51 protein-coding genes (2 of these 51 cut by a window edge) are annotated in these 56456 nt (G+C 72.1%); 18 read left to right on the plus strand and 33 right to left on the minus strand.

The annotated features are described in order from the left end of the window. Positions 1 to 1137: the 3' portion of an amino acid deaminase/aldolase gene (locus ACIO92_RS23335; RefSeq protein ID WP_366442392.1), read on the plus strand. 66 nt of this gene lie to the left of the window's left edge; the window shows 1137 of its 1203 coding nt (coding positions 67-1203); its start codon lies off the left edge, out of view; the stop codon is at positions 1135 to 1137. Positions 1138 to 1280: 143 nt separating this feature from the next. Here ACIO92_RS23335 and ACIO92_RS23340 read toward each other — a convergent pair whose 3' ends face one another. Further along, positions 1281 to 2687, minus strand: a complete 1407-nt coding sequence (locus ACIO92_RS23340) for a protoporphyrinogen/coproporphyrinogen oxidase (RefSeq protein ID WP_402282454.1) — start codon at positions 2685 to 2687, stop codon at positions 1281 to 1283. 368 nt (positions 2688 to 3055) lie between these two features. Between ACIO92_RS23340 and ACIO92_RS23345 the strand changes: the two genes are divergently transcribed. From ACIO92_RS23345 to ACIO92_RS23355, 3 genes are read left to right on the plus strand one after another with little or no spacing between them, the layout of a single operon-like run. Then, a complete protein-coding gene (locus tag ACIO92_RS23345) occupies positions 3056 to 3874 on the plus strand; it encodes a class I SAM-dependent methyltransferase (protein WP_401237714.1) in 819 nt (272 codons plus the stop codon). After that, positions 3871 to 4893: a terpene synthase gene (locus ACIO92_RS23350; protein ID WP_402282456.1), complete on the plus strand. Its 1023-nt coding sequence runs from the start codon at positions 3871 to 3873 to the stop codon at positions 4891 to 4893. The genes ACIO92_RS23345 and ACIO92_RS23350 overlap by 4 nt, the downstream gene beginning before the upstream one ends. Further along, positions 4877 to 6193 (plus strand): cytochrome P450, encoded by a 1317-nt coding sequence (locus ACIO92_RS23355; protein WP_402282458.1) that lies wholly within the window; start codon positions 4877 to 4879, stop codon positions 6191 to 6193. Before ACIO92_RS23350 ends, ACIO92_RS23355 begins: the two co-directional genes overlap by 17 nt. Positions 6194 to 6437: 244 nt before the next feature. Here the strand turns inward: ACIO92_RS23355 and ACIO92_RS23360 are convergent, their stop codons facing one another. The 4 genes from ACIO92_RS23360 to ACIO92_RS23375 form a co-directional block, all read right to left on the minus strand. Next, positions 6438 to 6875: an NADAR family protein gene (locus tag ACIO92_RS23360; RefSeq protein WP_401237870.1), complete on the minus strand. Its 438-nt coding sequence runs from the start codon at positions 6873 to 6875 to the stop codon at positions 6438 to 6440. 87 nt (positions 6876 to 6962) lie between these two features. Further along, positions 6963 to 7748 (minus strand): 3-oxoacyl-ACP reductase, encoded by a 786-nt coding sequence (locus tag ACIO92_RS23365; RefSeq protein WP_366442387.1) that lies wholly within the window; start codon positions 7746 to 7748, stop codon positions 6963 to 6965. Between the two features lie 5 nt (positions 7749 to 7753). Continuing rightward, entirely contained in the window at positions 7754 to 9109 is a 1356-nt protein-coding gene (locus ACIO92_RS23370; protein WP_366442386.1) for an aldehyde dehydrogenase family protein, read from the minus strand. Positions 9110 to 9141: 32 nt separating this feature from the next. Continuing rightward, on the minus strand, positions 9142 to 10506 hold the full coding sequence (locus tag ACIO92_RS23375; RefSeq protein WP_366442385.1) for a glutamine synthetase family protein: 1365 nt from the start codon (positions 10504 to 10506) through the stop codon (positions 9142 to 9144). An 89-nt stretch (positions 10507 to 10595) separates the two neighbouring features. Between ACIO92_RS23375 and ACIO92_RS23380 the strand changes: the two genes are divergently transcribed. The 3 genes from ACIO92_RS23380 (at position 10596) to ACIO92_RS23390 (ending at position 13771) form a co-directional block, all read left to right on the plus strand. Then, positions 10596 to 11324 (plus strand): FCD domain-containing protein, encoded by a 729-nt coding sequence (locus ACIO92_RS23380; protein WP_366442384.1) that lies wholly within the window; start codon positions 10596 to 10598, stop codon positions 11322 to 11324. Positions 11325 to 11563: 239 nt separating this feature from the next. After that, positions 11564 to 13048 carry an ethanolamine permease gene (gene eat / locus ACIO92_RS23385; protein ID WP_402282461.1) on the plus strand — a complete coding sequence of 495 codons (1485 nt, stop codon included), beginning with the start codon at positions 11564 to 11566 and terminating at the stop codon, positions 13046 to 13048. A gap of 33 nt (positions 13049 to 13081) precedes the next feature. Beyond that, entirely contained in the window at positions 13082 to 13771 is a 690-nt protein-coding gene (locus tag ACIO92_RS23390; protein WP_402282463.1) for a gamma-glutamyl-gamma-aminobutyrate hydrolase family protein, read from the plus strand. A 118-nt stretch (positions 13772 to 13889) separates the two neighbouring features. On the opposite strand, the gene ACIO92_RS23395 is transcribed toward ACIO92_RS23390, so the two are convergent. Further along, positions 13890 to 15344 (minus strand): purine-cytosine permease family protein, encoded by a 1455-nt coding sequence (locus ACIO92_RS23395; RefSeq protein WP_402282465.1) that lies wholly within the window; start codon positions 15342 to 15344, stop codon positions 13890 to 13892. A gap of 69 nt (positions 15345 to 15413) precedes the next feature. Between ACIO92_RS23395 and ACIO92_RS23400 the strand changes: the two genes are divergently transcribed. Then, a complete protein-coding gene (locus ACIO92_RS23400; protein WP_366442380.1) occupies positions 15414 to 16070 on the plus strand; it encodes a TetR family transcriptional regulator C-terminal domain-containing protein in 657 nt (218 codons plus the stop codon). Positions 16071 to 16273: 203 nt separating this feature from the next. Then, positions 16274 to 17902 (plus strand): amidohydrolase, encoded by a 1629-nt coding sequence (locus ACIO92_RS23405; protein ID WP_402282467.1) that lies wholly within the window; start codon positions 16274 to 16276, stop codon positions 17900 to 17902. 144 nt (positions 17903 to 18046) lie between these two features. Here ACIO92_RS23405 and ACIO92_RS23410 read toward each other — a convergent pair whose 3' ends face one another. Next, on the minus strand, positions 18047 to 19081 hold the full coding sequence (locus ACIO92_RS23410; RefSeq protein ID WP_402282508.1) for a LysR family transcriptional regulator: 1035 nt from the start codon (positions 19079 to 19081) through the stop codon (positions 18047 to 18049). A 139-nt stretch (positions 19082 to 19220) separates the two neighbouring features. On the opposite strand from ACIO92_RS23410, the gene ACIO92_RS23415 reads away from it, so the two are divergent. Beyond that, positions 19221 to 20390, plus strand: a complete 1170-nt coding sequence (locus tag ACIO92_RS23415; protein ID WP_402282469.1) for a TDT family transporter — start codon at positions 19221 to 19223, stop codon at positions 20388 to 20390. Here the strand turns inward: ACIO92_RS23415 and ACIO92_RS23420 are convergent. The 4 genes from ACIO92_RS23420 to ACIO92_RS23435 form a co-directional block, all read right to left on the minus strand. Further along, on the minus strand, positions 20317 to 21033 hold the full coding sequence (locus ACIO92_RS23420; RefSeq protein ID WP_366442376.1) for a helical backbone metal receptor: 717 nt from the start codon (positions 21031 to 21033) through the stop codon (positions 20317 to 20319). The genes ACIO92_RS23415 and ACIO92_RS23420 overlap by 74 nt on opposite strands. Positions 21034 to 21166: 133 nt before the next feature. Next, complete coding sequence (locus ACIO92_RS23425) at positions 21167 to 21718, minus strand: cupin domain-containing protein (protein WP_351792207.1); 552 nt, start codon at positions 21716 to 21718, stop codon at positions 21167 to 21169. A 181-nt stretch (positions 21719 to 21899) separates the two neighbouring features. After that, on the minus strand, positions 21900 to 23696 hold the full coding sequence (locus ACIO92_RS23430; protein WP_401237700.1) for an ABC transporter permease/substrate binding protein: 1797 nt from the start codon (positions 23694 to 23696) through the stop codon (positions 21900 to 21902). Continuing rightward, entirely contained in the window at positions 23689 to 24966 is a 1278-nt protein-coding gene (locus ACIO92_RS23435) for a glycine betaine/L-proline ABC transporter ATP-binding protein (RefSeq protein WP_402282472.1), read from the minus strand. Before ACIO92_RS23435 ends, ACIO92_RS23430 begins: the two co-directional genes overlap by 8 nt. A 601-nt stretch (positions 24967 to 25567) precedes the next feature. Between ACIO92_RS23435 and ACIO92_RS23440 the strand changes: the two genes are divergently transcribed. Both ACIO92_RS23440 and ACIO92_RS23445 read left to right on the plus strand, forming a co-directional pair. Then, positions 25568 to 26473 (plus strand): 5'-3' exonuclease, encoded by a 906-nt coding sequence (locus ACIO92_RS23440; protein ID WP_366442532.1) that lies wholly within the window; start codon positions 25568 to 25570, stop codon positions 26471 to 26473. A 98-nt stretch (positions 26474 to 26571) separates the two neighbouring features. Then, on the plus strand, positions 26572 to 27405 hold the full coding sequence (locus ACIO92_RS23445) for a siderophore-interacting protein (RefSeq protein ID WP_366442373.1): 834 nt from the start codon (positions 26572 to 26574) through the stop codon (positions 27403 to 27405). 406 nt (positions 27406 to 27811) lie between these two features. On the opposite strand, the gene ACIO92_RS23450 is transcribed toward ACIO92_RS23445, so the two are convergent. Further along, the gene (locus tag ACIO92_RS23450; protein WP_402282474.1) at positions 27812 to 28444 is read right to left on the minus strand and encodes a MerR family transcriptional regulator; all 633 of its coding nucleotides are present in this window, start codon (positions 28442 to 28444) and stop codon (positions 27812 to 27814) included. A gap of 118 nt (positions 28445 to 28562) precedes the next feature. On the opposite strand from ACIO92_RS23450, the gene ACIO92_RS23455 reads away from it, so the two are divergent. From ACIO92_RS23455 to ACIO92_RS23465, 3 genes are read left to right on the plus strand one after another with little or no spacing between them, the layout of a single operon-like run. After that, entirely contained in the window at positions 28563 to 29534 is a 972-nt protein-coding gene (locus ACIO92_RS23455) for a hypothetical protein (RefSeq protein WP_402282476.1), read from the plus strand. Then, positions 29531 to 29986, plus strand: coding sequence for an ABA4-like family protein (locus ACIO92_RS23460; RefSeq protein ID WP_366442370.1), 456 nt, complete (start codon positions 29531 to 29533; stop codon positions 29984 to 29986). Before ACIO92_RS23455 ends, ACIO92_RS23460 begins: the two co-directional genes overlap by 4 nt. Before the next feature lie 4 nt (positions 29987 to 29990). Continuing rightward, on the plus strand, positions 29991 to 30926 hold the full coding sequence (locus ACIO92_RS23465) for an ADP-ribosylglycohydrolase family protein (RefSeq protein ID WP_366442369.1): 936 nt from the start codon (positions 29991 to 29993) through the stop codon (positions 30924 to 30926). A gap of 166 nt (positions 30927 to 31092) precedes the next feature. On the opposite strand, the gene ACIO92_RS23470 is transcribed toward ACIO92_RS23465, so the two are convergent. The 13 genes from ACIO92_RS23470 to ACIO92_RS23530 form a co-directional block, all read right to left on the minus strand. After that, the gene (locus tag ACIO92_RS23470; protein ID WP_402282479.1) at positions 31093 to 32625 is read right to left on the minus strand and encodes a cytochrome P450; all 1533 of its coding nucleotides are present in this window, start codon (positions 32623 to 32625) and stop codon (positions 31093 to 31095) included. Positions 32626 to 32923: 298 nt separating this feature from the next. Beyond that, positions 32924 to 35752, minus strand: coding sequence for a DEAD/DEAH box helicase (locus ACIO92_RS23475; protein ID WP_366442367.1), 2829 nt, complete (start codon positions 35750 to 35752; stop codon positions 32924 to 32926). Positions 35753 to 35796: 44 nt separating this feature from the next. Further along, on the minus strand, positions 35797 to 36750 hold the full coding sequence (locus ACIO92_RS23480; RefSeq protein ID WP_402282481.1) for a diacylglycerol kinase: 954 nt from the start codon (positions 36748 to 36750) through the stop codon (positions 35797 to 35799). 41 nt (positions 36751 to 36791) lie between these two features. Continuing rightward, the gene (tatC, locus tag ACIO92_RS23485) at positions 36792 to 37694 is read right to left on the minus strand and encodes a twin-arginine translocase subunit TatC (protein WP_402059719.1); all 903 of its coding nucleotides are present in this window, start codon (positions 37692 to 37694) and stop codon (positions 36792 to 36794) included. A gap of 104 nt (positions 37695 to 37798) precedes the next feature. After that, a complete protein-coding gene (tatA, locus tag ACIO92_RS23490; protein WP_366442365.1) occupies positions 37799 to 38101 on the minus strand; it encodes a Sec-independent protein translocase subunit TatA in 303 nt (100 codons plus the stop codon). Positions 38102 to 38288: 187 nt separating this feature from the next. Then, on the minus strand, positions 38289 to 38486 hold the full coding sequence (locus tag ACIO92_RS23495) for a hypothetical protein (RefSeq protein ID WP_366442364.1): 198 nt from the start codon (positions 38484 to 38486) through the stop codon (positions 38289 to 38291). Positions 38487 to 38657: 171 nt separating this feature from the next. Beyond that, positions 38658 to 38906 (minus strand): hypothetical protein, encoded by a 249-nt coding sequence (locus ACIO92_RS23500; RefSeq protein ID WP_366442363.1) that lies wholly within the window; start codon positions 38904 to 38906, stop codon positions 38658 to 38660. A gap of 273 nt (positions 38907 to 39179) precedes the next feature. Next, positions 39180 to 40133, minus strand: a complete 954-nt coding sequence (locus ACIO92_RS23505) for a WYL domain-containing protein (protein ID WP_351792249.1) — start codon at positions 40131 to 40133, stop codon at positions 39180 to 39182. A 16-nt stretch (positions 40134 to 40149) separates the two neighbouring features. Beyond that, the gene (locus tag ACIO92_RS23510; RefSeq protein ID WP_366442362.1) at positions 40150 to 41106 is read right to left on the minus strand and encodes a WYL domain-containing protein; all 957 of its coding nucleotides are present in this window, start codon (positions 41104 to 41106) and stop codon (positions 40150 to 40152) included. 153 nt (positions 41107 to 41259) lie between these two features. Next, the gene (locus ACIO92_RS23515; protein WP_401237686.1) at positions 41260 to 41640 is read right to left on the minus strand and encodes an FKBP-type peptidyl-prolyl cis-trans isomerase; all 381 of its coding nucleotides are present in this window, start codon (positions 41638 to 41640) and stop codon (positions 41260 to 41262) included. A 43-nt stretch (positions 41641 to 41683) separates the two neighbouring features. After that, entirely contained in the window at positions 41684 to 42622 is a 939-nt protein-coding gene (locus tag ACIO92_RS23520; RefSeq protein ID WP_366442360.1) for an FKBP-type peptidyl-prolyl cis-trans isomerase, read from the minus strand. Between the two features lie 116 nt (positions 42623 to 42738). After that, on the minus strand, positions 42739 to 44100 hold the full coding sequence (gene pafA, locus ACIO92_RS23525) for a Pup--protein ligase (RefSeq protein WP_366442359.1): 1362 nt from the start codon (positions 44098 to 44100) through the stop codon (positions 42739 to 42741). A 69-nt stretch (positions 44101 to 44169) separates the two neighbouring features. Next, entirely contained in the window at positions 44170 to 45462 is a 1293-nt protein-coding gene (locus ACIO92_RS23530; protein WP_402282485.1) for an MFS transporter, read from the minus strand. A gap of 142 nt (positions 45463 to 45604) precedes the next feature. Between ACIO92_RS23530 and ACIO92_RS23535 the strand changes: the two genes are divergently transcribed. Beyond that, complete coding sequence (locus ACIO92_RS23535; RefSeq protein WP_401237682.1) at positions 45605 to 46639, plus strand: LacI family DNA-binding transcriptional regulator; 1035 nt, start codon at positions 45605 to 45607, stop codon at positions 46637 to 46639. A 141-nt stretch (positions 46640 to 46780) separates the two neighbouring features. Here the strand turns inward: ACIO92_RS23535 and prcA are convergent, their stop codons facing one another. From prcA to arc, 5 genes are all read right to left on the minus strand, one after another. Beyond that, on the minus strand, positions 46781 to 47533 hold the full coding sequence (gene prcA, locus ACIO92_RS23540; protein WP_366442356.1) for a proteasome subunit alpha: 753 nt from the start codon (positions 47531 to 47533) through the stop codon (positions 46781 to 46783). Between the two features lie 46 nt (positions 47534 to 47579). After that, the gene (gene prcB / locus ACIO92_RS23545; protein WP_366442355.1) at positions 47580 to 48419 is read right to left on the minus strand and encodes a proteasome subunit beta; all 840 of its coding nucleotides are present in this window, start codon (positions 48417 to 48419) and stop codon (positions 47580 to 47582) included. A gap of 163 nt (positions 48420 to 48582) precedes the next feature. Next, entirely contained in the window at positions 48583 to 48795 is a 213-nt protein-coding gene (locus ACIO92_RS23550; RefSeq protein ID WP_366442530.1) for a ubiquitin-like protein Pup, read from the minus strand. Positions 48796 to 48953: 158 nt separating this feature from the next. Next, positions 48954 to 50465: a depupylase/deamidase Dop gene (gene dop / locus ACIO92_RS23555; RefSeq protein WP_366442354.1), complete on the minus strand. Its 1512-nt coding sequence runs from the start codon at positions 50463 to 50465 to the stop codon at positions 48954 to 48956. Positions 50466 to 50646: 181 nt separating this feature from the next. Beyond that, the gene (gene arc, locus ACIO92_RS23560; protein WP_366442353.1) at positions 50647 to 52413 is read right to left on the minus strand and encodes a proteasome ATPase; all 1767 of its coding nucleotides are present in this window, start codon (positions 52411 to 52413) and stop codon (positions 50647 to 50649) included. A 253-nt stretch (positions 52414 to 52666) separates the two neighbouring features. Between arc and ACIO92_RS23565 the strand changes: the two genes are divergently transcribed. Then, positions 52667 to 52978: a ferredoxin gene (locus ACIO92_RS23565; RefSeq protein ID WP_402282489.1), complete on the plus strand. Its 312-nt coding sequence runs from the start codon at positions 52667 to 52669 to the stop codon at positions 52976 to 52978. 3 nt (positions 52979 to 52981) lie between these two features. On the opposite strand, the gene ACIO92_RS23570 is transcribed toward ACIO92_RS23565, so the two are convergent. The 3 genes from ACIO92_RS23570 to ACIO92_RS23580 all read right to left on the minus strand — a co-directional run bounded on the left by ACIO92_RS23570 (position 52982) and on the right by ACIO92_RS23580 (position 55909). Further along, positions 52982 to 53599, minus strand: a complete 618-nt coding sequence (locus tag ACIO92_RS23570) for a hypothetical protein (RefSeq protein WP_366442529.1) — start codon at positions 53597 to 53599, stop codon at positions 52982 to 52984. A 195-nt stretch (positions 53600 to 53794) separates the two neighbouring features. Next, positions 53795 to 54682, minus strand: a complete 888-nt coding sequence (locus tag ACIO92_RS23575; protein ID WP_351792286.1) for a tRNA (adenine-N1)-methyltransferase — start codon at positions 54680 to 54682, stop codon at positions 53795 to 53797. 18 nt (positions 54683 to 54700) lie between these two features. Then, positions 54701 to 55909, minus strand: a complete 1209-nt coding sequence (locus ACIO92_RS23580) for a site-2 protease family protein (protein WP_366442528.1) — start codon at positions 55907 to 55909, stop codon at positions 54701 to 54703. Between the two features lie 104 nt (positions 55910 to 56013). Here ACIO92_RS23580 and ACIO92_RS23585 point away from each other — a divergent pair, with 104 nt between their 5' ends. Then, positions 56014 to 56456, plus strand: the start of a protein-coding gene (locus tag ACIO92_RS23585) for a PD-(D/E)XK nuclease family protein (protein WP_366442350.1). The gene runs 460 nt beyond the window's last position; the window shows 443 of its 903 coding nt (coding positions 1-443); it begins with the start codon at positions 56014 to 56016; the stop codon falls past the right edge of the window.

The raw sequence follows: 56456 nt of genomic DNA on the forward strand, positions 1-56456 counted from the left end.
GCGATCGTCGATCTGGAGGCCTTCGACGCGAACGCGGAGGACCTCGTACGACGGGCCGGGGGCAAGCCGGTCCGGGTGGCGAGCAAGTCCGTGCGGTGCCGGGCGCTGCTGGAGCGGGTGCTCGCGCGGGAGGGTTTCGCGGGGATCATGTCGTTCACCCTGGACGAGTCGTTGTGGCTGGCCCGAGCCGGTTTCGAGGATGTGCTGCTCGCGTACCCGTCGGCGGACCGGGCGGGTTTCGGGGAGCTGGCGCGTGATCCGAAGCTGGCCGCCGCCGTGACCGTGATGGTCGACGACGTGGCGCAGCTCGATCTGGTCGACGCGTCCCGGGCGGGCGGTGCGGAGGAGGTCCGGGTCTGTCTGGAGCTGGACACCGCGCTGAGCCTGCTGGGTGGCCGGATCAGGGTCGGGGCCCGTCGTTCCCCGCTGCGGGAGCCCGCCGAACTGGCGGAGCTGGCCCGGTCGGTGGTCCGGCGGCCGGGTTTCCGGCTGGTCGGGATCATGGCGTACGAAGGGCATGTGGCGGGGGTCGGGGACTCGGTCGCGGGGCGTCCGCTGCGGTCGCGGGCGATCCGGCTGATGCAGTCGGCGGCGCGCCGGGAGCTGGCGGAGCGCCGGGCGGCGGTGGTGCGGGCCGTGCGGGCGGTGGCGCCGGACCTGGAGTTCGTGAACGGGGGCGGCACGGGCAGTGTCCAGCACACGGCGGCGGAGGACGCGGTGACGGAGATCGCGGCGGGTTCGGGGCTGTTCGTGCCGAGGCTGTTCGACAACTACACCTCGTTCAGCGGGCGTCCGGCGGCGCTCTTCGCGCAGCCCGTGGTGCGGCGGCCGGGGGTCGGGGTGGTGACCGTCCTCGGGGGCGGCTATCCGGCGTCCGGGGTGGCGGGGGCCGACCGGCTGCCGGTGCCGTATCTGCCGGAGGGGCTGCGGTACGACCCGCAGGAGGGGCCGGGCGAGGTGCAGACGCCGCTGCTCGGTTCGCCCGCGGACGATCTGCGGATCGGCGACAAGGTGTGGTTCCGGCACGCGAAGGCCGGTGAGCTGTGCGAGCGGTTCGACGGTCTGCGGCTCGTGGAGGGCGACCGGGTCACGGCGACCGTGCCGACGTACCGGGGTGAGGGCCGCACGTTCCTCTAGGCGGTGCCTTCCTTCCTCCAGGTGGTGCCTTCCTTCCGCGCCCCGGGCCGTGACGAGGTCGTCGTTCGCGGTCCGGGTCGAGGCGGTGGCCTCCTGACCGGTCCGGACCGCGGTCCGGGGCCGCCCGGCGGGGTCTCCGGGGTTCAGACCCCGGCCAGGGTGGTCCGCAGTCGTTCGGCCGCCTGTTCGCCGGTGGCCAGGGCGGCGTTGGTGGTGCTGTAGGCGAAGTAGTCGCCCGCGAGCTGCACCGGGGAGGCCGGATCGAGACTCGCGGTGAAGCGGGCGAGGTCGCGGAAGCCTCCGGCCGGGCGAGCCAGCACCGCGTTCTGCCAGCGCTGGACGACGGCGAGGTCGCGGTGCCGGTCGATGTGCGCAGCCAGTTCCGGCAGGACTTCGCCGACGGCGCCGCGGGCGTCCGCGATCACCTCCTCGTCGCCCCGGTCCGCGCGGGCCGTGCTCCAGTGGTGGCGGAAGACCAGGGACACCAGCCCGGCTCCTGCGGGGGCGCGCCCCGGGCCGAGGTTGTGCTCGTAGAGGGCGACGCACAGGTCCGGGTGTTCGCGGCGCGGAACGGCCACGCCGAGGGCGGTCTCCGCCGGGGCGCGGTCGAGCCCGAAGGTGACGTGGACGTCACTCGTGTAGCGCACCGCTTCGAGGTGACGGCGCTGGGCGGCGGTCAGGGTGGTGACGATCCGGGCGGCCACGGGCGCGGGCACGGCCACCACGCAGGCGTCGGCCCGCAGGGTCTCCTCCCGCCCCGCGCGGCGCCAGGTCACCCGGACCCCGGCCCCGTCGGGTTCGACCGCGGTCGCCTCGGCGTCCAGTTCCAGCCGGGTGCCGTCCCGCATCACCGGGGTGGCGAGGAGGTCCTCCGGCAGTCGGCCGACGCCTCCGTCGAAGGTGAAGCTCGCCGCGCCGAACGTCCCCCACATGATGCAGAACGCGCTGACGGCCGCGACCTCCTCCGCCGGGACGAGGAACTGGGTGCTGCACAGCGGTTCCACCAGGTAGTCCAGGAGTTCCCGGTTCAGGCGGCGCAGGGCGTGGTCGTGGGCGCTCTCGGTGTCGAGGTCCGCGGCGCCCGACATGTCCTCCCAGCGGAGCCTGCGGCCGACGGCGGTCAGGTCGCGCAGCAGGTTGACGGCCTTGAGCTTGGCGCGCCAGCCCAGGAGTCCGGTGCGCAGCAGCCCCGAGGTGCGGACGAGCGAGAGCCGGTGCACCCGGCCGTCCCTCAGGATGGCGAGTTCGTCCGAGCAGGACAGCATCCGGGAGGTGAGCCCGGCGTCCTGGAGCAGGGCGATCATGGGGCCGTAGTTGTGGGAGAGCCAGCTCGCGCCGCGGTCGATGCGGTAGGTCGCACGCTCGCCGACCACTTCACGGGTCGACATCCGACCACCCACATGTCCCTCGCGCTCCAACAGGGTGACGTGGTGTCCGGCTCGGCGGAGCCGGAAAGCCGCCGTCGTCCCGGCGATTCCGGATCCCACGACGACCACATTCTTGTGCTGTCGGTTGTCGGCCACGCACTCCTCCTGGGAACGATGCCACATGACGTCCGGGCGGCATTCACGGGAAATCCAATCGGCGGCCACACTTTGTGGTTGCCTCCGCCCGTTGTCAAACGCACCTCGGGCGTTCGAGGCGGGTGCGATGACACCCCGTACCACGTGGAGAAGCTGTTGACACACCCTGCACGGACTGTTCAGATCATCATGAAGGTACGGATCTCCTCTGTCGTGTCCGCCCTGCGTTCTCGATTCCGAGAGCTGCCGCCGCGGTCCTGTCCCCCACCTCTGGACCGTCGATGTCCCGGCCATTCGTGGCGGGTCGAGAAGATCCGCTGTTCCGTCGGAATTCGCATTCGATTGCTCCGTTCGGATGGGAGAGGTTTCGTATGAGGAAAAGAACGCCGGGTCATGTGGAATTACCGGAATACGGGGCGGAGGTGTTCGCCCCCGCCCATCCGGGGCAGTCGGAGCGGCTGGAGGCACTGGGCGCGGCCTGTGATCCGCGGACCCTCGCCGATCTGGCGCGCTGGCCGCTGCCGCCCGGCGCCCGCTGTCTGGAGATCGGGGCCGGTACGGGGTCGGTCACGCGACGGCTCGCCGAGCGGCACCCCGAGGCGTCGTTCACGGTGACCGACACCGACACCCGGTTCCTGGCGGACCTGCGCCACCCTGCGGTCCGGGTCGTCCGGCACGACGTGCGGGACGAGGACTTCCCGCCCGGCTCCTTCGACCTCGTCGTCGCCCGCAGCGTCCTCTGTCACCTGCCCGGACGGGACCTCCTTCCGGCACGCATGGCGGCCTGGCTGAGACCCGGGGGCCGACTGTTCGTCGAGGACCCCACCTTCCTGCCCGCGGCCTCCTCGCCGGACACGGTCGTACGGCGCCTGGGCGAGGCGGTGGTGACCACGCTGGCCCGGACCGCGGGCAGCGACGTGGCCCACTGGGCGCGGTCCTTCCCCGCGCCCCTGAGGGGTCTGGGGCTCGTGGACGTCGGGATGCGGTTCCACTGTCCCGTCCTGACAGCCACGAACGCCGCAGGCCGGGCCTGGGCCCTGTCCCTGGAGGAACTGCTGCCGGTGATGGCCCGCACGGGGGTGCTGTCACCGGAGGAGGGGGCGCGCGCCGCCGCCCATGTGGTCCGTCCCGGATTCACCGACGTGGCCCACGCGATGGTCGCCATGTGGGGCGCCCGTCCCGCCGGGCCGGGCGAGGGCGGGAAGCCGTGGTGAGCCCGCCGGTGCTGGGCGGATCGCCGGTCTGGGACCTGCCCGCCCGTCGTGCGGCGAACCCCTCGGCCACGGACGAGGCGGCCGTGCGGTGGGCCGACGCCACCGGCCTGTGCCAGGGTCCGGCGGAGTCCGGCAAACTGCGGCTGGTCCGGCCCGGACTGCTCGCCGCGTGGACGCACCCGGCGGCGGACGAGGCCGATCTGGCGCTGGTGGCGATGTGGATGTCATGGCTCTTCCTCCTCGACGACCGCATCGACGAGGGCGCCCTGGGCCGTGACACCGACCTGCTGGAACTGCGTCTGCAGGACCTCCAGGCCGTCGCTCTGGGAGTCTCCGGGCCGACCACCGCGATGGGCCGGGGACTGGCGGAGATCATCGGCCTGGCGGGCGGAGGGATGCCCACCTGGTGGCGCCTGCGGTTCCGCCGGAACGTGGCGGACTACCTGGCCGCCTGTGTCTGGCAGGCGGCGCACCGGCAGGCCGGACAGGTGCCCGCCCCTGCCGACTTTCCGGCCCGCCGCCGCGCGTTCGGGGCGATCATCCCGTCCTTCGACCTGATCGAGCGCACGGACGGGGTCCTGCTGGCTCCTTCGGTCCACTGTTCCCGCCCCTATCAGGTACTGCTCCTCGCCGCCGCGGACCTGGTCTGCTGGACCAACGACCTCATGACGGCAGGCAAGGAGGCCGCGCTGGGAGACCCCCACAACCTCGTCCTCGTCACAGCGCACCACGAGAAGCTCGACCGGCCCGCCGCCGCCCGGATCGTGAGCGCCGGGTGCGAGCGGCGCCTGCGCGACCACGCGCGGGCCCGCCGGGAGCTCGGTGCCCTGCTCTCCGGCGTGAAGGAGGGGCCGGACCGGAGCAGGGCCTGGCAAGCCCGGCAGGTCCGGCAGGCGGAGTACTGTGCCGACGCGCTGCTGCTCTGGGTGCGCGGCCATCTGGAATGGGGACTCGTCACCCCCCGGTACGACCACGACGTCCCCGACGACGGAAGGGGGACCCGTGTCGGGACCCGATGACCACGTCCTGAGCCCCCCGCCGACGGCCCCGGGCGCCCTGCCGTTGATCGGCCACGCGCTGAGCCTGGTCCGTCGGCCGCTGGCCTTCCTGGACGCCCAGCGTCCGCTCGGGGACCTCGTCGAGTTCCGCGTCGGACGGCGACCCGCCTATCTCGTCAACCACCCCGATCTCGTCCTGGAGGTCCTGACCGGGCCCGGCGGCCGCTTCGACCGGGGCGAGATCTTCTCCAAGGCCCGGCCGCTGTTCGGCCGGGGCGTGGCCGTCGCCGACGGCGTCCACCACCGCGACCGGCGCCGAGCCGTCCAGCCCCTGCTCAGCGCCGCCCGGCTGCCCGGCTATCTCGACACGCTCGCCGGCCTCGTCACGGCCAGGACGCACCGCTGGCGCGCCGGGACCGTCGTCGATCTCAACGCGGAGACGGCCGAACTCACCCTGGACGCGGTCGCGGCCACCGTCTTCGGGAAGCCGCTGCCCGCCGGATTCGCCCGGACCGTCCACGACGCGCTGCCGGTCGTCGTCGCCGGGCTGGGCCGACGCGCCTACGGCCCGGCGGCGGCCCTCCTCGACCTGCTGCCGAGCCCCGAACGCGCCCGCTACCGGGCGGCGTTGGCGCAGATCCACCGCGTGGTGGACTCACTGATCGAAGCCGACCCGGACAGCCCGACCCTGAGGCGGCTGGCGGCCGGCGCCGACGCGCGGCAACTCCACGACGACGTCACCTCCCTGCTGATCGGCGGCTCCCACACCAGCGGCGCCGCCGCGGCCTGGATCCTCATCCTGCTCAGCCGCCACCCCGACGTACGCGAGCGCGTCGAGGAGGAGACCGGCCGGGTCGTGGGCGACCGGCCGGTCACCGCGGCGGACCTGCCCGCCCTGCGTTTCACCCACCAGGTCGTCCGGGAGACCCTCCGGCTCTACCCGCCGATCTGGCTCTTCCCCCGCCGCGCCGTCACCGCCTGCCGGCTCGGCGGCCACCACGTGCCACGGGACGCCCAGGTGTTCTACAGCCCCTACTCCCTGCACCGGGACCCCCGCTGGTTCCCCGCGCCCGACTCCTTCGACCCCGATCGCTGGGGTCCCGGTCGGCCGCAGCCGCCGCGCGGGGCCTATCTGCCCTTCGCGGCCGGTGTCCACGGCTGTCCGGGAGGCGATTTCGCGGTCGGAGAGCTGGCTCTGCTGACGGCGGCCGTCACCTCGCGCCGACGCCTCGACGTGACACCGGGCGGACGCCCGCTCCCGCTCCCGGCCGCCACCTTGGGCCCCGCCCCGGTGACCATGACCGTCATCGCCCGCCCGTGATCGCCTGGCCGACCGAAGACGGCCGGACGCCGTCAGCGCGACATCTGCTCTCCGTCGCCCCGGCGAGCAGGTGTTCGGTGGTGCGGGTCCGGGCCTTCGCGGCGGCCTCGGTCGTGTCGACGCCGCTGAGCGCCCGAGGTCTCCGGGTGATCACGAGGTGGGCGACGGTCAGGGGACCGTCACCGGTGGGTGGCGGACCTGCGGCGGCTGCGCGGGATGCGGTACACCGCTCGCGTTTCCCGGATCACCGCCTCGGGCGGCGGCCGTCGCCGTCGGGAGCTTCGGCGAGTTCGGCGCGCGACCGGTCACGGGTGCGCATCAGGATCCGCCCGAGCATGTTCTTGCCGTTCCCGGTCCTGCCCCGACCCCAGTAGTGATCGGTGGTGGTGTCTTCGACGATCTCCTCGTCACCGGTGGACAGCAGAATGTCGCGGACATCGTCATGCGCGCGGAACTTGGCCGCCACCGCACGGCGCATCACGTCGTCCTTGACCCGCTCCCGGTCCCTCCGCGGAGGTTCGGACGAGTCACGGCCCAGCTCGGCCGCCCGCAGCGGCGTGCGCGCGCGCCGGATGAGATCCGCGTGGCGGGTGCCCTTGAACTTCTGCGCCTGGAAGTAGTGCTCCGAGGTCGGCCACCGGACCCCGTCGAGACCGAAGCCGGACCTTCCCGGTCGGAGCAGCGGGGACCGGTCCGGCCGCCGGGTGTCCGGCGGCCGGTGGGCCTGATGGGCCTGATGAGGCTGAACGGACTGGTGGGTCCGGTGGGGCTAGAGCGGTGTCACGTACGCGCCGGAGAGGCCGCCGTCCACGAGGAAGTCGCTCGCGTTGACGAAGGAGGAGTCGTCGCTCGCGAGGAAGGCGACGGCGGCGGCGATCTCCTCCGGCTCGGCGAAGCGGCCGACGGGGATGTGGACGAGGCGTCGGGCGGCGCGCTCGGGGTCCTTGGCGAACAGTTCCTGGAGCAGGGGCGTGTTGACGGGTCCCGGGCAGAGGGCGTTGACGCGGATGCCCTCACGGGCGAACTGGACGCCGAGTTCGCGGGACATGGCGAGGACGCCGCCCTTGGAGGCCGTGTAGGAGATCTGGCTGGTGGCCGCTCCCATGAGCGCCACGAAGGAGGCGGTGTTGATGATGGAGCCCTTGCCCTGGCGGCGCATGTAGGGGAGGGCCGCCTTGCAGCAGAGGTAGACGGAGGTGAGGTTGACGTCCTGGACGCGCTTCCACGCCTCCAGGCCGGTCTCCAGGATGGAGTCGTCGTCGGGGGGCGAGATGCCCGCGTTGTTGAAGGCGACGTCGACGGAGCCGTAGGTCTCGAAGGCGGTCCTGAACAGGGCTTCGACCTGTTCGGGGTCGGTGACGTCGACCTGGACGAAGAGGCCTCCGACCTCTTCGGCGGCGGCCTTGCCCGCCGTCTCGTCGATGTCGCCGCAGACGACGTGGGCGCCTTCGGAGGCGAGCCGTCGGGCGGTGGCCAGGCCGATGCCGCTGCCCGCTCCGGTGATGACGGCGGTACGGCCGGCCAGGCGGCGGCAGATGATCTCTTCGGTGCTCATACGGTTCAGGCCTCCGTGCTGATGAAGACGTTCTTGGTTTCGGTGAAGGCGGTCAGGGCGTCGGGGCCGAGTTCGCGGCCGAGGCCGGACTGCTGGTAGCCGCCGAACGGGGTCCAGTAGCGGACGCTGGAGTGGGAGTTGACGGAGAGGTTCCCGGCCCGGACCGCCCGGGAGACGCGCAGGGCGCGGCCGATGTCCCGGGTCCAGATCGAGCCGGAGAGGCCGTACTCGGTGGCGTTGGCGAGGCGGACCGCGTCGGCCTCGTCGTCGAAGGGGAGGACGACGGCGACGGGTCCGAAGATCTCCTCGACGGCGTGGGGGGCGTCGGCGGGCACGTCGGTGAGGACGGTCGGCGGGAACCAGAAGCCGGGGCCCTCGGGGGCCTTGCCCCGGATGCCGGGGAGGTCGTCGGGGACGTAGGAGCGGACGCGGTCGAGCTGGGCGCGGGAGATGAGCGGGCCCATCTGGGTGCGTTCGTCGGTGGGGTCGCCGACGACGATCTCCTCGATCGCGGGGGCGAGGAGGGCGAGGAAGCGGTCGTGGACGCTCCGCTCGACCAGGATGCGGGTGCGGGCGCAGCAGTCCTGGCCGCTGTTGTCGAGGAAGGACATCGGGGCCGCGGCGGCGGCGGCCGCCAGATCGGAGTCGGCGAAGACGATGTTGGGGCTCTTGCCGCCGAGTTCGAGGGTGAGCCGTTTCACCTGGTCGGCGCAGGCGGCCATGAGGGACTTGCCGACCTTGGTGGAGCCGGTGAAGACGATCTTGGCGACGCCTGGGTGGGTGACGAGGGCGTGGCCGGTGACGGGTCCGTGGCCGGGGAGGACCTGGAAGAGCCCTTCGGGGAGGCCCGCCTCCAGGGCGAGTTCGGCGAGGCGGAGCGCGGTGAGCGGGGTGGTCTCGGCGGGCTTGAGGAGGACGGCGTTGCCCGCGGCGAGGGCGGGGGCGGTGGCCCAGGCGGCGATCGGCATGGGGAAGTTCCAGGGCGCGATGACGCCGACGACCCCGAGGGGTTCGAGGATCGTGATGTCGAGGCCGCCCGCGACCGGGATCTGGCGTCCGTTGAGGCGTTCCACTCCCCCGGCGGCGTAGTCGAGCAGGTCACGGACGTTTCCTGCCTCCCAGCGGGCGTTGCCGATGGTGTGCCCTGCCTCGGTGACCTCCAGGCGGGCGAGTTCCTCGACGTGTCCGTCGACGACGGCGGCGAAGCGCCGGAGCAGCCGGGCCCGGTCGGCGGGGGCCGCGGCGGCCCAGCCGCGTTGGGCCCTGGCGGCCCGGGTGACGGCGGCGTCGACGTCGGCGGGGGTGGCGGCGGGGACGGTGGCGACCGTCTCCTCGGTCGCCGGGTTCAGTACCTGGAGCACTGCGTTCCTCTCCGGTGTCACGGGGGCGTTCCTCACAGGCGTTCGAAGGAGCGGCGGAGTTCCCAGTCGGTCACGGCGGCGTCGAAGGCGTCGAGTTCGACGCGGGCCATGGTGCGGTAGTGGGCGACGACCTCGTCGCCGAAGGCGGCCTTGGCGATCTCGCTGGTCTCCCAGAGTTCGGCGGCCTCGCGCAGGGTGCGGGGGACGTGCGCGTAGTCGGCGGTGTAGGCGTTGCCGGTGCAGGGCGGGGGGAGTTCGAGGCGCTGCTCGATGCCGTGGAGTCCGGCGGCGACCAGTCCGGCGACGGCGAGGTAGGGGTTGACGTCGCCGCCGGGCAGCCGGTTCTCGAAGCGGGTGGAGCGGCCGTGGCCGACGATCCGGAGCGAGCAGGTGCGGTTGTCGTGGCCCCAGGCGACGGCGGTGGGTGCGAAGGAGCCGGGCTGGAACCGCTTGTAGGAGTTGATGTTGGGGGCGTAGAGGAGGGAGAAGTCGCGGAGGGCGGCGAGTTGTCCGGCGAGGAAGTGGCGCATGGTCGCGGACATGCCGTGCTCGTCGTCCCCGGCCATGACGTTGTCGCCGTCGGCGTCCTGGAGGGAGAGGTGGATGTGGCAGGAGTTGCCCTCGCGCTCGTTGTACTTCGCCATGAAGGTGAGCGAGTGGCCCTCCTGGGCGGCGATCTCCTTGGCGCCCGTCTTGTAGACGGCGTGCTGGTCGCAGGTGACGAGGGCTTCGTCGTACTTGAAGGCGATCTCGTGCTGGCCGGGGTTGCACTCGCCCTTGGCGGACTCGACGGTGAGTCCGGCGCCGGTCATCTCGTTGCGGATGCGGCGCAGGAGGGGCTCGACGCGGCCGGTGCCGAGGACGGAGTAGTCGATGTTGTACTGGTTCGCGGGGGTCAGGCCCCGGTAGTTCGCGTCCCAGGCCTCTTCGTAACTGTCCTTGAAGACGATGAACTCGAGTTCGGTGCCGACGTGGGCGGTGAGGCCGTGTTCCGCGAGGCGCTCCAGCTGGCGGCGGAGGATCTGGCGGGGGGCGGCGACGACGGGGGTGCCGTCGCTCCAGGCGAGGTCCGCGGTCACCATGGCCGTGGCGTCGTTCCAGGGGAGGCGGCGGAGGGTGGTGAGGTCGGGCCGCATCGCGAAGTCGCCGTAGCCGCGGTCCCAGGAGGACATGGCGTAGCCGTCGACGGTGTTCATCTCGGTGTCGACGGCGAGGAGGTAGTTGCAGCCCTCGGTGCCGTGGTCGAGCACCTCGTCCAGGAAGAACGGGGCGGCGAACCGCTTGCCCTGGAGACGTCCCTGCATGTCGGGGAAGGCCAGGACGACGGTGTCGATCTCGCCGCTCGCGACGAGGGCCCTGAGCTCCTCGACGCCGAGCGGGGGTGTGCGGTCTGCCACGGGATTGCTCCTCCTTCGGCCTGCCGGAAGCCATAAGGTATTGGGTGAGACCATTACTTGGGAAGTGTGGGAGAAGGGGAAACGCGAACGTGGCCAGTACGAGTGAATCGGCGGACCGGCTGACGCCCGTGCTGCGGCCGGTGCGGGCGGGCAACGGCTTCGAGGAGGCGCTGGAGCAGATCCTCCAGGTGGTGCGGCTCGGTCTGGTGCCCGGTGGGGAACGGCTGCCCGCCGAGCGGGAGCTGGCGGACCGGATGGGGATCAGCCGGGTGACGCTCCGCGAGGTCCTGAAGGTCCTCCAGGAGCAGGGGCTGGTGGAGAGCAGACGCGGCCGGTACGGCGGGACGTTCGTGCTCGCGCGCGCCCGGACGGCCGACGAGGGTGAGCTGCGCCGCCGGATCGCCTCGGTCGACATGGAGGACACCCTCCGCTTCCGTGAGGTCCTGGAGGTGGGCGCGGCGGGACTGTGCGCGGCCCACGGGCTCGACGCGGCGGGCGCCGGGCGGCTGCGGGCCGCGCTCGCGGCGACCCATGACGCGCCGCTGGCCGACTACCGCCGCCAGGACACCCTGCTCCATCTCACGCTCGCCGAGCTGTCCGGCTCGCCGACGCTCACCGCCCGGTACGCGGCCGTCCGGGCGACCGTGAACGACCTGCTCGACTGCATCCCGCTGCTCGTACGGAACCTGGAGCACTCCCAGCACCAGCACACCGCCGCGGTCGAGGCGGTGCTCGACGGGGACGCGGACGCGGCGCGCGAGGTGATGCGGGAGCACTGCTCGGGCACGGCGGCGCTGCTGCGGGGCTTCCTGACCTGACCCCGGTCCGACCCCGGCCTGAGCCAGACCCGAACCCCGCCCGACCCCGAACCCGACCCGAACCCCGCCCGACCCCGACCGGGCCCCGGGGCGGACCCGGCCCCGCGAGGACCGCGTGGCGCGCCGCGGGCCCGGCCCGTGTCACCCGAAAGTGGCGCACGGGGCTTGCGCTCCCCCGGCGGCCGACGCAAAGGTATGCCTCCAATCCATTGGGCCCGTTACGGGGAGCTGACGCTGCCATGACGCTCGACGAAACCTCCGGGAGCACGACCGGAAGCACGGCACCGCCGCAGGACGAGTACCTGGCCCGCCGGGCGCTGCGGCGCGGCAGCGCGGGCTGGCTGCTGCTCACCGGGCTCGGTGTCGCCTATGTCGTCTCCGGGGACTTCTCCGGCTGGAACATCGGTCTGTCGAAGGGCGGTTTCGGGGGTCTCGCCGCCGCCACCGTCCTGATGGGCGCGATGTACGCCTGTCTGGTCTTCGCGCTGGCCGAGCTCTCCGCCATCCTGCCCACCGCGGGCGGCGGTTACGGCTTCGCCCGGCGGGCGCTCGGCACCTGGGGCGGGTTCCTCACCGGGACCGCGATCCTCATCGAGTACATCCTGGCGCCCGCCGCGATCTCGATCTTCATCGGTGACTACGTCGAGTCCCTCGGCCTCTTCGGCCTGGAGTCCGGCTGGCCGGTCCAGCTGGTGTGCTTCGCGTTGTTCATCGGCATCCATCTGTGGGGCGTGGGCGAGGCCCTGCGGTTCAGTCTGGTCGTGACGGCCATCGCGGTGGCGGCGCTGGTCGTCTTCGCGCTCGGCGCCCTCACCGACTTCCGTCTCGACGGGCTGAACGACATCCCGGTGGACGAGGGGGCGTTCGGCGCGAACTCCTGGCTGCCGTTCGGACTCCTCGGGATCTGGGCCGCGTTCCCCTTCGGCATGTGGTTCTTCCTGGGCGTGGAGGGCGTGCCGCTCGCCGCCGAGGAGGCGAAGGACCCGGTGCGGTCGATGCCGAGGGCGCTCGCCACGGCCATGGGCGTCCTGGTGCTGCTCGCGGTCGTGACCTTCCTCGCCGCGACGGGCGCGCGCGGCGCGGCGGCGGTGCAGGACGCGGGCAATCCGCTGGTGGTGGCGCTCCAGGGGGACGGGGAGCCGACCGCGCTCAGCAGGTTCGTGAACTACGCGGGTCTCGCCGGTCTCGTGGCGTCGTTCTTCTCCCTCATCTACGCCGGTTCGCGCCAGCTCTTCGCCCTCTCCCGGGCGGGCTACCTGCCCCGTTTCCTTTCGCTGACCAGCCGCCGCAAGTCGCCGTACCTGGGGCTGCTGATCCCGGGCGCGATCGGTTTCGCGCTGGCCGCCGGGACCGGGGACGGGGCCCGGATGCTGAACATCGCCGTGTTCGGCGCCACCATCTCGTACGCCCTGATGGCGCTCTCGCACATCGTGCTGCGGCGGCGCGAGCCGGGGCTGCACCGGCCGTACCGCACTCCCGGCGGGACGGCGACCTCGTCGGTGGCCTTCGTGCTCGCGCTGTCCGCCCTGGTGGCGACCTTCCTGGTGGACCGGACGGCCGCGTTCCTGGCGCTCGGGGTGTACGTGATCGCCCTCGCCTACTTCGCGTTCTACAGTCGGCACCGTCTGGTGGCCAGGGCCCCGGAGGAGGAGTTCGCGGCGCTCGCCGCCGCCGAGGCCGAACTCGACCGCGACCGAGGCCGTACCGACCCGAAGCCGTACTGACCCGAAGCCGTCCCGTACCCCTGGAGGAAGCACGTGTCCCAGCCGCTCATCGGCGTGACCACCTATCTGGACCGGGCCCGTTGGGGGGTGTGGGACATGCGGGCCGCGCTGCTGCCGGAGCGGTATCCCCGGCTCGTCCGGGAGGGCGGGGGCCTGGCGGTGATGCTGCCGCCGGACGTCCCGGGGGCCGCGGCGGCGGCGGTGGCCCGGCTCGACGGCCTCGTGGTCGCGGGCGGGGCGGACGTCGAACCGGTGCGGTACGGGGCCGAGCCCGATCCGCGTACCGGCCCGCCGGCCAGGGAACGGGACGCCTGGGAGCTGGCCCTGATCGACGCGGCCCTCGCCTCGGGGACCCCGCTGCTCGGCATCTGCCGGGGGATGCAGCTCCTCAACGTGGCCCGGGGCGGCACCCTGACGCAGCACCTGGACGGGCACGTGGAGGCGGTCGGGGTGATCGGGCGGCACACGGTGAAGCCGGTGCCGGGGAGCCTGTACGGCTCGCTGGTGCCGGAGGCCGCCGAGGTGCCGACCTACCACCACCAGGCCGTGGACCGGCTGGGCGCGGGGCTCGCGCCCTCGGCGCACGCGGAGGACGGCACGGTGGAGGCGGTGGAACTGGCCGCCCCCGCCTGGGCCCTCGGTGTGCAGTGGCACCCGGAGATGGGCGAGGACCCGCGGGTGATGCGGGGCCTCGTCGCGGCGGCCTCGGGGGCGGGCCGGTAGCGGACGGGGCGGGGGCCGTGGCCGTCCGGGTCGGGTGGCGCCTGGGCCTTGCGGGCCGGGTGACCCGCCCCGTAGGGGTCGCGGGCCTCGCCGGACCGGGTGGCCGTGGCCGTACGTCTCAGGCCGTCGCGCGGGCGGCGCGCAGGGTGGGCTCGTCGCGCATCAGGAGGACGTAGACGACGGCGGAGACCGCCATGCCCACCGGCAGGGAGAGGTCGAGGCCGCCGAGCGCGGCGGCGACCGGGCCCGTGTAGACGGTGTCGGCGCAGAGGGCCGCCGTGGTCACGCCCGCGACGAGGGCGAGGGCACCGGCCGGGTTGACTCCGGCGGTGTACCAGAAGGGGCCGGAGCGGGTCTCGTCGGAGAGCGCGGCGCCGTCGTAGCGGCCCCGGCGGAGCAGGACGTCGGTCGCGTACACCGTCATCAGGGGGCCGCTCAGGACGGTGATCACCTGGAGGGCGTTGCTGACCGTGTCCAGGAAGTCGGAGACGAGCAGCCCGTACAGGGTGAGGGCGACGGCCACGGTCCCGTCGAAGAGGACGCTGACGGAGCGGCGGACGCGGAGGCCGACGGCCTGGAGGGCGAGTCCCGCGCTGTACGCGGTCAGGGCGTTGATGGCGATGGTGCCGAGGACCAGGGCGAGCAGGAAGACCGGCACGAACCAGCCGGGCAGGATCTCCTGGAGTCCGGTCTGCGGGTCGTTCATGTCGACGACGGTGGCCGCCAGGGCGCCGAGGGAACAGACGACGACACTGGGCAGGAAGGCGCCGAGCGCGGTCCAGCCGACGATCGCCCGCTTCGACGCGGTCCGGGGCAGATAGCGGGAGAAGTCCGCGCTCGTCGTGTACGAGAGGGGGCCCGAGGCGATCATCGTGACGCCGCCGAGGAGCAGGGCCCAGAGGGCGGTCCCGGAGACCCGTCCGGCGGGGGCGTACGAGAAGTCGGCGTGCCGCAGGACCGCGAACGCGACGACCGTGAACGCTCCGGCGAGGACCAGGGTGATCGGCAGGTACAGCCTGATGATCAGACCGTGCCCGTAGACGCTGATGACGAGGGTCAGCGCGGCGATGACCACGATCACGGCCACTTTCACGGGGGTGGTGGCGGTGACGCCCGCCTTCTCGACCAGCGCGAAGGCGGCGGTCGCCGCGGCGGCCAGGTTGAGGGCGAAGTAGCAGACGGAGACGAGCCAGCCGCCTATCGCGTTGTTCACGCGGTTGCCGAGGACGCCGTAGATCGCCCGGGTGATCACCTCGCTGGGGGCGCCCGCGGCCGGGCCCGAGGTGGCGAGCAGGCCCGTGAGCAGCCAGAAGAGGTTGCCCACGACGATCACGGCGAGGGCCTGCCAGAGGCTGAGCCCCATCAGGACGAGGGTGCCGCCGATGACGAGGCTGAGGTAGTTGACGTTCGCCGCCGCCCAGACCGAGAACAGTTCACGGGGGTGTCCGTGGCGTTCGGAGTCGGGGATGCGGTCGATGCCGTGGGCCTCGATCCGGCCGGGCCGGTCGACGGCGGACGGATCGGCCGGAGCGCCCTGGCTGCGTGGGAGCGGATCGGGGATCGTGGAAGCCATGCGGCCCTCCGGGTACGTGTGATGCCCACCTTGTTGCTTATTGGTCGCACACTCAATAGCATCCCGGGTATGCCGTCAAGCGTTCCGCAGAAGAGAGTTCGGAAATCTCCCGAGGCCCGTCGGGCCGAGATCGTGGAGACCGCCGCACGCGTGGCCCTCACCGAGGGGCTCGAATGCGTGACCCTGCGGCGGACGGCCGAGGAGCTGTCCGTCCGGCCCGGTCTGATCAGCCATTACTTCCCCTCGGTGGAGGAGCTGGTGGGCGAGGCGTTCAGCGTGGCCGCCACCGGCGAACTCAACGCCCTGCTGCCCGCCGAACGCCCCCACGGGACCCCCGCGCAGTACCTCGCGCGGTACTTCGCCCTCTCCGGCGGCGAGGCGTACGACGACATCAGCCGCCTCTGGATCAACGCCCGGCACCTCAGCCGCTACCGGCCGGTCCTGCGCACCCGGGTCACCGAACAGGAACTCGCCTCCGACGACCGGCTCGAACAGCTCATCCGCGAGGGCGTCGCGCTCGGCGAGTTCCGCACCGACGACCCGCGCACCGCGGCCATCAAGATCCTGGTGGTGCTCGACGGCCTCGGCGCCCACGCCAACACCGACCGGACCGACCGCCCGGACGCCGTGACCCGGCTGCCCGTCACCACGGCGGAACAGGCGTTGGGCCTGCCGCACGGCGCGCTCACGGACCTGGCGCTGCCGGACGAGCCCCCGACCGCCTGACCTGCCTTCCCTCCTCCTCGCAGGCTCCTCCCGGCCTCCCGATCTCCCGGCTTCCCGGCTTCCCTGCCCGGCCGCTCCGTGCTTCCGATCCGTCCGTTCCCCCTCCTTCCGGCCTGTTCCCTCTTCCTCCGGCCCGTTCCCTCTCCGATCCGGACCGCCCCGATCCTCTGAGAACCTCCCCGCGTCCCCCTCCTGGAGTACTCGTGCGCACCCGACTCGTCCTGCTCTCCGCCCGTCTGCTCGACCCCGGCACGGGGACGGTCCTGCCGGAGACCGCGCTCGCCGTCTCCGACGGCGGCCGGATCACCGCCCTCGGCGACGACCGCGGGATCCGCGCGCTCGCGGACCCCGCGACCACCGTCGTCGACCTCAGGGGGGCCGTGGTCACCCCCGGGCTCGTCGACGGCCACCTCCACCCGGTGACGGGCGCCGAACTCACCCACGGCCTGGACCTGTCGTACTGCGCCGACCTCGACGACGTCCGCGAGGTCCTCGCCCGGGAGGTGCGGAACCTGGGCCGGGGCGACTGGCTCTTCGGCTGGGGCCTCGACCCGAACGTCTTCGGCGGCCTGCCCGTCGGCATCGCCCCCTTCGACTCCGTCCTCGACGGCGTACCGGCCTTCCTGCTGCTCTTCGACGCCCACTCCGCGCTCGCCAGCCGCCGCGCCCTCGAACTCGCCGGGGTCGACGGCCCCCGCACCTTCGACCAGGCGTCCGCCGAGGTCGTCTGCGACACCGACGGACGCCCCACCGGACTGCTCCAGGAGGACGCGGCCTGCGAACTCGTCGAACGGATCGCTCCGCGCCCCACCCCCGAGGAGAGCCGGGAACGCCTCGCGGCGGTCCTGCGGTCCATGGCGGCGGCCGGACTCACCGGCGGCCACGCCATGGACGCCAACGGCGAGAGCCTCGCGCTGTACGGACAGCTCGACGCGGCCGGTGAACTGCCGCTGCGGCTCCGGGTGGCGCCTTGGTGCCAGCCCGGCACGGACACCGACGGGGTACGGGCCCTCATCGAGCAGCAGGGCACGGGCGGGGACCTGTGGCGGGTCACGGGCGTGAAGCTCTTCATGGACGGGACCATCGACAACGGCACCGCGTGGCTGGAGCGCCCCGACTGCCACGGCGAGTCCACGCACGCGTTCTGGCCCGACCCGGCCGCGTACACCCGGGTCGTCGGGGAGCTGCACCGGGCGGGCGTACCGACCGCGACCCACGCCATCGGCGACGCGGCCGTCCGGCACGCGCTGGACGCCGTGGAGCAGGCCCGCGCGAACGACGGCGGGACGGTACGGCACCGGATCGAGCACATCGAGACCGTGCCCGACGACACCCTGCGCCGCTTCGCCGAACTGGGTGTCCTCGCCTCCATGCAGCCCACCCACTGCTGCGACTTCACCCGCGCCGACCACACCGACAACTGGTCCCGCCGCCTCGGCGAGGAGCGGGCCTCGCACGCGTGGCGCTGCCGTGACCTGGCCGACTCCGGGGCCACCGTGGTCCTCGGCTCGGACTGGCCCATCGCGCCGTTCCCGCCGCTGGCCGTGATGGCCGGGGCGCGGCACCGGCGCCCGAGCCGCGACCTCAGCCGGCCGCCGCACGGCCCCGAGCAGGCGCTGACACCCCTGGAGGCGCTGCGGGGCATGACGACGGCACCGGCGTACGCGGCGGGCGAGGAGGCGACGGCGGGCGGGCTCGCGGTGGGCCACCGCGCCGACCTCACCGTCTTCGCGGACAGCCCGCTGACCACGGCGGCCACGGACCTCCCGGAGCTGCCGGTGCTGCTCACGGTCCTGGACGGCCGGATCACGCACCGGGCGCGGGAGATCTGAGAGGGCCTTCCCCGGCCGTGCGTCCACGGGAAGCACGGTCCGGAAGGGGGAGCACGGTGCGGAGGGGGAGTGCCGGGGCTGTGGTCCCCCCTCCCGGGGAGACCCCTCGGTCTCCGGGAGGCCCCCTCGGCTCAGCCCCTCGGCTCAGCCCGTCGGCCTGGCCCGGGTCAGGGACAGGAGGTCGCGGGCCGGGCCGGTGGGGCGGTGGCCCGTCGGCCAGACCGCGCGGAGGTCGCGGCTCAGCCGGACCCCCTCGACGGGGACGGCGACCAGACGGCGGGAGGCCAGCTCCTCGGCGACCGCCAGTTCGCTGAGGACGGCGGGCCCCGCCCCGCTGACCGCCGCCGCCTTCACCGCCGTGGTGGAGGCCAGTTCCAGGAGCGGGCGCGCCAGACCACCGTGCGCGGACAGCGCCGCGTCCAGGACCTGCCGGGTGCCCGAGCCGCGCTCCCGCAGGACCAGCGGGGTGGCGGCCAGCTCCGCCGGGAGCAGCGGACCGCGCCGACGGGCCCACGGGTGCGAGGGGGCGGTCACCACCGCGAGCCGGTCGTGGGCGACGACCACCCCGTCCAGGCCCTCGGAAACGGCGAGCCCCTCGACGAAGCCGATGTCCGCCTCGTTCCCGAGGAGCCGTTCCGCGACCACCGCCGAGTTCCCGGCCTGGAGCGACACCGCCGTGTCGGGCCGCTCGGCGCGCAGGGCGATCAGCCAGCCCGGCAGCAGGTACTCCGCGATCGTCATGGACGCGGCCACCCGCAGCCGGGAGTCCCGTCGCCCGCGCAGGGCCTGGGCGCCCGCGTCGAACGCCTCCGCCGCCTCGACGATCCGGCGCGCCCAGTCCGTGACGAGCGCGCCCGCGTCGGTGAGCCGTGAACCGCGCGGCGAGCGGTCCACCAGGGCGACGCCGAGCTGTCGTTCCATCGAGCGGATGCGGCTGCTCGCGGCGGGCTGGGTGATGCCGACCTCGCGGGCCGCGGCGCCGAGGCTCCCGTGCCGGGCGACGGCGAGGAGCAGTTCGAGCGCGCCGAGGTCCGGGACCCGGTGGTGGAGCTGCGGCCCGGCCCCCTCGTCGTGGGCTCCGCCGTACGTCCCGGCCCGCCGGGCGGCGGCCCGCGCCCCGGCCGTCCCCGTGGCGGCCGTCCCCGTGGCGGGCGTCTCCGTGGCGGGCGTCCCTGTCATGGGCACCCCCGAGAGGGGTGTCCCGCCGTCGTGCGTTCCGTCGCTCCGCGTCTCCCCGTTCGCACTCATAAAGCCAGCTTATGGCGTCATAGCCGCATGATCCCTGGTGGGGGCGGCGGAAGGGGGCGACGGTGGAGGCATGGCAAGCCTCGCACCTCCCCGTCCCGCCCTCCCCGCCGTCCACGACGCCCGGCCCACCGCGTCCCCCGTCCGTTCCGTCCGGCATCTCGGCCCGAACTGGTACGCCTCCGTGATGGGCACGGCCATCGTGGCAAACGCGGGCGCCGGACTCCCGGCCGCCGGTACCGGTCTCCGTACGGCCTGCGCGGCGGTCTGGGCGCTCTCCCTCGCGATGCTGCTCGTCCTCCTCGCCGCCCGCGCGACCCACTGGGTCCGCCACCGCGACCAGGCCCGCGCCCATCTCCTCGACCCGGCGATGGCCCCCTTCTACGGCTGTCTCTCGATGGCGCTGCTCGCGGTCGGCGGCGGCGCGATGATCGTGGGCCGGGACTGGATCGGGCTCCCGGCGGCCGTGGCCCTCGACACCGTCCTGTTCACCGCGGGGACGGCCGTCGGGCTGGTGGCGGCGGTGGCGGTGCCGTACCTGATGGTGGTGCACCACCGGATCGAGAGCGCGTCCCCGGTGTGGCTGCTGCCGGTCGTCGCACCGATGGTCTCCGCCGCCCTCGGCCCGCTGCTCGTGCCCCATCTGCCCGCCGGGCAGGCCCAGCAGACCCTGCTGATCGCCTGCTGGGCGATGTTCGGCGTCAGTCTGCTCGCGACCCTCGTCATGCTGCCGCTGGTCTTCGGCCGTCTGGTGACCGGCGGGCCGCTGCCGCTCGCGCTGACCCCCACGCTCTTCCTGGTCCTGGGCCCCCTCGGCCAGTCGACGACCGCCGCGAACAAGTTCGCCGACGTCGCCCCGGGCGTGCTGCCCGCCCCGTACGCGCAGGGCTTCGCCTCCTTCGCGGTCCTCTACGGCGTGCCCGTGACGGGCTTCGCGCTGCTGTGGCTCGCGCTGTCCTCGGCGATGGTGCTGCGGGCACGGCGACAGGGCATGGGCTTCTCGATGACGTTCTGGGCGTTCACCTTCCCCCTCGGGACCTGTGTGACCGGCGTCGAGGGACTCGCCCAGCACACCGGGCTCGCCGTCTTCCGGTGGCTGGCCGTCGGCCTGTACGTGCTCCTCGTCGCCGCGTGGCTGCTGGCCGGGACGCACACCCTGCGGGGGCTCGTCAGCGGCGCGCTGCCCGCAGGGCCCGCGCCAGCTCTCCCGGAGCCTCGGCCAGCGACGGCCCGTACCAGGTGAGCATCCGTCCGTCCACGAGCGCGGCGGCGGTCCCGGGGAAGGCCTCCGGACCGTCCTCGCGGGTGAAGCGGTAGGGCTCGTCGGGCAGGACGACGAGGTCGGGCCCGGCGGCGCGGAGCGCGTCGACCGGGACGCGCGGATAGCGCTCGGGGTGGTCGGCGTACAGGTTCCGCACCCCGAGCCGGGCGAGCAGGTCACCGGCGAAGGTGTCACGGCCGAGGACCGTCCAGGGGCGGCGCCAGACCGGGACGACGGCGGTGCGCGGCTCCTCCGGGACGACCGCGGCCCAGGCGGCCGCGGCCTCGTCCAGCCAGCGGGGCGGCCGGGGCGCGCCGCAGGCGGTGAGGACCCGGGCGAGTTCGTCCAGGGCCTGGGTCAGGGTCCGGATCTCGGTGACGAGGACGTCGGCGCCCGCCGACCGCAGCGCGGCGAGGTCGGGGGCGCGGTTCTCCTCCTCGTTGGCGAGGACGAGGTCGGGGCGGAGCGCGAGGATCGCGGGGACGTCGGGGTTCTTGGTGCCGCCGATCCGGGCGACGCCGAGTCCGGCGGGCCGGACGCACCAGTCGGTGGCCCCGACGAGGACTCCGGGCACGGTGACGGCGACGGCCTCGGTCAGCGAGGGCACGAGAGAGACGACCCTCATGACGTCGTCCTGCGGTGCCCGCGCGAGGGGACGGCCCCGACGGCCTTCACGGCGTCCCCCGTGGTGCCTCTCGGCGGTCCGGTCCGGCCGCCGGGCGCCTTCGCCCGGTCCCTGCCCCTCCCCCGGCCCCGGATCACTCCTCCTCGGCCTCGACGTGTTCGGCGATCGCCACGACGAGCAGCCGGGTGCCCGGTTCGGTGGCGCGCCAGCGGTGGCGGACCCCGCCGGAGAGGTAGAGGGTGTCGCCGCGCCCCAGCCGGTGGGCGCGGCCCTCGGCCTCGACCTCGGCGGCGCCGTCGGCCACGTAGAGCAGTTCGTCGTTGCGGTGCTGGAACTCGCGGCCCGCGTCCTGTTCCCCGGTGAACTCCAGGGCGTGCAGCTGGTGGCGGCCCCTGACCAGGGACCGTACGCCGGGCGGCAGTGCGGCGGAGCGCTCGTCGGCCCGTACGACGTCGACGGTGCGGGCGGCCTCGGCGGCGGCGAGGAGCGTGCCGGACGTGGTCTCCAGGGCTCCGGCGACGAGTTCGAGGGAGCGGCGGCTCGGCCGGGCCCGGTCGTTCTCGACCTGGCTGAGGAAGGGCACGGACAGGCCGCTGCGGGAGGAGACGACGGCCAGGGTGAGCTGGAGCGCTCTGCGTCGCCTCTTGACGGCCGCGCCCACCCGTGGTGATTCCTTCTCGTCCATGTCGGCTCCCTCCCTCGTGCCTCGCGCGTACCCGTACCGGGCGGTTACCTGAACCTTACGCAGCTTTGGGGCGGGGTTTCGCGTCGTGCCGAAAAGGGGTGGCCGCCGGACACGCTCGGCGACCACCCCTTTTCGGACAGGAACCGCTCCGCGGTACGGCGAGCGGTCCGGCCCGGGTTCGTTACGGAGTCAGCTTCTCCGCGAGACCGGGTTCGCTGTCGAGCCAGGTGCGGACGGCCTCCTGCTCCTTGCTCTTGCCGGTCTCCTGAATGACGGCTTCGAGGTCGGTGAGCTGCTTCTCGGTCAGCTCGAAGTCCTTGAGCCAGGCCGCGACCTCCGGGTTGTCCCCGGTGAATCCCTTACGGGCGAGGGTGTGGACGCCGTCGCCCTTGCCCCAGGTGCCCCGGGGGTCGTCGAGCTTCTTCAGGTCGTGGGCGGAGTAGGCCCAGTGCGGGGACCAGAGGGTGACGACGACCGGTTCCTTGCGCTCGTACGCGCGCTTGAGCTCGGCGAGCATCCCGGGCGTGGAGCCGTCGACGACCTCGTACTCGCCCTCGAGTCCGTACTCCTTGAGCACCTTGTCCTTCAGGATGCCCATCATTCCGGCGCTGGGCTCGATGCCGACGATCCGGCCCTTGAACCGGCTCCCCTGGCCCTTGAGGTCGGCGAGGGAGTCGACGCCGTCGACGTACGAGGGGACGGCCAGCTCCAGCGACGTGGGCCCGTACCAGGAGCCGAGGTCCTCCAGTTCGTCCTGGTACTTCTCCCAGTACTGCGCGTGGGTGACGGGCAGCCAGGCGTCGGTCTGGAAGTCGAGCTGGCCACCGGCCAGACCCGTGTAGAGGGCGCCCGCCTCCAGCTGCTTGGTGTCGACCTCGTAGCCCTTGCGCTCCAGGAGTTCCTTCCAGAGGTACGTGGAGGCGATGCCCTCGTCCCAGGGGATGTACCCGATGCTGATCTTCTTGCCGTCGGCGCCGTTCGGTCCCGTGGTGCCCGCGGGGCCGCCGAAGAGGCTCGTGCCACCGGCGACCAGGGCGAGGACGACGACGCCGACGAGCGCGGTGACGGGCTGCGGGCGGTGGGCCCAGAGCTTCGCGCCGGGGCGCTTGGCGCTCGCCGCCGCGCGGGCCTTGGCGGCGGCGCGGCGGCCCAGCGGGGAGACCTGGCGGCCGAGCGCGCCGGTCATCCGGTCCAGGTACATGGCGAGGACGACGATGGAGACGCCCGCCTCGAAGCCGAGGCCGATGTCGACGTTGCCGATGGCCCGGTAGACGGCGCCGCCGAGTCCGCCGCCGCCGACCATGCCCGCGATGACGACCATGGAGAGGCCCAGCATGATGACCTGGTTGACGCCGGCCATGATCGTCGGGAGGGCGAGCGGGAGCTGTACGCGCAGCAGCGTGTTGCGCGGGGTGGTGCCGAAGGCCTCGGCGGCCTCGACGAGTTCGCCGTCGACCTGGCGGATGCCCAGCTCGGTCATGCGCACGCCCGGGGGCAGCGCGAAGACGATGGTGGCGATGATGCCGGGGACGACGCCGACGCCGAAGAAGATGATGCCGGGGATCAGGTAGACCATCGCGGGCATGGTCTGCATGAAGTCGAGGACGGGCCGCAGGACGGCGCTGACGGTCTTCGAACGGGCCGCCCAGATGCCGAGCGGCACGGCGATGACCAGGGTCACCAGGGTGGCGACGAGCACCAGGGAGAGCGTCGCCATGGCCTCGTCCCAGAGCTGGACCGAGTCGACGAGCACGAAGCCCGCGAAGGCGAGGACACCGGCGGCGAGGCCGCGCAGCCACCAGGCGACGACGGCCAGGACGCCCGCGAAGAGCAGCGGGTGCGGCGCGGACAGGACGGCGTCGATGCCGTCGTAGAGGCCGGTGACGCCGGAGCTGATGGCGTCGAACAGCCAGGAGAACTGGGCCTGGAGCCAGTCGACCGAGCTGTCGACCCAGTCTCCGAGGGGGAGCCTAGGCACGGGCGGTCACCTCCTCCTGTTCCCGGGCGTCCCCGGCGGTCGTGGTCCGCCGGGCACCGGACGTGTCGCGGGTGCTTCTCGCGGGACCGGTGTCTTCGGTGGGGCCGGTGTTCTTCGCGGCGTCCGCTTTCCTCGCCGGGCCGGTGGGGCTCGTGCGTGCCGGGCGCGGGGACGCACTCGTATCCGCGCCCGTGCTCGTACGCGTACGGGCCCCCGCACGGGGACCCGTCGGGATGTCGGCGGCGCCGAGGCCGCCCATGACGCCGAGGAGGCGTTCGGTGGGGACTACTCCCAGAACGGCGCCGTCGGCGTCCTCGACGGTCACGGGGTGGGGGGTGCGGGCGGCCACGGCACACAGGTCGGCGACGAGCGTGTCCGGTCCGACGGGCCGGCAGGGGCAGTCGGCGGGGCACTCCGCGGGGACCGCGCCGTCGGTCATGACGGCGGCGGCGGTGAGCACCCGGGAGCGGTCGACGTCCTGGATGAAGGAGGCCACGTAGTCGTCGGCGGGGCGGACGAGGATGTCCTCCGCGGTGCCGAGCTGCACGATCCGGCCGTCCCGCATGACGGCGATGCGGTCACCGAGGCGCATGGCCTCGTTGAGGTCGTGGGTGATGAAGACGATGGTCTTCTTCAGCCGCTGCTGGAGGACGAGCAGCTGGTCCTGCATGTCCCGCCGGATGAGCGGGTCGAGCGCGCTGAAGGACTCGTCCATCAGGAGCAGGTCGGCGTCGGTGGCGAGCGCGCGGGCCAGACCGACCCGCTGCTGCATCCCGCCGGAGAGTTCGTCGGGCCAGGACTTCTCCCAGCCGGCCAGACCGCACAGCTCCAGGGCCTCGGCGGCGCGGGTCTCGCGCTCGGCGCGCGGGACGCCCTGCACCTCCAGGCCGTAGGCGGCGTTCTCCAGAACGTTCCGGTGCGGGAACAGAGCGAAGTGCTGGAAGACCATGCTGATCTTGGTGGAGCGGACCGCACGCAGGTCGCGGGGGGACAGCGCGGTCAGATCACGTCCATCGAAGAGGACCCGGCCCGCGGTCGGTTCGAGCAGGCCGTTGAGCATACGGAGCAGGGTGGACTTGCCCGATCCGGACAGCCCCATCACGACGAAGATCTGGCCGGGCTCGACGGTGAAGCCGGCGTCCACGACGGCTGCTGTCGTCCCCTCGGCGCGCAGCTCCTCGCGGTCGGCACCGTCGACGAGCCTGCGGACGGCTTCGTCGGGTCGTCTGCCGAACACCTTGAACAGGTGATCGGCCTGGAGCCTGGACACATAAACCTCACGGGTAGCGACGAGAACGGCCCGCCACCCCCGCGCGGCCGGGCCGTGGAGCGGGCGGGATCGGCCCGCGGGCCCGTCACGTACGGGGATTCCTTGGTTGAATCCCGTACCGGGTTCCGCTCCGGGCTCGCGCCTGCCCGCCTTCACAGGGTGCAAACGCAAAGGTGATGCGGGTCACTCGGGGGCGGGGTTTCGGTGGGGGTGGCCACCGAGGGGGACCGGGCCGCAGATGGGGGCTCCATGGCGGCGGGGGCTTTCACAGCGGCGAGAGGTGGGGTTCCTGGTGACAGGGGGGCTCCATGGCAGTACAGGGCCTGTGGTGGCACGGGGCCGCCCACGACTGCTCGGGGAGCACAGCGATCCCGGCTCACCCACGATCCTGGCTCACCACGATCCTGGCTCACCACGGTCCTGGCTCACCACGGTCCCGGCTCGCCGTGGCGCGGGGCCTGCGGGAGCCCAGGGGCCCACGGCGCTCTGGGGGCCTGCGGGGTGGCACGGGGCCGTGCCGCCGCGCGGGGCTCATGGCGGCACGGCTCCGGCGTCCGCTGTCGGACCGCGCCATAAAATAGGGGAGGTGACTCGACGCCTCATGCTCCTCGACACCGCAAGCCTCTACTTCCGCGCCTACTTCGGCGTGCCGGACTCGGTCCGCGCACCCGACGGCACTCCGGTCAACGCCGTGCGCGGACTGCTCGACTTCATCACCCGGCTCGTCCAGGACCACCAGCCGGACGACCTGGTGGCCTGCTGGGACGACGACTGGCGGCCGCAGTGGCGGGTGGACCTGATCCCCTCGTACAAGGCGCACCGGGTCGCCGTCGAGACGGCGACCGGCCCGGACGAGGAGGAGATCCCGGACACCCTGTCCCCGCAGGTGCCGGTGATCGAGGAGGTCCTCGCGGCACTGGGCATCGCCCGGATCGGGGCGCCCGGGTACGAGGCGGACGACGTGATCGGCACGCTGACCGCGCGCGCCGGGGGGCCCGTGGACATCGTCACCGGCGACCGGGACCTGTTCCAGCTCGTGGACGACGCCAGGGGCGTGCGCGTGCTGTACCCGCGCAAGGGGGTCGGCGACTGCGACCTGGTCGACGCGGAGCTGATCCGGGAGAAGTACGGGGTGGAGCCCGACCGGTACGCGGACTTCGCCGCCCTGCGCGGCGACGCCAGCGACGGCCTGCCCGGCGTGAAGGGCATCGGCGAGAAGACCGCGGCCCAGCTGATCACGGAGTACGGGGATCTGGCGGGCGTCCGCGCCGCCGCCGAGGACCGCACCTCGAAGCTGACCCCGGCCAAGCGGCGCGGGATCGTGGAGGCCGCCGCCTATCTGGACGTGGCGCCGACGGTGGTGCGGGTCGCCCGGGACGTACCGCTGCCCGCGTTCGACCCGGCCCTGCCCGCCACCCCGCACGACCCCGCCGCGCTGGACGCGCTGGTGAAGCGCTGGGGGCTGGGCGGGGCGGTGGGACGCCTGCTGACGGTGCTGGGACACTGAGCCGCGCGGGGCGCACTGTGGCGACGTAGCCTGGAGATGCTAGCTTAGGCATACCTAAGTCTTAGGCATACCTAAGTGAGTCGAGTCAGGAGGCCCCCGTGGCGGAACAGCCCCGCAAGGCACCGAAGGCCACCGAAGCGCGCGTGGTGCGCACCGAGCGGATCACCCCGCACATGGTGCGGGTCGTCCTCGGCGGCCCCGGACTCGACGCGTTCGAGATCGGCTCCCACACCGACCACTACGTGAAACTGCTGTTCGCCCCCGAGGGGGTCTCCTACCCGGAGCCGTTCGACATGGAGCGGATCCGGGCGGAGTTCCCCCGGGACCAGTGGCCGACCACGCGGACGTACACCGTGCGCGCCTGGGACCAGGTCCACCGGGAACTGACCATCGACTTCGTCGTGCACGGCGACGAGGGCCTCGCCGGCCCGTGGGCCGCGCGGGCGACGGCGGGCGAGACGGTGCGCTTCCTCGGCCCCGGCGGCGGCTACGCCCCGGACCTGACGGCCGACTGGCATCTCCTCGTGGGCGACGAGAGCGCGCTCCCGGCGATCGGGGTGGCCCTGGAGGCGATGCCCGCCGGTACGCGGGTCCACGCGTTCGTGGAGATCTCGGACACCGCCGAGGAGCAGAAGTTCGCCACGGAGCACGGCATCCACGTCACTTGGCTGCACAGGGGCGAGCGCCCCGCGGGCCAGGCACTCGTCGAGGCGGTACGGGCCCTGGACTTCCCGGCGGGCGACGTCCACGCCTTCGTCCACGGCGAAGCCGGACTCGTGAAGGAACTCCGCCACCACCTGCGCCTGGAACGCGAGGTCCCCCGCGAACGCCTGTCCATCTCGGGCTACTGGCGCCTGGGCAAGTCGGACGAGGCCTGGCGAGCGATCAAGCGCGAGTGGAACGACCGGGTGGAGCAGGAGCAGGAAAACTGACCGGGGAGGGGCCCTCCCCCTCCCCCCTCCCCCCTCCCCTCCGTCCCACCCACACCCACACCCACACCCACACCCACACCCACAAGGCTCGCGCACCCCAGGCGCCCGCCCACCCTGGGTCACCCCAGGCGATCCCCGGCCACCCCACGCGCAGCGCTTCACCACCCCTGGGGCAGGCCCCCACCCCTTGGGGCACGGCCACCCTCGCCCCCTCCGGGCCACACCGCCACCGCACCACACCCCCTCGGGGTCCGCAGCCGACCTCTCCCGCTCAGGGCTTCGCCAACTCCCGGGCCCTCAAGGCTGCCCCCGGGGTCACCCTCCCCCACCCCCGGGTCCCCTCCTCAGCGCCCACAGATCACCCGTTCCTCTCCTCCCCCCTCCTCTCCCCTCCTCTCCCGCGCCGCTAAGTCGCCGGGCCGAAGGCGCGGTTGGAGGCGTCCATCTGGGCCAGGCGGCGCAGGGACGAGAAGATCGCGTCGCCGATGACCGTGCCGACGACCACGCTCTCGACGAGTTCCTCGCGCGCGACCTGGTGGGCCACATAGTCGACATCGGCCCGCGCCACACCTTCCGCGGCGTCGGCGTAGGTGCCGAGGACCTCGGCGAAGGCCCCGTGTCCGACCTCTTCGAGGGCCGCGAGGGCCGCCGCCAGCGACTCGGCCGCCGGGCTGCCCGGGTGGGCACGCCAGCCGCGCGCTTCGATGAGGTCGGCGACCGACTTCCGCGCCTCGTCCATGCCGGTTCCCGGTTCACGGTCGTAACGCGGCACCATGCGGCTGGCCGCTGTGCCGAGCAGCTTGTGCACCGGCTTCTCGACGTCGTCGACGGCGACGATCACCTCTCTGATGGCCGCGACCGAAAGGCCTCCCACATCGAGGAGCGCCCGGATCAGGCGGAGGCGCTGCAGGTGTGTCTCTCCGTACGAGGCCTGGTTCGGGCTCGTCAGTTCCCCGGCCGGCAGCAGCCCTTCCCGTACATAGAACTTGATCGTCGGCACCGAAACCCCGGCCCTACGACTCAACTCTCCGATGCGCAAAGCGTGTTCACCTTTCAGGTCATGCTCCGGCCTTGCCGACCGGCACCCCCATCATAGATAGTGGCGCTATCAGATAGTGGCTAGTGCCACTATCCATAGTTTCCACGGGGGGATCCCTATGCCTTCGCTCATCCCGGTCACCCGGCTGCACCGGCCACTGACCTGGTTCGCCGCCTCGATGGGCGTCCTCGCGCTCGTCTCCGCCGTCGGCATCCTCGTCGACGACCGCGTTCTGGTCGGGGTGCCGATCTGGACCAAACCCTTCAAGTTCTCCGTCTCCTTCATCGCCTACGGGCTCTCCCTGGCCTGGATGCTGTCGCTGCTCCCCCGGGGCCGACGGGTCGGCTGGTGGGCCGGGACGGTGGTGGTCATCGCCGGCACGGCCGAGATGGTCCTCATCACCCTCCAGGTGCTCCGGGGCACCCAGAGCCACTTCAACCAGGCCACCCCCTTCGACAACGCCGTCTTCCAGTTCATGGGCGCCACCGTCGCCGTACTGTGGCTGGGCGCCCTGGTCATCGCGGTCCTGCTCCTCCGGGCCCGAATACTCGACCGGGCCATGGCCTGGGCCGTCCGCCTCTCCTCCCTGATAGCCCTGGCCGGTGCCGCCGTGGGCTTCCTGATGGTGGAGCCGACCCCGGAACAGCTGGCCAGGCCCGACTCCCCCGTCGTGGGCGCCCACTCGGTCGGCGTCCCGGACGGCGGCCCCTCCATGCCGCTGACCGGCTGGGCCGACACCGGCGGCGACCTGCGGGTGCCGCACTTCTTCGGGATGCACGCGCTCCAGCTGCTCCCGCTGCTCCTGCTCGTCCTCGCCGCCCTCGCCCCGCGCTTCACCCGCCTCGCAGACGAGCGGGTCAGGCTCCGGTTGACCCTCACGGCGGCGGGCGCCTACACCGCGGCCTTCGTCCTCCTGACCTGGCAGGCACTGCGCGGCCAGGCCCTGCTCTCTCCCGACGCCACGACACTGACGGCCGCAGGCGCGATCGCACTGCTCGGCGCCGCCGCCACCGTCCTCTCGTTCCGGCTGCCGACCGGCACTCCCGTGCCCGCCCCGGCGCCCGCCCGCACCGAGGAGGTCCCGGCATGACCAGCTCCCTCTTCGACCTGGCCTTCTATCTGGTGGCGCCCGTCTGGCTGCTGATGGTCTTCGCACCGACCTGGCGGATCACCGAACGCGTCGCGGCCTCACCCCTCACGGTCGTACCGATCCTGATTCTCTGGGCGGTCCTCGCCGTACCGGTCCTGCCCGAACTGTGGTCGGCGGTCAGCAGCCCGAACCTCGATGCCTTCCGCGACCTGGCCGCCCTCGGGAAAGGCGCCGGGGCGATCTGGGCACAGATCCTCGCCTGGGACCTGCTGATCGGCCAGTGGATGTACCGCGAGGCCCGTCGCCTCGCCGTTCCTCCCCTCCTCATGTCCCCGCTGCTCCTCCTGACGATCTTCCTCTCCCCCCTCGGCCTCCCCCTCTTCCTGATCGTCCGCGCGGTACGGACGACCAGGAATTCCACCGTGCGCCCGTCGGCGGTCCCACTACGCTGACCGGATGCTCAGCACCGACCGCGCCGTGGGCGCCGTCCTCGGCTCGGCCGTGGGCGACGCTCTCGGCGCCCCCTTCGAGTTCGGCGCTCCCGGTGCCTTCCGGGAGCGTTTCCCCGACGGCGTCGGGGAGTTGTGCGGAGGCGGCGGCTGGGACCCCGGCGAGGCGACGGACGACACACAGATGGCGGTCCTCGTCGCCGAGTCCTTGCTCGAACGGGGCGGCCTCGATCTGCCGGACCTCTTCGCCCGGTTCCGCCGCTGGGCGGCGGCCGACCCCAAGGACATCGGTCTCCTCACCGAGCAGGTACTCCTCCGCGAGGACCCCTGGGACCTGGCGGCCGCCCTGCACTTCCAGGTCAACGGCCGGGGCGCGGGCAACGGCGCCCTGATGCGCGCCTCCACCTCCGCCGTGTGCTTCGCGGCCCACGGCCGCGCGACCACGATGGACGCGGGGCGGCGGATCAGTGCCCTGACCCATGGTGACGGCGCGGCCTGGGAGGGAACAGCCGTCCTCCACGAACTGGTCCGCGTCTCCCTGCTCGGCGAGGACCCGCTCGCCGCCCTGCCCGCCACCCTCGCCGAAGTCGCACCGGCCCACCGGGAACGCTGGGCGACGGTCCTCGCCCACGACTGGCACCCGGACCTCGCCACCGAGTTCAACGGCGCGGTGTGGCCCTGCCTGGGCTCGGCCGTCTGGGCGCTCCGCACCACCGCCTCCTTGGAAGAGGCCCTGGTGGCGGCGGTGGACCTGGGGGGTGACACCGACACCGTGGCAGCCGTCACCGGGACGCTGGCGGGCGCCGTGTACGGAGCCTCGGCGATCCCCGCCCGCTGGACGTCCTCCCTCCATGTCCCGCTGCCCGGCTTCGACGGCCGGGTGCTGCGCGCGGACGACCTCCGGGCCCTCGCGACGGCCCTGGCGTCCACGTCACCCTGTTGAGCGGTGGTGCCGGACCGAGGCCATCGCCCCCGGGCACCACCCGACCGCCCAGCCCGGCGCTACGGCTCTCGTTCCCGAACCCTCACCCCATGCCCTCACCTCAGGCCGCCACCCCCGGGCCCTCACCCCGGGCCCTCACCTCCAGGCCGTCCTCCCCTTCTGGCCGTCATTCCCGTGCCCGCACCCTCGCCAGCACGTCTCTGTCCGGCTGGAGAGTGAGGCTCGGGACCGGGTTGATCTCGTCGGCCGTGACGTCCAGGTGGTAGCGGCGGGACAGGACCGCGAGGATCAGGACCGCTTCGACCAGGGCGAATCGGGTGCCGAGGCAGACGCGCGGGCCGCCGCCGAAGGGGAACCAGGCGTACTCGTGTATGTTCTCGGCCGGCCCGCCCTCCTTCTCCAGCCAGCGCTCGGGACGGAACGTCTCGGCGTCGCCGTACCAGCGGGGGTCCCGCTGGGTCACCCACTGGCTCGACCAGACGCGGGTGCCGACCGGGACGGGCATACCGCCCAGGGTGGCGCCCTCCTTCGCCAGGCCCGTGATCAGCCAGATCGTGGGGTAGAGCCGGAGGGTCTCCTTGATGACCGCCTGGGTGTAGGTCAGGGACGCGTAGTCCTCGTACCCCGGTTCGTGGTCGGCGAGGACCCGGTCGAGCTCCTCGGTGAGCGCGTCCCGGACGTGGGGGTTGCGGGAGAGCAGGTACCAGGCCCAGACCAAGGTGGAGCTGGTGGTCTCGTGACCGGCGACGTAGAGCGTGACGGTCTCGTCGCGGATCTCCTGGTCCGAGAGGGACGAACCGGTCTCGTCGGTGGCCGCCAGGAGACGGCTGAGCAGGTCGTCCCGCTCGCCCCCGGCATCGCGCTGCTGTGAGAGGACGCGGGAGACCTCCGCGTCGATCACGGCGGCCGCCCGCTTGATCCGGGCGCGCCCCGGAGTGGGGAACCAGTCGGGGAGCACCGCCCCGATGCCGCTGAACTCGGCCCCGATCTCCTTCTGCGCGATGTCCATGGCACGGCTGATGGCATCGGCGTCCGCAGCGGTGTCGACCCCGAAGATGGTGCGGACGGCGATGAGTTGGGTGAGAGCGGCCATCTCCTTCTTGATGTCCACCCGCTGTCCGTCGGTCCAGCGGTCCGCGAGGGCGACGGCGCACTCGGTCATGGTCGCCGCGTAGGAACGGACCTGCTTGGGCCGGACGGAGGGCTGCACCAGGGACCGCTTGCGCCGCCACTCGGCCCCTCTGGAGACGATGACACCGTCGCCGAGAAGGGTACGGAAGGCGATGCCGAGGTCCGCCTGGTCGAAGGTGCGCTCGACCTCGGTGAGGAGTTCACCGACGGCGTCGGGGTGGGCGACGAAGAGACAGGGCTTGCCTCCGAATCGCCAGCGGACGACATCGCCCCGGTCCCGTAGCTGTTCGAAGAAGAGGAGCGGGTTCCTGCCGAAGGCCGGGAGGTTCCCGAGGAACGGGACACCGCGCGGTCCGTCGACGACGACCGGGGGCGTCTTCGACGCCACCCCGTCGCCCAGAGCTGCCCGCTGCCCCGGCGCCGCCCCGGCCCCCGGAGCCGTTCCCTCCCCCGGAACCACCCTGCTCTCCGCGGCCGCCGCGCCCTCCGGAGCCGATCCGGCGCCTCCTCCCCGCGGTTGCCCCTCGCCCGGTGCCCCGGCCTGCGGATGGCCTGCCTGCGTGGTCATGAACGTCCCCTCCCCAACTCGCCGTTCCTGCCGGTGAGTCCATGCAAGCCGAACCGTCCCCCTGCCCGCCACCCCTGTGGACGACGGCCTGTGGACAACGTCATCGAAACCCACCCGTACGGAGGAAGCAGCCCGTGCCTGTGGAACGCCTGGTGCCCGTGGCGCGTTGGCCACGGGCACCAGACAGGTCGCGGACAGGAGACGGAGGGACCACCCCGGACCAGGAGGCGGAAGGCCCCCCGGAACAAGAGGCGGAGAGGCAGAGGGTCCGCCCCTGTGACAGAGGCCGGAGGACCCGTCAGCCCACGGAGCTGTAGGCCACGACACCCCTCAGCAGGGAGTCGACCGCCTTGCGGGCGTTCTTGGCGACGGTGCTGTTCTCCCTGGGCGCCGCCGCCGCGATCTGGCCGAGGACGTCGATGACCTGCTTGCACCAGCGGACGAAGTCACCGGCGGGCATCTCCGCCTCGCGCAGCACCTCGTCGAGGCTCTTGTCGGAGGCCCACTGGTGGGCGGCCCAGGCGAAGCCGAGGTCGGGCTCTCGCTGGCCGACCCCCTCCGCCTGGTTGATCTTGAACTCCTCTTCGAGGGCGTCGAGCCTGCCCCAGATCCGCACCATCTCGCCGAGCGCCGCCTTGGCCGCGCCGCTGGGCAGCTTGGGTGCGACGGCGTCGTCGGACTGGCGCGCCTCGAAGACCAGCGCGGAGGCGCAGGCGGCGAGTTCGGGCGGGGTGAGGCCCTCCCATACCCGGTCACGAAGGCATTCGCTGGCCAGCAGATCGAGCTCGCCGTAGAGCCGGGCGAGGCGCTTGCCGTTCTCCGTGACCTCGTTGCCCCGGAGGTAGTCGAGCTCCGTGAGGAGCGCCACGATCCGGTCGAAGGTGCGGGCGATGGTGTTGGTGCGGCCCTCGATGCGCCGTTCCAGCTGCTGGGTGTCGCGCTGGAGCCGGTGGTAGCGCTCGGCCCAGCGTGCGTGGTCCTCGCGCTCGGCGCAGCCGTGGCAGGGGTGGGCGCGGATCTCGGTGCGCAGTCGGGCGATCTCTCGGTCGTCGGCGGCTGCGGCGCGCTGCTTGTGGTGCCGTCCGGGGTCGATGTGTCCGGCCTTGCTCCGCAGGGTGGAGGCGAGGTCGCGGCGGGACTGCGGGGAGCGCGGGTTGAAGGACTTGGGGATCCTCATCCGCTCCAGGGGCTCGACCGGGACGGGGAAGTCGATGGAGGCGAGCCTCTTGACCTGCCGCTCGGCGGTGAGGACGAGGGGGCGCGGCCCGTCGTGGTGCTCGAAGCCCCGGTGTCCGTTGGTCCGTCCGGCCGGGATGCCGGGGTCGAGGACGAGGGCGAGGCCGGCGAACTTGCCGGTGGGGACGTGGATGATGTCGCCGGGCTTGAGCTTCTCCAGGGAACCCGCGGCCTGGGCGCGGCGCTGGGCGACGCCCTGCCGGGCCAGTTCGGTCTCGCGGTCCTTGAGGTCGCGGCGGAGCCGCGCGTACTCCTCGAAGTCTCCGAGGTGGCAGGTCATGCCTTCGCGGTAGCCCTCGATCCCTTCCTCGTTGCGCTGGACCTGGCGGGAGATGCCGACGACGGAGCGGTCGGCCTGGAACTGGGCGAAGGAGGTTTCGAGGAGTTCGCGGGAGCGGTGCCTGCCGAACTGGTCGACGAGGTTGACCGCCATGTTGTACGAGGGCTTGAAGCTGGAGCGCAGGGGGTAGGTGCGGGTGCCCGCGAGTCCGGCGAGGTGCTCGGGGTCGAGTCCGCGCTGCCAGAGGACGACGGCGTGGCCCTCGACGTCGATGCCCCGGCGTCCCGCGCGGCCGGTGAGCTGGGTGTATTCGCCGGGGGTGATGTCGGCGTGCTGCTCGCCGTTCCACTTGACGAGCTTCTCCAGGATGACGGTCCGCGCGGGCATGTTGATGCCGAGGGCGAGCGTCTCGGTGGCGAAGACGGCCTTGACGAGGCCGCGGACGAAGAGGTCCTCGACGACTTCCTTGAAGGTCGGGAGCATCCCCGCGTGGTGGGCGGCGATGCCGCGTTCCAGCGCTTCGAGCCATTCGAAGTAGCCGAGGACGTGCAGGTCCTCGTCGGGGATGGCGGCGGTGCGCTCCTCGACGATCTCCCGGACGCGGCGGCGGCCCTCGTCGTCGTTGAGCCGGAGTCCGGCGTAGAGGCACTGCTGGACGGCGGCCTCGCAGCCCGCGCGGCTGAAGATGAAGGTGATGGCGGGCAGGAGCCCTTCGGCGTCGAGGCGCTCGATGACCTCGGGACGGCCGGGGGTCCAGATGCGGGAGCGCTGGCGGCGCTCGCGCTCGCGGTCGGCTTCGCGGACCATCTTGCCGCGGCGGCGGTCGCGCGGGTTGTACGTGCGCGTGTTCTCGGTGCGGGCGAGGCGGAGGAGGTCGGAGTTGACCTCGCGGCGGGAGGCGCCCCGGCCGCCGTGGTCGGTCTCCTCCTCGAAGAGGTCGTACATCCGGCGTCCGGCGAGGACGTGCTGCCAGAGGGGTACGGGGCGGCTCTCGGAGACGATGACCTCGGTGTCGCCGCGGACGGTGTCGAGCCAGTCGCCGAACTCCTCCGCGTTGGAGACGGTCGCGGAGAGCGAGACGAGCGTGACGGACGCGGGGAGGTGGATGATCACTTCCTCCCAGACGGCGCCGCGGAACCGGTCGGAGAGGTAGTGGACCTCGTCCATCACGACGTAGCCGAGGCCGGAGAGCGTCTGGGAGCCCGCGTACAGCATGTTGCGGAGGACCTCGGTGGTCATGACCACGATCGGCGCGTCGCCGTTCACGCTGTTGTCGCCGGTGAGCAGGCCGACCTTGTCGTTGCCGTACCGCTTGACGAGGTCGGCGTACTTCTGGTTCGACAGCGCCTTGATGGGGGTCGTGTAGAAGCACTTGCGGCCCTGGGTGAGGGCGAGGTGGACGGCGAACTCGCCGACGATCGTCTTGCCGGATCCCGTGGGCGCGGCGACGAGTACGCCCTTGCCCGCTTCCAGGGCCTGGCAGGCCTCGATCTGGAAGGGGTCCAGACCGAATTCGTACATCTCGCGGAACGGGGCCAGTGCGGTGGCCTGCTCGGCGTTGCGGGCGCGGGCGGCCGCGTACGCCTGGGCGGGTGTGAGGTCCTCTGTCATCTTGTCTTCGAGCCTACCCGCCCCCTCCGACAGTGACGCGATCTTTATCGACGGGAAGCGGAGGGGGTGGTTCGGGGGTGCTGTTCCTCGGGCGGGGCGAGGAGGCGGAGGGCGCCGGGGACGCAGGTCACGGCGAGGGGCAGTGGTCCGAGGGGCTCGCCGTCGGCGTATCCGGTGGTGTCGGGGGCGTCGAGGGTGAGGGAGCGGACCCGGTGGGTGGTGACCTTGGGGTGGCTGAGATGCGTGCCCTTGTAGACGCGGGGGAAGACCTTGATCAGGGTCGTGCGGTCGCAGTCGCCGACGACGGTGACGTCGAGGAGTCCGTCGTCGGTGCGGGCGTCGGCGCAGATCCTCATGCCGCCGCCGTAGGAGGTGCTGTTGCCGACGGCGACGAGGGTGGCCTCGGTCTCGACGACGCGCCCGTCGTCGAGGGTGAGGCGGTACGGGACGGGCCGGAAGGCGGCGAGTTCGGCGAGGATCGCGAGGTCGTACGTGAAGCGTCCGGCGGGTATGCGCATCCGGTTGCCCCGGTCGTTGACGCGGGAGTCGAAGCCGGAGGCGAGGACGGTGCCGTACCAGCGGGCGGGGGCGGCCGGTCCCCGGTCGATCAGACCGAGGTCGACGGCCCGGCCGCCGGTGGTCGTGAGGGTCCGGCCGGCGGCGCGGGCGGCGGCGGCCGGGTCGCCGAGGGGCAGTCCGAGGCTGCGGGCGAAGTCGTTGCCGGTGCCCGCGGCGATGATCCCGAGGGGCGTCCCGGTCCCGGCGACGGCCTGGAGCGCGAGGGAGATCATGCCGTCGCCGCCGACGGCGACGAGGGCGCCGGTGCCCGCGGAGACGGCTTCGCGGGCGCGTCGCAGGGCGTCGTCGGCGTCGTGCCCGAGGACGGTGCGGACCGGGTGTCCGGCCTCTCTGAGGGCCCTGGCGGCCGGTCCGGCGGCGCGGGCGCCGCGTCCCCGCCCCGCGGTCGGGTTGACGAAGAGCGTGATGTCGCTGGTCATTGGAGGTCCCCCCGGACGGAGTCTGGGGGGACCCTACAAGATCAGGTGATGTCGTCGTAACCGTTCACGTGGTGGGCGGTGCTCCCGCCGTGCCGGCCGGTGGACTGCTCGGGCAGGGCCCGGGGCGCGCCGACGGGTTCGATGGATCCGACGGCCTCGGGGGTGAGGTCCAGGGCGGAGGCCTCGTCGTCGTCGAGTTCGGCGTCGGGGTTGCCGCGCCTGCGTCGCCGGTCGTTGAGGAGGGAGAAGCCCACGGCGCCGAAGTAGAGGATCGTGATGGGTCCGGCGAGGGCGATCATGCCGACGGGGTCGGTGGTGGGGGTGATGACGGCGCCGAAGACGAAGACGCCCATGATCACGCCGCGCCACCAGCCGGCCATGCGGCGGCCGCTGAGCACTCCGGTCAGGTTCAGCATCACGAGGACGAGCGGCAGCTCGAAGGCGAGACCGAAGACGAGGACCATGCGCAGGGTGAAGTCGAGGACGTCACCGAGCGAGAGGATGTTCGCGGACCCTTCGGGCGTGAGGCTGATGAGCACCTTCACGCTGATGGGGAGGATGAGGTACGCGAGGTAGGCGCCCGCGGAGAAGAGCGGTACGGCGGCGGCGACGAAGGCGTACGTGTACTTCTTCTCGTTCTTGTGCAGGCCCGGCGCGACGAAGGCCCACAGCTGGTAGAGCCAGACCGGGCTGGCGACGACGAGACCGGTCGTCAGGGACAGCTGGATCGTCGTGCTGAAGGGGGCCATCAGCGTGTTGAAGGAGACGATCGCGCAGTTTCCGCCGTTGCTGGTGACGCCCTCCGCGCATTTGGGCACGGTTTTCGTCAGGAACTGCATCAGCTCCTCGCTGTACACGAGGGCGACGATCGTCACCGCTGCGATGGCGAGGAGACCCTTCGCCAGTCGGTTGCGGAGTTCGCGCAGGTGCTCCACGAGGGGCATCCGGCCCTCGGGATCCTTCTCCTGCTTGCGGGCAGACTTGAGCAACCCACGTCCTCATCTCGTGCGGCAGCCGCCGCACGGTGCGGCGGCCGCGGCGGACCGGGTCAGCGCTTGGTGGTGTCCGAGGGCTCGGCCACGGGACGTGCGCTGGTCACGTCGCCGGGGGCGGCCTGGATGGTGCGCGGGGCGCTCTGGTCCTGGGCGGGGGCGGTCGTCCCGGTCGCGGCCTGCGACGGGTCGGCGGGGGCGCTCTGCTGGTCGTCCGACTTCATGGCCTTGGCCTCGCTCTTGAGGATGCGGGCCGACTTGCCCAGCGAGCGGGCCATGTCAGGAAGCTTCTTGGCGCCGAACAGCAGGATGACGACGACGAGGATGAGAATGATCTCGGTGGGGCCGAGCCTACCCATAGCTGTTTACCTTCTTCACCGAGGCGACATGGAGTTGCGGGGCCCGGCGGATCGGACATGCGTCCGGCCACCGCGCTGCCTGCGATCGTAACCCGCAGGAGTAAACGCGAGGCAATGCCCGTGCATACTCCCGATTGCGGCCCGCGAGCCCGGTGCGGGGCTTCTTCGTGCAGCGTACGGCACGGGCTCAGCGCAGGGATTCGCCGGTTCGGGCGAGTCCGGCGGCGGCGGTTTCGAGTTCTTCGGCGGCCCGGGTGATCCGTTCCGTGGTGTGCGCCACTTGGCGGCCGAGGCGCTGGACCTCCAGGAAGACCCGGACGGCGAGGACCCCGAGGACGACGAGGCCGAGGAACCCGAGGGCGATGGCGAGCATGGGCCAGAACATGTGACGAGCCTAGACGTCTGGCGGTACGGCCGAAGGACCGGCCCGGTGCGGGGTACGGGGCCCGGCGGACCAGGCGGGGGCGGTACGAGCCCGGCTGACCTGACCGGCGTGGGGTACGGCCCGGCTCGCGGGGACGGTACGGCCCGGCGGACCCGCCCCCCGGCGCGGCGCTCAGACTCCGGTGTGGAGGCGCAGGGTGCGGACTCCGCCGCCGGTGAGGAGTTCGACGATGCGCTCCCCGGCCGGTTTGCGGACCGGGCTGCCGCACTCGGGGCAGGTGAAGGAGTAGAAGGTGGTGCGGCGGCTCGCGCCGATGGCGAGCCGGATGGCGCTCGCGGCGAGCTCGAAGCGGGAGCGGCAGTCGGGGCAGGCGGCCTTGAAGAGGACCGGGCCCACTGTCGCCGTCAGACCGTGCGTCATGGACGTCTCCCTCGTCTCTCGACCACCGCGCTCACGCACCGCGCGCGTGCGTCGTTCCGGTTCACAGGTGCGTGTGTCGTTCCGGTTCACAGGTGCGTGTGTCGTGCCGGTTCACAGGTGTGTGTCGTGCCGGTTCACGCCTGTGCGCGTCGGGCCGGTTCACGCGCGCGCGTGCTTCCGGTTTCGCGCACCGCGTAGGTGCGTTCCCGGGTTCACGCACCCCGTGCGTGAACTCCCGTCACGTCGGTTACTGCGTCTCCCGGGCCGGGAACGTCACTCGTTCCCGTACGCGGCGAGCGCGGCCGATGCCGCCGAGCGGGCGCTTTCGGCCAGCTCCGGCGGGGCGACGATCCGGCCGTCGCTGCCCAGCCGGAGCGCGAGCCTGCGCAGCGAGGCCGGGTCGGGCGTCCGCAGGGTGACCCGCATTCCGCCGTCGGGCAGTTCCTCGGACAGGTCGTGCGGGTAGTACTCGGCGACCCAGCGTCCACCGGGACCGACCTCGACGACGACCTCGGGGTCGTCGGGCGACGGCTGGACGAGAGCGGCGGACAGGTCCCGCAGTTCCAGCTCCGGCGGCGCCGCGTGCTCGTCGAGGATGCGGATCTCGGCCACCCGGTCGAGACGGAAGGTGCGGCGCGCCTCGGAGAGCCTGCACCACGCCTCCATGTAGGTGTGGCCGACGGCGAAGAGCCGGATCGGGTCGACCTCGCGCTCGGTGAGTTCGTCGCGGGCGGGCGAGTAGTAGCGCACCCAGAGGCGGCGGCGCTCGGAGATCGCCCGGTCCACCTCGGCGAAGACCCCGCCCTCGGACTCGAAGGTCACCGAGAGCCGGGAGCTGGCCCCGGCGGCCTCGCCCGCGGCGGTCTCCAGCTTGGCGGTGGCGCGCAGCAGGGCCTCCCGGTCGCTCTCGCGGAGCCCCGGCAGGGTGGCGACGGCGCGGGCGGCGACCAGGAGGGCGGTCGCCTCGTCGGCGGCGAGCCGCAGGGGCGCGGCGACGTCGTCCGGGTTGTGCCACCAGATCCGGTCGCCGTCGGTGTCGATGTCGAGGAGGTCCCCGCCGCGGAAGCTGGTGCCGCACATGGGCAGCACGTCCAGGTCGGAGATGAGCTCGTCCTCGGTGATCCCGAAGGCGCGGGCGACGTCGGCGACGTGCGCCCCGGGGCGCTCGCGGAGATAGGTGACGAGCGAGAGCATCCGCCTCGTCTGGTCGATCGCGTTGGCAGCCATGCGGTACGTCTTCCCCTCAGCCCTTGGCCACGGCGCGCAGCCGGTCCACCACGTCGGCCCGCAGGTCGGCCGGTTCCAGTACGACGACGTCGGGACCGAACTCGACGAGCCAGGCGTCGAGGCCGTGTCCGTACGGGATCTCCAGTTCGTCCCAGCCGTCGGTGCCCTCGTGGAGGGACTGGGCGCGGGCGCGCAGCGGATAGCCGCAGCCGGTGCGGAGCCGGATGCGGGCCGAGCGGGTGGCGGTCTCGCCCGCCCAGCTCTCCACGGTCTCGCGGACGGTGACGACGTCGGGCACCGGCGCGGTGAAGGCACCGGCCCGGGAGCGGACCTTGCCGGTGATGCGGGAGAGGCGGAAGACGCGCTCGGCGCGGCGCTCGCGGTCCCAGCCGGCCAGGTACCAGTGGCCGCGCCAGCATTCGAGGGTCCAGGGTTCGACCTGGCGGCTCTCGGGGCGGGCGGAGTTGGCCTTGTGGTAGTCGAAGACGACGGGGCGTCGGTCGCGGCAGGCCAGCATGAGCGGTTCGAAGGCCGTCTCGTGGACCGGGATGCGCGGTTCGAGGGCGCTGGGCTGGGTGTCGTAGGAGTCCTCGGCCTCGGGCATTCCCGCGGCGCGGAGCTTCTGGAGGGCGCCGCTGGCGGCTCCGGCGAGGCGGGCCTGCTGCCAGACCTTGGCGGCGAGGCCGAGCGCGGCGGCCTCCTCGGCGTCGAGGGTGATGGGCGGCAGCCGGTTGGAGTCCCGGCGGGCGAGGTAGCCGGTCTCGCCCTCCAGGTTCTCGACGGTCTCGATGACGAGGCCGAGCTCGCGGAGGTCGTCCTTGTCACGCTCGAACATGCGGTTGAAGGCTTCGTCGCCGCTCGCTTCGAGGTAGGCCTCGATGGAGCCGCGGAGCTCCCGCTTGCTGAGGGGGCGGCGCGTCCCGAGCAGACACAGCGCGAGATTCATCAGCCGCTCGGACTTGGCAATCGCCATCGAAGCCCTGCACCTCTTCCGCCCGATCCCGTTCCGACGTCCGACCGTACCGCCCCGGGGTGTCGGGCACCAAAGCCGAGGGCCCCCGCCGGTCGCGGCGGGGGCCCTCGGAGGACCGTGACGGGCCGGTACGGTGCCCGGCCCGGCGTCGGGTCAGCGCTTGGTGACGCCCACGAGGTCGCAGACGAAGATCAGCGTCTCGCCCGGGGCGATCTTGGCGCCCGCGCCGCGGTCGCCGTAGGCGAGGTGCGCGGGGATGACCAGCTGGCGGCGGCCGCCGACCCGCATACCCTGCACGCCCTTGTCCCAGCCCTGGATGACCTGGCCGGCGCCGAGGTTGAAGTCGAGCGGGACGCCCCGGTTCCAGGAGGCGTCGAACTCCTCGCCGGAGTCGAAGGAGACACCGACGTAGTGGACCTTGACGAAGTCGCCGGCCTCGGCGAGTTCGCCGTCGCCCTCCCAGAGGTCCTTGATCTCCAGGTCCTTCGGCGGCTCGCCGCCCGGGAAGTCGATCTCGGGCTTCTCGATGCTCACTGAACTGCTCCTCATACTGATGAACTACGCGATCGGGACAGTCTTACATCTTCGTCAGGATGTCCACGGCGAACACCAGCGTGGAGTTCTTCGGAATGCCCTGCTTCTCCTCGTTGGCGAAGGCCTCGGACGGCGGGGCGACGATGAGGACGCGGCTGCCGATCTTCTTGCCGACGAGACCGTCCTTGAGGCCCTTCAGCGTGAGCTGCGGGAGCGGGAAGTTCGCGGGCTTGCCCGCGGTGTAGGTGGAGTCGAAGACCTTGCCGTCCTTCCAGAGGGAGGCGACGTAGTTGACCACGACGGTGTCGGTGGCCTTCACGGCCTCACCGCTGGACTCGATGACGTAGTTCGAGACGAGCTTGGTGGGCGGGTCGGTCTTGGGGACGGTCACCGTGGGGGCCTTGCCGTCGGTGTTGGTGCCGACCTTGGGCAGGTTCTTGTCGTCCTGGGCGACCGGGGTGCCGGAGGCGGACTTCGGGATGGTGACGGCCTTCAGGATGTCCACGACGAAGACGAGGGTGGCGTTGGGCTTGATCTCGCCCTGGCCCTGGGCTCCGTAGCCGAGCTCCGGCGGGATGCCGATCTCGACGCGGCTGCCGACCTTCTGGCCTTCGAGGCCCTGGTCCCAGCCCTTGATGACCTGGCCGGCGCCGAGGGTCACGTCGAAGGGCTGGCCCCGGTCGAAGCTGTTGTCGAAGGGCTTGGTGGAGTCCCAGGACTGGCCCAGGTAGTTCACCTGGAGCGCGTCGCCCTTCTTCGTCACCGGACCCTTGCCCTCGCTGATGACCTCGACCTTGAGTTCCTTGGGCGGGTCTCCCTCGCCCTTGGCGAGGGTGGGCTTCTCCCCGAACTTCTGCCCCGCGGTGATGGCGGGCAGTCCGTTCTTCATCGAAGCGGAATCGGAGCCCTTGTCGTCGCTGCCGCAGGCCGCTGTCGAGAGCAGCAGCAGCGGGACGACGAGAAGGCCGGCAAGTCGGCGCACGTGTTCCTCAGATCTCAGACGGCACAGTAGTTGTGCCGACACTCTAGGGGACCGTGTGGACGCGGCGAGGGCCCCGCACGCCGATCGCGCGGGGCCCGGCCGGACGTACGAGGTGCCTACATTCCGGCGATCAGCTTTTCGACCCGGTCGTCGACGGAGCGGAACGGGTCCTTGCAGAGCACGGTGCGCTGTGCCTGGTCGTTGAGCTTGAGGTGGACCCAGTCGACGGTGAAGTCCCTTCGCTGCTCCTGGGCGCGGCGGATGAAGTCGCCGCGGAGCCGGGCCCGGGTGGTCTGCGGGGGCACCGACTTGCCCTCGAAGATCTTCATGTCGTTGCAGATGCGGGCCGCCTGCCCGTTCTTCTGCAGCAGGTAGTACAGCCCGCGGCGGCGGTGGATGTCGTGGTACGCGAGGTCTATCTGGGCGACCCTCGGGTTCGACATGGTCATGTTGTGCTTGGCCCGGTAGCGCTCGATGAGCCGGTGCTTCATGACCCAGTCGATCTCGGTCTCGATCCTGTCGAGCCGCTCGCTCTCGATCGCGTCGAGCGTACGGCCCCACAGTTCCAGGACCTGGGCGACGGTGCCGGAGCGGATGCCCCGGCGGTCCACGAAGTCGACGGCCTTGTCGTAGTACTCGCGCTGGACCTCCAGGGCGGAGGCCTCCCGGCCGCTGGCGAGCCTGACCTTGCGCTGTCCGGTGATGTCGTGGCTGACCTCACGGATGGCCCGGATCGGGTTCTCCAGGGTCAGGTCGCGCATCACGGTGCCCGCCTCGATCATGCGCAGCACCAGGTCGGTGGCGCCGACCTTGAGCAGCATGGTCGTCTCGGACATGTTCGAGTCGCCGACGATGACGTGCAGCCTGCGGTAGCGCTCGGCGTCGGCGTGCGGCTCGTCCCGCGTGTTGATGATGGGCCGTGAGCGGGTGGTGGCGGAGCTGACGCCCTCCCAGATGTGCTCGGCACGCTGGGAGACGCAGAACACCGCGCCACGGGGGGTCTGGAGGACCTTTCCCGCGCCGCAGATCAGCTGCCGGGTGACGAGGAACGGAATGAGGATGTCCGCGAGCCGGGAGAACTCCCCGTGGCGGGCGACGAGATAGTTCTCGTGGCAGCCGTAGGAGTTTCCGGCCGAGTCGGTGTTGTTCTTGAAGAGGTAGACGTCGCCCGCGATTCCCTCCTCGTGCAGGCGGCGTTCGGCGTCGACGAGCAGACCCTCGAGAATGCGCTCGCCCGCCTTGTCGTGGGTGACCAGTTCGGTCACGTCGTCGCATTCCGGCGTTGCGTATTCCGGATGCGATCCCACGTCCAGGTACAGGCGGGCGCCGTTCCGCAGGAAGACATTGCTGCTGCGGCCCCATGACACGACACGGCGGAAGAGGTAGCGCGCCACTTCGTCAGGAGACAGTCGGCGCTGTCCCCTGAACGTGCACGTGACGCCGTACTCGTTCTCCAGCCCGAAAATGCGGCGGTCCATGTCTGAACATTACGCCTGAGGACGTGTGCTGAAACCGGGTTGGAGGTTCCCGTTTCGATCATTTTCTGATCAGTGCGTGTTCTTTTCGGTGTGTACGGAGGTGGGGGCGCCCGCCGTCACGGCGTGTCGTCCCTCGTCCCCGGGGGTGTCGGCGGTGACCGGGGGTGCCGTGGCCGCGCCGAGGACCCGGCCGGTGGCGAGGAGGACCAGGAGGGCGGCCAGCCCGCCCGCTCCGGCGACGGCGAACCCGCTCGCCGTTCCGGCGAGTTCGACGACGGGTCCGGCCGCGGCGGAGCCCAGGGCCGAGCCGACGCCGAAGGTGGTGACGAGCCAGGAGAAGGCCTCGGTGACGGTGCCGCGCGGGGCGTGCCGGTCGACGACGATGAACGCGCAGGCCAGCACCGGGGCCAGGAAGACGCCGGAGAGCACCGAGAGGCCCGCCATGGCGACCGGGCCCGGGGTGAGTGCCAGCGGCAGGTAGCAGACCGCCAGGAGCAGGACGAGGACGCGCAGCCGCCGCTCGGGCGCCCCGGCCCACTGGCGGGCGCCGTAGGCGACGCCGCCGAGGAGCGCCCCGAGGCCGAGGGCGGCCATCAGCCAGCCGTAGACGGACGGGGTGCCGCGGTCGTCCGCGTAGGCGACGGCGGAGACGGTGATGGAGCCGAGGGCGAGGCCGACGAAGAAGAAGGAGCCGAGGAGGGCCAGCAGCCCCGGGGAGCGCAGGGCGCCCAGCCAGTGGGCCTCGCGGGTCCCGGAGCGCCAGGTCCTGGAGGGCTCAGAGAGGACCACGACGAGGGCGCCGAGGACGCCCAGGACGTTCACGACGAGGAGGGCGGCGGCGGGCGACCACAGGGAGACCAGCAGGGTCAGGAGCAGCGGGCCGACGGTGAACATGACCTCCTGGGCGACCGCGTCGAGGGCGTACGCCCGGTGGATCCGGTCCTCTCGGCCCAGGACGCTCGGCCACAGGGCGCGCAGTCCGCCCTCCAGGGGCGGGGTGAAGAGCCCTGCGACGACGACGACGGCGTAGGCGAGGGGCAGGTTCCCGATGCCGGTGAGGGCGAGCAGGACCATGCCGAGGGCGGACAGGACGGCGGCGGGCAGTTGCACCCGGGGCTGGCCCTTGAGGTCGACGGCGCGGCCGAGGAGGGGCTGGCCGACGGCGGTGGCGACGCCGTAGGCGGCGATGAGGCCGCCGGCCAGGGTGTAGCTGCCGCCCTGGTCGCGGACGAAGAGCGTGAGGGCGATGGGGCCGACGCCGTTGGGCAGGCGTCCCACGAGCGTGCCGGTCAGCAGCCGGACCGCGTGGGGCGCCCGGAGTATGTCGAGATAGCCGCCCCGTGGCGTGGCCTCGGTGGCCATGTGGTCTCCCCTCGCCCCGGATCCCTCCGAGGTTTTACGTATAACTTCCGACGTCATACGTACCATGTCGGCTGTACGGGGGTCCATCCCGCGACCGGGCCGGGTTCTCCCGGGACCCCGCACGTCCGACGCGGAGGCTTGTGTGCAGATCCCGGAGCCGCAGACCCCGGAGCCGTTCGGCGGCGCCCGCCCCACCAGCCGGGACGTGGCACGGACCGCGGGCGTCTCGCAGGCCACCGTCTCCCTGGTGCTCGGCGACAAGTGGCGCGGCCGGGTCTCGGAGCGCACCGCCGGGTCGGTGCGGGAGGCCGCCAGGGCCCTCGGCTACCGGCCCAACCTCGCCGCCCGCAATCTGCGGCTCGGCCACACGCGTACGGCCCTGCTGGTGGTCCCGGCCCTCACCAACGAGTTCTTCGCCCGGGTCTACACCGGCGCCGCGACCGTCGCCGCCCGGCACGGCTTCGGCGTGGTCCTGTACCCCTCCCCCGACGGCGTCGGCCCCGCCAGGGACCCCTTCGCCTCGGCCCGTGCCGCCCTCGACGGCGTCATCGCCTCGTCCATGGCCACGGACGCCCTCAAGGCCTTCCGGGGCACCGACCTGCCCCTGGTGATGCTCGACAGCGACCCGGCGGACGCCGCTGCCGCCGCCCACGTCAACCTGGACGTCGCCGACGGGATGCGCCAGGTCACCGCGCATCTGCTGGCCCTCGGCCACCGGCGCTTCACCCACCTCGCCTCGGCCGTGCCGTCGTGGACCTTCGACGTCCGCGCCGCCGCGCTCGCCGAGTGCCTCGCGGACGTGTCGGTGCGGACCGTCCGCGCCCCGCTGGACGTGCACGGCGCGATGGCCGCCGTGGAGCGCGCCTTCGACGGTCCCGGGCCCCGGCCCACCGCCCTGGTCTGTGACGACGACATCCTGGCCGCCGGAGCCTGCAAGGCCCTGCGGCGGCTCGGGCTGCGCGTCCCCGAGGACGTCTCGGTCACCGGCTTCGACGATCTGGCGCTGGCCACCGCCGTCGAGCCCGAGCTGACCACCGTGGGACTGCCCGCCGAGCACATCGGGGAACGGGGCATGGCGGCCCTCCTCGCCGTCCTGGCGGGCGAACCGGCCCGTCCCGACCTCCTGCCGGTCTCCCTGGTCCCGCGCGGTTCCTCGGGGCCCGCACCGGGGATCTGAAGCACCTCGGGCACGGGCGGGCGAGCGGGGTCCCGGCGGCCGGAAGGAGCCCGGCGCGGCACGGCGCTCTCGGGACGGCCGCGCACGCCGGAGGGGCCCCGGTCCGCACACGCGCACCGGGGCCCCTCCGAAAGGGAGCGTCTACTCCTCGGGAGCCTCGTCCGAGGGCTCGTCCGTCTTCGCCGCCGCCGCGTTGTCCGCCTCCAGGAGACGGGACAGCTGACGGCCGACGATCCGCTTGAACTTGCGCTGCTGCGGGCGCGTACGGTCCAGGACCGCCACCTCCAGGCGCTCGGCGGGGATCTCCCGCTCCGTGCCGTTGGTGTCGCGGGACAGCGCCTGCACGGCCAGCTTCAGGGCCTCGGCCAGCGACATCCCGTCCCGGTGCCGCTGGTCCAGGAAGGTGCCGATCTGCTCCGCGTTGCCACCGACGGCGACCGAGCCGTGCTCGTCCACGATCGAGCCGTCGTGCGGGAGCCGGTAGATCTGGTCCCCGGCCGGCTCGGCGCCGACCTCGGCGACGACCAGCTCCACCTCGTACGGCTTCTCCCCCGCGCTGGAGAAGATCGTCCCCAGCGTCTGGGCGTAGACGTTGGCAAGGCCGCGCGCGGTCACGTCGCCCCGGTCGTAGGTGTAGCCCCGCAGGTCGGCGTAGCGGACGCCGCCGATCCGGAGGTTCTCGTACTCGTTGTACTTGCCGGCGGCCGCGAAGCCGATCCGGTCGTAGATCTCGCTGAACTTGTGCAGCGCGCGCGACGGGTTCTCGCCGACGAAGACGATCCCGTCGGTGTACTGGAGGACGACCAGGCTGCGGCCTCGGGCGATGCCCTTGCGGGCGTACTCCGCCCGGTCGGCCATGGCCTGCTGGGGTGAGACGTAGAACGGAGTGGACACCGGCGGTCCGTCCCTTTCTTCTGGGCTGCTGTCGGGCGGCGGGTGGTCAGAGCAGGGCGGCGCGCGGCCCGTCGGGCTGCTCCAGGCGCCGCTCGGTGACCGACCGGGCCAGTGCCGAGGACTCCGGCTCGGTGAGCCTGCGGTAGCCGTCCTCCGTGATGACCGTGACGATGGGGAAGATCCCGCGCGCGAGATCGGGACCGCCGGTCGCCGAGTCGTCGTCCGCCGCGTCGTAGAGCGCCTGCACGACCAGGGTGGTGGCCTGCTCCGCGGTCAGTTCGGGGCGGTAGAGCTTCTTCATCGACCCGCGAGCGAAGATCGAGCCGGAACCGGTCGCGGCGTACCCGTGCTCCTCGGAACGGCCGCCGGTGACGTCGTAGGAGAAGATCCGGCCCTTCTCCTTCACCTCGTCCCAGCCCGCGAAGAGCGGGACGACGGCGAGCCCCTGCATGGCCATGCCCAGATTGCCCCGGATCATGGTGGAGAGACGGTTCGCCTTGCCCTCCAGGGAGAGCGTGACGCCCTCCACCTTCTCGAAGTGCTCCAGCTCCAGCTGGAACAGCTTGACCATCTCCACGGCGAGACCGGCGGTGCCGGCGATGCCGACGGCGGAGAACTCGTCGGCCGGGAACACCTTCTCGATGTCCCGCTGCGCGATCATGTTGCCCATGGTGGCCCGGCGGTCACCGGCGAGCACCACACCACCGGCGAACGTGGCGGCCACGATGGTCGTCCCGTGCGGGGCCTCGACGATCCCCTCCGGGAGCTTCCTGCCGCCCGGCAGCGACTGCGGCGAGTGGTCCGCCAGAAAATCGATGAACGAGGACGAGCCCGGCGTCAGGAAGGCCGCCGGCAGACGCCCGGTGCTACGAGGGTTGGCTTCCACGCGATTCCTTCCGGGTGGGAGAGTCGGCCCGCCGTGGGAGTGCGCCGGCCGATCTTGATTGCTGTGCACGGACATTACCCGTGCCACCGCTTGTCATCCGTCCCCGGAGCCACGGCTTTCACCGGGGCTCCGGGGACGGAGGACCACAAGGCGCGTGGAGCGGCTACTCGCCGCCCTTCTGCACGAAGCTCCGGACGAAGTCCTCGGCGTTCTCCTCGAGGACGTCGTCGATCTCGTCCAGTACGGAGTCCACGTCGTCGCTGAGCTTCTCCTGGCGCTCCTGGAGGTCGGAGCTCACCTCCGTGGTGGTCTCCTCGACCTCCTCCGTGGAACGCGTCGCCTTCTGCTGTCCGCCGCCGGTGTCCTTGGTCGCCATATCCCTCACCCCGCTCGAATCGGCCCGCTCGGTCGAGTCCTTCAAGATCAGACCCTATAGGGCGGGTCCGACATCGGCCCCGCAGTTTCCACAACGTCCGGGCACTGCTTCCATGATTCCCAGCAGCGGGTCCTTTCAGGCCCGATTCCGGCTCCCGATCATCCGCCCGACAGCACGCGGACCAGTTCCTCAGCGGTCCGGCAGCGGTCCAGGAGCGATTTCACATGGGCCTTGGTGCCGCGCAGCGGCTCCAGGGTCGGCACGCGCTGGAGCGAGTCCCGGCCGGGCAGGTCGAAGATCACCGAGTCCCAGGAGGCCGCGGCGACGTCGTCGGCGTACTGCGCCAGGCAGCGGCCCCGGAAGTAGGCCCTGGTGTCCTCCGGAGGCGCCGTCTCGGCCCGCTCCACCTCGGTCTCGTCCAGGAGGCGCTTCATCCGCCCCCGGGCCGCCAGACGGTTGTACAGGCCCTTCTCGGGACGCACGTCCGCGTACTGGAGGTCGACCAGATGCAGCCGGGCCGCGTCCCAGTCCAGGCCGTCCCGGCGCCGGTAGCCCTCCATGAGCTCCCGCTTGGCGATCCAGTCCAGCTCGCCCGCCAGGCTCATCGGGTCGTTCTCCAGCCGGTTGAGCGTGTCCTCCCAGCGGGTCAGGACGTCCTTGGTCTGCTCGTCGGCGTCCGAGCCGTACCGCTCGTCCACGTACTTCCTGGCCAGCTCGAAGTACTCCATCTGGAGCTGTACGGCGGTGAGCGTCCGGCCGCTGCGGAGCGTGACCAGGTACTGGAGCGTCGGATCGTGCGACACCTGGTGGAGGGTGCGTACGGGCTGGTCGACGGCGAGGTCCACGGTGATGAACCCGTCCTCGATCATCGACAGGACCAGCGCGGTGGTGCCGAGCTTCAGGTACGTCGAGATCTCCGAGAGGTTCGCGTCGCCGATGATCACGTGCAGGCGGCGGTACCTCTCCGCGTCGGCGTGCGGCTCGTCCCGGGTGTTGATGATGGGCCGCTTCAGGGTGGTCTCCAGACCCACCTCGACCTCGAAGTAGTCGGCGCGCTGGCTGATCTGGAAGCCGTCCTCCCGGCCGTCCTGGCCGATGCCGACCCGGCCCGCGCCGGTCACCACCTGACGGGAGACGAAGAACGGCGTGAGGTGGCGCACGATGTCCGAGAAGGGGGTCTCCCGCTTCATCAGGTAGTTCTCGTGCGTGCCGTACGAGGCGCCCTTGTTGTCGGTGTTGTTCTTGTAGAGGTGGATCGGCTGGGCGCCGGGGAGCTGCGCGGCGCGCTCGGCGGCCTCGGCCATGATCCGCTCGCCCGCCTTGTCCCAGAGGACGGCGTCGCGCGGGTTGGTGACCTCGGGCGAGCTGTACTCGGGGTGGGCGTGGTCGACGTAGAGCCGGGCCCCGTTGGTGAGGATCACATTGGCCAGACCGATGTCCTCGTCGGTGAGCTGGCTGGAGTCGGCCACCTCGCGGGCGAGGTCGAAGCCGCGGGCGTCCCGCAGCGGGTTCTCCTCCTCGAAGTCCCAGCGGGCGCGCCGCGCCCGGTGCATCGCCGCCGCGTAGGCGTTGACGATCTGGGACGAGGTGAGCATGGCATTGGCGTTCGGGTGTCCCGGGACGGAGATCCCGTACTCCGTCTCGATGCCCATCACTCGCCGTACGGTCATGCGGCCCTCCTTGCCCGGCGGCGCTCACTGTGCGCGACTCGGCTTTACCGAAGAGCCTAGAACGGCTCCGCGCCTGTGTGGAGATCACTTGCGGTGTTTTCCGGACCGGCGGGAATTGCCGGAGGGGAAATGCGACGGCTGCGGATGCCCGGTTTCCGGACATCCGCAGCCGGTGGGCGTTCTACAGGTACTGGCCGGTATTGGCCACCGTGTCGATGGAGCGTCCGGTGTCCGCGCCCTGCTTTCCGGTGACGAGAGTGCGGATGTACACGATCCGCTCTCCCTTCTTTCCGGAGATCCGGGCCCAGTCGTCGGGGTTGGTGGTGTTGGGCAGGTCCTCGTTCTCCTTGAACTCGTCCACGCACGCCTGGAGGAGGTGGGAGACCCGGATGCCCTTCTGGTTGTGGTCGAGGAAGGCCTTGATGGCCATCTTCTTGGCCCGGTCGACGATGTTCTGGATCATCGCGCCGGAGTTGAAGTCCTTGAAGTACAGGACTTCCTTGTCGCCGTTGGCGTACGTGACTTCGAGGAAGCGGTTCTCCTCGGATTCCGCGTACATCTGCTCGACGACGGACTGGATCATTCCGTGGGCGGCGGCCGCCTTCGAGCCGCTGTGCTCGGAGATGTCGTCCGGGTGGAGCGGCAGGGAGGCGGTCAGGTATTTGGCGAAGATGTCCTTCGCCGCCTCCGCGTCCGGACGCTCGATCTTGATCTTGACGTCGAGACGGCCGGGCCGCAGGATCGCGGGGTCGATCATGTCCTCGCGGTTGGAGGCGCCGATGACGATGACGTTCTCCAGGCCCTCCACGCCGTCGATCTCGGCGAGCAGCTGCGGGACGATGGTGTTCTCCACGTCCGAGCTGACGCCGGAGCCACGGGTCCGGAAGAGCGATTCCATCTCGTCGAAGAAGACGATGACGGGGGTGCCCTCGCTCGCCTTCTCCCGGGCACGCTGGAAGACGAGGCGGATGTGCCGCTCGGTCTCACCGACGTACTTGTTGAGGAGCTCGGGTCCCTTGATGTTGAGGAAGTACGACTTCCCCGCGGGCTGTCCGGTCACCTCGGCGACCTTCTTGGCCAGGGAGTTGGCCACGGCCTTCGCGATCAGCGTCTTGCCGCAGCCGGGCGGCCCGTAGAGCAGGATGCCCTTGGGCGGCCGCAGTTCGTGCTCCTTGAAGAGGTCCGGGTGGAGGTAGGGCAGCTCGACCGCGTCGCGGATCAGCTCGATCTGGTTGCCCAGACCGCCGATCTTCTCGTAGTCGACGTCCGGGACCTCTTCCAGGACGAGCTCTTCGACCTCGCTCTTGGGGACCACCTCGTAGACGTAGCCGGACCTGGAGTCGAGCAGCAGGGCGTCGCCGGGGCGGATGGTGACGTCCAGCAGAGGCTCGGCGAGCCTCACCACCCGCTCCTCGTCGGTGTGCCCGACCACCAGGGCCCGCTCGCCGTCCTCAAGGACTTCCTTGAGGGTGACGATGTCCCCGGCGCGCTCGAACTGCATGGCCTCGACCACGTTGAGCGCCTCGTTGAGCATGACTTCCTGGCCGCGCCTGAGCTCATCGAGCTCGATGCTCGGGCTGACGTTCACCCGGAGCTTGCGGCCCCCGGTGAAGATGTCGCACGTGCCGTCCTCGTTGGCCTGCAGGAAGACACCGAAGCCGGCCGGCGGCTGCGCGAGCCGGTCGACCTCCTCCTTGAGGGCCACGATCTGGTCGCGGGCCTCACGAAGCGTGTTCGCGAGTCGTTCGTTCTGCGCGGACACGCCGGCCAGATTCGTCTGCAGCTCGACGATCCGCTCTTCGAGAATCCTCGTATGACGCGGAGAGTCGGCGAGCTTGCGGCGCAGGACGGCGATTTCCTGCTCGAGATAGGCAACCTGGCCGGCGGGGTCCTCAGACCCCCGCCCCGGCCGGATGCCGCGGTTGATGTCGTCGTCGTGGGCTGCCACGGTCCTCACCTCCTCCAAGGGGAGCTGGACGCTTCCTGACCCTACCTGCGTGGGTGGTGATTGAAACCCCTAGATCAAAAAGACTCCGGGGAGTGTCCGATCTTCACCCTTGCGCTTCCCCTCTCGCCAGGGGAATACCCACCCTTCGCGGCTTGAAAGCGGGCGGTTGTATCGTCGTCCTGGGCCAACACCCTTCCGGGTCGGCCCGACTTACCCGCGAGAAGCAGAACGTGAAGCAGAAACGGCAGGAGATATGACCGTGCAGCACGAGGTTCCGTCCACGGGCGCCGAGGAGGCGCTGGAGGTCTGGATCGACCAGGACCTGTGCACCGGGGACGGGATCTGCGCGCAGTACGCTCCCGAGGTCTTCGAACTGGACATCGACGGGCTCGCTTATGTGAAGAGCGCCGACGACGAACTGCTCCAGGACGTGGGTGCCACCACCCCGGTGCCGCTGACCCTGCTCCAGGACGTGGTGGACTCCGCGAAGGAGTGTCCCGGCGACTGCATCCATGTGCGCCGGGTCACGGACCGGGTCGAGGTGTACGGCCCCGACGCGGAGTGAGGGTCAGGCGCCGTACGCGTCGGCCGGTCCGGAGCGTATGAAGGCGCCGCCCTTCCAGCGCCAGCTGACCTGCTCCTTCTCGTCGGGGCAGCAGCTGGGGACGTCGAGGGACGAGTATCCGAGCAGGGTGGCGAGGACCGCCCCGTCGCGTACCGCGAGCCGGGCGACGCTCTTGTGCAGTTCGGGCGCGACGAGCGTGGCCACCACGCGCGCGGGTGCTCCCGTCCCCTTTCCCCGGGTGAGGACGTAGACGCCGCTCGGCGGGGTGCCGGAGCCCGCTTCGCAGTGCACGACCGCAACGGTCTCGGGGTCGCCGTCCCCGTCGAGGTCCCCGGAAGCCTGCCGGGCGACGGTGTGCGGGGCGCCCCGGCACTCCAGCGGGTAGGAGACTCCGGCGGCCTGGGGCGCGGGCGCCGGGCGCGGGGCCGCGGGGGCCGCGCCCGCTCCGGCGGAGTCGGGCTGGAGCAGTCCGGCGAGGGCGACGACCGCGGCGGTCACGGTCGCGGTGGCCAGCCAGTGGGCCGGCCGGGCGCGGGTGTGGGCGAGGTCCGCGAGGTCCGGGGCGGCGGAGGGCTGCACGCGAGACGTCTCCTGTAAGGGGTGTGCGGCGGTTTCCGGCATCGTGCCATACGTCACAGGGGGACGGAACATCCGGGGGTGGGGCCCGGCGGGGACGGTTTCCCGCTCGGCGGGGACCGTTCCCCCCTCGGCGGCAGGGACCGTTCCCCGCGGGGGCGCGGAACGTGAGGACGCCGCCGCCGGGTCTCCGCGCGCGGGGCGGGGACTCGACGGCGGCGTGCCGTGGATGTCGGGACGTCAGCCCTTGTTGGGGCCCTCGTAGTCCTCGCCGTAGGCGCCCTTGGCGGGGCGGCGGCGGCGCATCGGGGGCTCGACCCCGTCCGCGAGGCGACGGGCGGTGACGAGGAAGCCGGTGTGGCCGATCATGCGGTGATCGGGGCGGACGGCCAGGCCCTCGACGTGCCAGTTGCGGATCATGGATTCCCAGGGCTGCGGCTCGGCGTAGCAGCCGAACTCGCGGATGGACTCCACGGTGCGGGCGAGCTGGGTGGTGGTCGCCACGTAGCAGCAGAGGATGCCGCCGGGGACGAGCGCCTTGGAGACGGCCTCCAGGCACTCCCAGGGAGCGAGCATGTCCAGGATGACGCGGTCGACCTCGGTGTCGGACAGATTGTCCTGGAGGTCGCCGACGGTCAGCTGCCACGCGGGGTGCGGGCCGCCGAAGTAGCGCTCGACGTTGCCCTTCGCGATCTCGGCGAAGTCCTCGCGGCGCTCGTAGGAGTGCAGCATTCCACTGTCTCCGATGGCGCGGAGCAGGAAGCTGCTGAGCGATCCGGAGCCCACGCCCGCCTCGACGACGCGCGCGCCGGGGAAGATGTCGGCGAAGGCGAGGATCTGTCCCGCGTCCTTCGGATAGACCACGGCGGCGCCGCGGGGCATGGACAGGACGTAGTCGGGGAGCAGGGGGCGCAGCGCGAGGTAGGCGACGTTTCCCGTGGTACGGACAACACTGCCCTCGGGAGCACCGATCAGCTCGTCGTGGGGGAAGGAACCCTTGTGGGTGTGGAAGTTCTTCCCGGCCTCGAGCGTGAACGTGTAGTGGCGTCCCTTGGGGTCGGTGAGCTGGACCTGGTCCCCGACCTTGAAGGGGCCGCGACGGCGGGCGGCACCGGTCGGTTCAGACATTCGACCAGAGTACCGGTGTTAGGAGGAGGGTCGCGCCATGGCCTGCACGAAGGCCCGCTCGACGTCGGTGGTGGAGAGGACTCCGTAGATCTCGCCGGTCTCCTCGACGACGAGGTATTCGGTGGCGGGGCTGGCGCGGAGGTGGTCGAGGAGGGGCTGGCCGGTGAGTTCGGCGGGGACCCTCATGCCGTCGGCGAGGTCCTGGGTGAGGGTGCTGACGGCGACCCAGGGGCGGCGGTGCTCGGGGACGGCGGCGATGGCGGTCTCGCGGACGATGCCGGTGGGGTCGCCGTGGCCGTCGACGACGACGAGGGCGCGGGCGCCGGACTCGTTGGCGCGGCGGAGGGCCTCGGAGAGCGGGGTGGCGGGTTCGACGGGGATGGCGCGGCGGGTGAGGCTGCGGGCGCGGAGCTCGGGGAGGTGTTCGCGCAGCCGGGCCATGCGGAGGCTGTTGCCCGCGCCGGTCCAGATGATCGCGGCGAGGATCGCGGCGAGCAGGGCGTCGGTGACGGTCTCGAAGCCGCCGATGTCGGCGGTGGAGTTGCCGAGGAGGCCGGTGCGGGTGAGCAGCGGCAGCCCGATGAGGACGAGGACGGCGAGGGCGCGGCCGACCCAGGCGGCGGCGACGGTGCCGGTCATGGCGTTGCCGGTGATCTTCCAGATGACGGCGCGGAGCATCCGGCCGCCGTCCAGGGGCAGGCCGGGGAGCAGGTTGAAGACCGCGACGATCAGGTTGGAGATCATCAGTCCGGCGACGAGGACGCCGGGGACGGTGCCGGGCTCGACGGCGTAGAGGGAGAGGTAGAACACACCGGCGAGGACGAGGGAGAGGAGGGGGCCGACGAAGGCGAGGACGAACTCGCGGCCGGGGGTCTCGGTCTCCTTCTCGATCTCGGAGACGCCGCCGAAGAACTGGAGCTGGATGCGGCGCACGGGGAGCTTGAAGCGGAGCGCGGCGACGGTGTGGGCGAGTTCGTGGACGAGCACGGAGGCGTAGAAGGCGACGGCGAAGAAGAGGGAGACGAGGTAGCGCGCGGCGCCGAGTTCGGGCAGGACGCGCTGGATCTGGTCGCCGAACACCCAGGTGATGAGGGCGGCGACGAGGAACCAGCTGGGGGCGACGTAGACGGGCACGCCGAAGGGGCGGCCCATGAGGATGCCTCCGCCGGGCTCTCCGGTCCGCTGCGGCTTGGGCTCGTCCTGGTTCACGGGTTCCTTTCGTCGCATGGTGTGACCACGTCGGTGCGTCACGGTTCGATCATGCAGTGCCACGGGGTCCCAGGTCGATGGTATGCCGCCGGTTGTCGGTGGCGGGTCGTAGGGTCTTCGTCATGAGTACGAGCGAGCAGGTGACCCCGGAGCCCCGGGCACCCATGTCGTTGTCGCCGTCGCGGGCGAGCGATTTCATGCAGTGTCCGCTGCTGTACCGGTTCCGGGTGATCGACCGGCTGCCGGAGAGGCCCAGCGAGGCGGCGACCCGGGGGACGCTGGTGCACGCCGTGCTGGAGCGGCTCTTCGACGATCCGGCGGTGGACCGGACGGCGCCGAGGGCTCGGGCGATGGTGCCGGGGCAGTGGGACCGGCTCCTGGAGGCCAGGCCCGAGCTGGGCGAGCTGTTCGCGGAGGATCTGGGCGGGACGCGGCTCGCGGAGTGGCTGGGTGAGGCGGAGCGGCTGGTCGAGCGGTGGTTCACGCTGGAGGACCCGACGCGTCTCGAGCCCGCCGAGCGCGAGCTGTTCGTGGAGACGGAGCTGGATTCGGGGCTGCGGCTGCG

This window comes from Streptomyces sp. NPDC087215 (assembly GCF_044744885.1).
Taxonomy (GTDB): domain Bacteria; phylum Actinomycetota; class Actinomycetes; order Streptomycetales; family Streptomycetaceae; genus Streptomyces.

Excerpts from the sequence above, each read along its gene's own strand:
- ACIO92_RS23340 (WP_402282454.1), bottom strand. The coding sequence starts at position 2,687 with ATGTGGCATCGTTCCCAGGAGGAGTGCGTGGCCGACAACCGACAGCAC.
- ACIO92_RS23365 (WP_366442387.1), bottom strand. The coding sequence starts at position 7,748 with ATGAGCACCGAAGAGATCATCTGCCGCCGCCTGGCCGGCCGTACCGCC.
- eat (WP_402282461.1), top strand. The coding sequence starts at position 11,564 with ATGACGCTCGACGAAACCTCCGGGAGCACGACCGGAAGCACGGCACCG.
- ACIO92_RS23395 (WP_402282465.1), bottom strand. The coding sequence starts at position 15,344 with ATGGCTTCCACGATCCCCGATCCGCTCCCACGCAGCCAGGGCGCTCCG.
- ACIO92_RS23400 (WP_366442380.1), top strand. The coding sequence starts at position 15,414 with ATGCCGTCAAGCGTTCCGCAGAAGAGAGTTCGGAAATCTCCCGAGGCC.
- ACIO92_RS23410 (WP_402282508.1), bottom strand. The coding sequence starts at position 19,081 with ATGACAGGGACGCCCGCCACGGAGACGCCCGCCACGGGGACGGCCGCC.
- ACIO92_RS23415 (WP_402282469.1), top strand. The coding sequence starts at position 19,221 with ATGGCAAGCCTCGCACCTCCCCGTCCCGCCCTCCCCGCCGTCCACGAC.
- ACIO92_RS23420 (WP_366442376.1), bottom strand. The coding sequence starts at position 21,033 with ATGAGGGTCGTCTCTCTCGTGCCCTCGCTGACCGAGGCCGTCGCCGTC.
- ACIO92_RS23425 (WP_351792207.1), bottom strand. The coding sequence starts at position 21,718 with ATGGACGAGAAGGAATCACCACGGGTGGGCGCGGCCGTCAAGAGGCGA.
- ACIO92_RS23440 (WP_366442532.1), top strand. The coding sequence starts at position 25,568 with ATGCTCCTCGACACCGCAAGCCTCTACTTCCGCGCCTACTTCGGCGTG.
- ACIO92_RS23455 (WP_402282476.1), top strand. The coding sequence starts at position 28,563 with ATGCCTTCGCTCATCCCGGTCACCCGGCTGCACCGGCCACTGACCTGG.
- ACIO92_RS23460 (WP_366442370.1), top strand. The coding sequence starts at position 29,531 with ATGACCAGCTCCCTCTTCGACCTGGCCTTCTATCTGGTGGCGCCCGTC.
- ACIO92_RS23465 (WP_366442369.1), top strand. The coding sequence starts at position 29,991 with ATGCTCAGCACCGACCGCGCCGTGGGCGCCGTCCTCGGCTCGGCCGTG.
- ACIO92_RS23470 (WP_402282479.1), bottom strand. The coding sequence starts at position 32,625 with ATGACCACGCAGGCAGGCCATCCGCAGGCCGGGGCACCGGGCGAGGGG.
- ACIO92_RS23475 (WP_366442367.1), bottom strand. The coding sequence starts at position 35,752 with ATGACAGAGGACCTCACACCCGCCCAGGCGTACGCGGCCGCCCGCGCC.
- ACIO92_RS23480 (WP_402282481.1), bottom strand. The coding sequence starts at position 36,750 with ATGACCAGCGACATCACGCTCTTCGTCAACCCGACCGCGGGGCGGGGA.
- tatC (WP_402059719.1), bottom strand. The coding sequence starts at position 37,694 with ATGCCCCTCGTGGAGCACCTGCGCGAACTCCGCAACCGACTGGCGAAG.
- tatA (WP_366442365.1), bottom strand. The coding sequence starts at position 38,101 with ATGGGTAGGCTCGGCCCCACCGAGATCATTCTCATCCTCGTCGTCGTC.
- ACIO92_RS23495 (WP_366442364.1), bottom strand. The coding sequence starts at position 38,486 with ATGTTCTGGCCCATGCTCGCCATCGCCCTCGGGTTCCTCGGCCTCGTC.
- ACIO92_RS23500 (WP_366442363.1), bottom strand. The coding sequence starts at position 38,906 with ATGACGCACGGTCTGACGGCGACAGTGGGCCCGGTCCTCTTCAAGGCC.
- ACIO92_RS23505 (WP_351792249.1), bottom strand. The coding sequence starts at position 40,133 with ATGGCTGCCAACGCGATCGACCAGACGAGGCGGATGCTCTCGCTCGTC.
- ACIO92_RS23510 (WP_366442362.1), bottom strand. The coding sequence starts at position 41,106 with ATGGCGATTGCCAAGTCCGAGCGGCTGATGAATCTCGCGCTGTGTCTG.
- pafA (WP_366442359.1), bottom strand. The coding sequence starts at position 44,100 with ATGGACCGCCGCATTTTCGGGCTGGAGAACGAGTACGGCGTCACGTGC.
- ACIO92_RS23530 (WP_402282485.1), bottom strand. The coding sequence starts at position 45,462 with ATGGCCACCGAGGCCACGCCACGGGGCGGCTATCTCGACATACTCCGG.
- ACIO92_RS23550 (WP_366442530.1), bottom strand. The coding sequence starts at position 48,795 with ATGGCGACCAAGGACACCGGCGGCGGACAGCAGAAGGCGACGCGTTCC.
- dop (WP_366442354.1), bottom strand. The coding sequence starts at position 50,465 with ATGACCGTACGGCGAGTGATGGGCATCGAGACGGAGTACGGGATCTCC.
- ACIO92_RS23565 (WP_402282489.1), top strand. The coding sequence starts at position 52,667 with ATGACCGTGCAGCACGAGGTTCCGTCCACGGGCGCCGAGGAGGCGCTG.
- ACIO92_RS23570 (WP_366442529.1), bottom strand. The coding sequence starts at position 53,599 with ATGCCGGAAACCGCCGCACACCCCTTACAGGAGACGTCTCGCGTGCAG.
- ACIO92_RS23575 (WP_351792286.1), bottom strand. The coding sequence starts at position 54,682 with ATGTCTGAACCGACCGGTGCCGCCCGCCGTCGCGGCCCCTTCAAGGTC.
- ACIO92_RS23580 (WP_366442528.1), bottom strand. The coding sequence starts at position 55,909 with ATGCGACGAAAGGAACCCGTGAACCAGGACGAGCCCAAGCCGCAGCGG.